53 protein-coding genes, 1 tRNA gene and 1 rRNA gene (1 of these 55 running past the window's edge) are annotated in these 56891 nt (G+C 62.9%); 19 read left to right on the top strand and 36 right to left on the bottom strand.

All coding sequences use genetic code 11. The annotated features are described in order from the left end of the window. Positions 1-173: ribosomal RNA gene (locus tag ABID19_RS29910) — 16S ribosomal RNA — on the bottom strand; the annotation flags it as partial. A gap of 721 nt (positions 174-894) precedes the next feature. Between ABID19_RS29910 and ABID19_RS29915 the strand changes: the two genes are divergently transcribed. Beyond that, entirely contained in the window at positions 895-2856 is a 1962-nt protein-coding gene (locus tag ABID19_RS29915; protein WP_354494188.1) for a M23 family metallopeptidase, read from the top strand. A 25-nt stretch (positions 2857-2881) separates the two neighbouring features. Here ABID19_RS29915 and ABID19_RS29920 read toward each other — a convergent pair whose 3' ends face one another. From ABID19_RS29920 to ABID19_RS29960, 9 genes are all read right to left on the bottom strand, one after another. Further along, the gene (locus tag ABID19_RS29920) at positions 2882-4441 is read right to left on the bottom strand and encodes an MFS transporter (RefSeq protein WP_354494189.1); all 1560 of its coding nucleotides are present in this window, start codon (positions 4439-4441) and stop codon (positions 2882-2884) included. 117 nt (positions 4442-4558) lie between these two features. Continuing rightward, positions 4559-6007, bottom strand: a complete 1449-nt coding sequence (locus ABID19_RS29925) for a L,D-transpeptidase family protein (protein ID WP_354494306.1) — start codon at positions 6005-6007, stop codon at positions 4559-4561. Positions 6008-6254: 247 nt separating this feature from the next. After that, complete coding sequence (locus ABID19_RS29930; protein ID WP_354494190.1) at positions 6255-6620, bottom strand: MmcQ/YjbR family DNA-binding protein; 366 nt, start codon at positions 6618-6620, stop codon at positions 6255-6257. Between the two features lie 34 nt (positions 6621-6654). Continuing rightward, on the bottom strand, positions 6655-9261 hold the full coding sequence (gene clpB / locus ABID19_RS29935) for an ATP-dependent chaperone ClpB (protein WP_354494191.1): 2607 nt from the start codon (positions 9259-9261) through the stop codon (positions 6655-6657). Between the two features lie 223 nt (positions 9262-9484). After that, the gene (locus tag ABID19_RS29940; RefSeq protein ID WP_354494192.1) at positions 9485-10423 is read right to left on the bottom strand and encodes a DUF4167 domain-containing protein; all 939 of its coding nucleotides are present in this window, start codon (positions 10421-10423) and stop codon (positions 9485-9487) included. A 301-nt stretch (positions 10424-10724) separates the two neighbouring features. After that, complete coding sequence (prmC, locus tag ABID19_RS29945; protein ID WP_354494193.1) at positions 10725-11603, bottom strand: peptide chain release factor N(5)-glutamine methyltransferase; 879 nt, start codon at positions 11601-11603, stop codon at positions 10725-10727. Beyond that, entirely contained in the window at positions 11596-12675 is a 1080-nt protein-coding gene (gene prfA / locus ABID19_RS29950) for a peptide chain release factor 1 (protein ID WP_354494194.1), read from the bottom strand. Before prfA ends, prmC begins: the two co-directional genes overlap by 8 nt. 12 nt (positions 12676-12687) lie before the next feature. Next, complete coding sequence (gene ptsP / locus ABID19_RS29955) at positions 12688-14958, bottom strand: phosphoenolpyruvate--protein phosphotransferase (RefSeq protein ID WP_354494195.1); 2271 nt, start codon at positions 14956-14958, stop codon at positions 12688-12690. A gap of 182 nt (positions 14959-15140) precedes the next feature. Next, entirely contained in the window at positions 15141-16394 is a 1254-nt protein-coding gene (locus ABID19_RS29960) for an aspartate kinase (RefSeq protein ID WP_352937366.1), read from the bottom strand. Between the two features lie 359 nt (positions 16395-16753). Here ABID19_RS29960 and ubiG point away from each other — a divergent pair, with 359 nt between their 5' ends. Then, complete coding sequence (gene ubiG, locus ABID19_RS29965; RefSeq protein WP_354494196.1) at positions 16754-17503, top strand: bifunctional 2-polyprenyl-6-hydroxyphenol methylase/3-demethylubiquinol 3-O-methyltransferase UbiG; 750 nt, start codon at positions 16754-16756, stop codon at positions 17501-17503. 42 nt (positions 17504-17545) lie between these two features. Here ubiG and ABID19_RS29970 read toward each other — a convergent pair whose 3' ends face one another. Beyond that, positions 17546-18460, bottom strand: a complete 915-nt coding sequence (locus tag ABID19_RS29970; protein WP_354494197.1) for a DMT family transporter — start codon at positions 18458-18460, stop codon at positions 17546-17548. A 99-nt stretch (positions 18461-18559) separates the two neighbouring features. Here ABID19_RS29970 and ABID19_RS29975 point away from each other — a divergent pair, with 99 nt between their 5' ends. Further along, a complete protein-coding gene (locus ABID19_RS29975) occupies positions 18560-19045 on the top strand; it encodes a MarR family winged helix-turn-helix transcriptional regulator (RefSeq protein ID WP_354494198.1) in 486 nt (161 codons plus the stop codon). Positions 19046-19049: 4 nt separating this feature from the next. On the opposite strand, the gene ABID19_RS29980 is transcribed toward ABID19_RS29975, so the two are convergent. The 4 genes from ABID19_RS29980 to ABID19_RS29995 are packed head-to-tail and all read right to left on the bottom strand — an operon-like array spanning position 19050 to position 21446. Next, a complete protein-coding gene (locus ABID19_RS29980; RefSeq protein WP_352937371.1) occupies positions 19050-19475 on the bottom strand; it encodes a DUF1178 family protein in 426 nt (141 codons plus the stop codon). Next, positions 19472-20353 (bottom strand): carbon-nitrogen hydrolase family protein, encoded by an 882-nt coding sequence (locus ABID19_RS29985; protein ID WP_354494200.1) that lies wholly within the window; start codon positions 20351-20353, stop codon positions 19472-19474. The genes ABID19_RS29980 and ABID19_RS29985 overlap by 4 nt, the downstream gene beginning before the upstream one ends. 10 nt (positions 20354-20363) lie before the next feature. After that, positions 20364-20633, bottom strand: a complete 270-nt coding sequence (gene grxC, locus ABID19_RS29990; protein ID WP_354494201.1) for a glutaredoxin 3 — start codon at positions 20631-20633, stop codon at positions 20364-20366. 27 nt (positions 20634-20660) lie between these two features. Then, complete coding sequence (locus tag ABID19_RS29995) at positions 20661-21446, bottom strand: ComF family protein (RefSeq protein WP_352937375.1); 786 nt, start codon at positions 21444-21446, stop codon at positions 20661-20663. A gap of 53 nt (positions 21447-21499) precedes the next feature. On the opposite strand from ABID19_RS29995, the gene ABID19_RS30000 reads away from it, so the two are divergent. Beyond that, entirely contained in the window at positions 21500-22372 is an 873-nt protein-coding gene (locus tag ABID19_RS30000; protein ID WP_354494203.1) for a methyltransferase domain-containing protein, read from the top strand. 35 nt (positions 22373-22407) lie between these two features. Here the strand turns inward: ABID19_RS30000 and ABID19_RS30005 are convergent, their stop codons facing one another. The 5 genes from ABID19_RS30005 to argJ form a co-directional block, all read right to left on the bottom strand. Continuing rightward, complete coding sequence (locus tag ABID19_RS30005) at positions 22408-22575, bottom strand: Flp family type IVb pilin (protein WP_354494204.1); 168 nt, start codon at positions 22573-22575, stop codon at positions 22408-22410. Between the two features lie 98 nt (positions 22576-22673). Further along, positions 22674-23009, bottom strand: coding sequence for a hypothetical protein (locus ABID19_RS30010; protein ID WP_354494205.1), 336 nt, complete (start codon positions 23007-23009; stop codon positions 22674-22676). A gap of 117 nt (positions 23010-23126) precedes the next feature. Beyond that, positions 23127-23549 carry a (deoxy)nucleoside triphosphate pyrophosphohydrolase gene (locus tag ABID19_RS30015; protein WP_354494206.1) on the bottom strand — a complete coding sequence of 141 codons (423 nt, stop codon included), beginning with the start codon at positions 23547-23549 and terminating at the stop codon, positions 23127-23129. Beyond that, positions 23546-24325 carry a GNAT family N-acetyltransferase gene (locus ABID19_RS30020; RefSeq protein WP_354494207.1) on the bottom strand — a complete coding sequence of 260 codons (780 nt, stop codon included), beginning with the start codon at positions 24323-24325 and terminating at the stop codon, positions 23546-23548. Before ABID19_RS30020 ends, ABID19_RS30015 begins: the two co-directional genes overlap by 4 nt. Further along, positions 24325-25566: a bifunctional glutamate N-acetyltransferase/amino-acid acetyltransferase ArgJ gene (gene argJ, locus ABID19_RS30025; protein ID WP_354494208.1), complete on the bottom strand. Its 1242-nt coding sequence runs from the start codon at positions 25564-25566 to the stop codon at positions 24325-24327. The genes ABID19_RS30020 and argJ overlap by 1 nt, the downstream gene beginning before the upstream one ends. Before the next feature lie 213 nt (positions 25567-25779). Between argJ and ABID19_RS30030 the strand changes: the two genes are divergently transcribed. After that, a complete protein-coding gene (locus ABID19_RS30030; RefSeq protein ID WP_354494209.1) occupies positions 25780-26415 on the top strand; it encodes a TetR/AcrR family transcriptional regulator in 636 nt (211 codons plus the stop codon). Between the two features lie 239 nt (positions 26416-26654). Here the strand turns inward: ABID19_RS30030 and ABID19_RS30035 are convergent, their stop codons facing one another. After that, entirely contained in the window at positions 26655-27575 is a 921-nt protein-coding gene (locus ABID19_RS30035; RefSeq protein WP_354494210.1) for a peptidylprolyl isomerase, read from the bottom strand. 252 nt (positions 27576-27827) lie between these two features. Between ABID19_RS30035 and secA the strand changes: the two genes are divergently transcribed. The 4 genes from secA to ABID19_RS30055 all read left to right on the top strand — a co-directional run bounded on the left by secA (position 27828) and on the right by ABID19_RS30055 (position 34010). Further along, on the top strand, positions 27828-30554 hold the full coding sequence (secA, locus tag ABID19_RS30040; protein ID WP_354494211.1) for a preprotein translocase subunit SecA: 2727 nt from the start codon (positions 27828-27830) through the stop codon (positions 30552-30554). Positions 30555-30809: 255 nt separating this feature from the next. Beyond that, positions 30810-31082, top strand: coding sequence for a hypothetical protein (locus ABID19_RS30045; protein ID WP_354494212.1), 273 nt, complete (start codon positions 30810-30812; stop codon positions 31080-31082). A 247-nt stretch (positions 31083-31329) separates the two neighbouring features. After that, on the top strand, positions 31330-32730 hold the full coding sequence (locus ABID19_RS30050; protein WP_354494213.1) for a lipopolysaccharide biosynthesis protein: 1401 nt from the start codon (positions 31330-31332) through the stop codon (positions 32728-32730). Then, on the top strand, positions 32730-34010 hold the full coding sequence (locus tag ABID19_RS30055) for a GNAT family N-acetyltransferase (protein WP_354494214.1): 1281 nt from the start codon (positions 32730-32732) through the stop codon (positions 34008-34010). The genes ABID19_RS30050 and ABID19_RS30055 overlap by 1 nt, the downstream gene beginning before the upstream one ends. An 85-nt stretch (positions 34011-34095) precedes the next feature. On the opposite strand, the gene ABID19_RS30060 is transcribed toward ABID19_RS30055, so the two are convergent. The 4 genes from ABID19_RS30060 to ehuR form a co-directional block, all read right to left on the bottom strand. Beyond that, complete coding sequence (locus ABID19_RS30060; protein ID WP_354494215.1) at positions 34096-35223, bottom strand: alcohol dehydrogenase family protein; 1128 nt, start codon at positions 35221-35223, stop codon at positions 34096-34098. Positions 35224-35446: 223 nt separating this feature from the next. Then, entirely contained in the window at positions 35447-36103 is a 657-nt protein-coding gene (ehuD, locus tag ABID19_RS30065; RefSeq protein ID WP_354494216.1) for an ectoine/hydroxyectoine ABC transporter permease subunit EhuD, read from the bottom strand. A 1-nt stretch (position 36104) separates the two neighbouring features. After that, complete coding sequence (gene ehuC / locus ABID19_RS30070; RefSeq protein ID WP_435528780.1) at positions 36105-36824, bottom strand: ectoine/hydroxyectoine ABC transporter permease subunit EhuC; 720 nt, start codon at positions 36822-36824, stop codon at positions 36105-36107. A gap of 105 nt (positions 36825-36929) precedes the next feature. Continuing rightward, a complete protein-coding gene (ehuR, locus tag ABID19_RS30075) occupies positions 36930-38315 on the bottom strand; it encodes a MocR-like ectoine utilization transcription factor EhuR (protein WP_354494218.1) in 1386 nt (461 codons plus the stop codon). A gap of 42 nt (positions 38316-38357) precedes the next feature. On the opposite strand from ehuR, the gene ABID19_RS30080 reads away from it, so the two are divergent. The 5 genes from ABID19_RS30080 (at position 38358) to ABID19_RS30100 (ending at position 41907) form a co-directional block, all read left to right on the top strand. Beyond that, a complete protein-coding gene (locus ABID19_RS30080; protein ID WP_354494219.1) occupies positions 38358-38498 on the top strand; it encodes a hypothetical protein in 141 nt (46 codons plus the stop codon). 127 nt (positions 38499-38625) lie between these two features. Continuing rightward, positions 38626-39501: an ectoine/hydroxyectoine ABC transporter substrate-binding protein EhuB gene (ehuB, locus tag ABID19_RS30085; RefSeq protein ID WP_354494220.1), complete on the top strand. Its 876-nt coding sequence runs from the start codon at positions 38626-38628 to the stop codon at positions 39499-39501. An 18-nt stretch (positions 39502-39519) separates the two neighbouring features. Continuing rightward, positions 39520-40305, top strand: a complete 786-nt coding sequence (locus tag ABID19_RS30090; RefSeq protein ID WP_354494221.1) for a maleate cis-trans isomerase family protein — start codon at positions 39520-39522, stop codon at positions 40303-40305. A gap of 43 nt (positions 40306-40348) precedes the next feature. Further along, on the top strand, positions 40349-41068 hold the full coding sequence (locus tag ABID19_RS30095; RefSeq protein WP_354494222.1) for a maleate cis-trans isomerase family protein: 720 nt from the start codon (positions 40349-40351) through the stop codon (positions 41066-41068). A gap of 230 nt (positions 41069-41298) precedes the next feature. Next, the gene (locus ABID19_RS30100) at positions 41299-41907 is read left to right on the top strand and encodes a hypothetical protein (RefSeq protein ID WP_354494223.1); all 609 of its coding nucleotides are present in this window, start codon (positions 41299-41301) and stop codon (positions 41905-41907) included. Positions 41908-42241: 334 nt separating this feature from the next. Here ABID19_RS30100 and ABID19_RS30105 read toward each other — a convergent pair whose 3' ends face one another. From ABID19_RS30105 to ABID19_RS30115, 3 genes are all read right to left on the bottom strand, one after another. Then, positions 42242-43399, bottom strand: coding sequence for a mandelate racemase/muconate lactonizing enzyme family protein (locus ABID19_RS30105; RefSeq protein ID WP_354494224.1), 1158 nt, complete (start codon positions 43397-43399; stop codon positions 42242-42244). Between the two features lie 129 nt (positions 43400-43528). After that, positions 43529-44464 carry a LysR family transcriptional regulator gene (locus tag ABID19_RS30110; protein WP_354494225.1) on the bottom strand — a complete coding sequence of 312 codons (936 nt, stop codon included), beginning with the start codon at positions 44462-44464 and terminating at the stop codon, positions 43529-43531. Next, complete coding sequence (locus ABID19_RS30115) at positions 44461-45372, bottom strand: LysR family transcriptional regulator (protein WP_352937407.1); 912 nt, start codon at positions 45370-45372, stop codon at positions 44461-44463. Before ABID19_RS30115 ends, ABID19_RS30110 begins: the two co-directional genes overlap by 4 nt. A 91-nt stretch (positions 45373-45463) precedes the next feature. Between ABID19_RS30115 and ABID19_RS30120 the strand changes: the two genes are divergently transcribed. The 3 genes from ABID19_RS30120 to ABID19_RS30130 are packed head-to-tail and all read left to right on the top strand — an operon-like array spanning position 45464 to position 47887. Then, positions 45464-46249, top strand: a complete 786-nt coding sequence (locus ABID19_RS30120; protein WP_354494226.1) for an SDR family oxidoreductase — start codon at positions 45464-45466, stop codon at positions 46247-46249. Positions 46250-46259: 10 nt separating this feature from the next. Beyond that, a complete protein-coding gene (locus ABID19_RS30125) occupies positions 46260-46964 on the top strand; it encodes a ribonuclease activity regulator RraA (RefSeq protein WP_354494227.1) in 705 nt (234 codons plus the stop codon). Beyond that, complete coding sequence (locus ABID19_RS30130) at positions 46961-47887, top strand: dihydrodipicolinate synthase family protein (protein ID WP_354494228.1); 927 nt, start codon at positions 46961-46963, stop codon at positions 47885-47887. The genes ABID19_RS30125 and ABID19_RS30130 overlap by 4 nt, the downstream gene beginning before the upstream one ends. Before the next feature lie 62 nt (positions 47888-47949). Here ABID19_RS30130 and lhgO read toward each other — a convergent pair whose 3' ends face one another. The 8 genes from lhgO to ABID19_RS30170 all read right to left on the bottom strand — a co-directional run bounded on the left by lhgO (position 47950) and on the right by ABID19_RS30170 (position 55924). Continuing rightward, on the bottom strand, positions 47950-49149 hold the full coding sequence (lhgO, locus tag ABID19_RS30135) for an L-2-hydroxyglutarate oxidase (RefSeq protein WP_354494229.1): 1200 nt from the start codon (positions 49147-49149) through the stop codon (positions 47950-47952). Between the two features lie 14 nt (positions 49150-49163). Then, on the bottom strand, positions 49164-50672 hold the full coding sequence (locus ABID19_RS30140; protein ID WP_354494230.1) for a tripartite tricarboxylate transporter permease: 1509 nt from the start codon (positions 50670-50672) through the stop codon (positions 49164-49166). Positions 50673-50697: 25 nt separating this feature from the next. Next, the gene (locus ABID19_RS30145) at positions 50698-51165 is read right to left on the bottom strand and encodes a tripartite tricarboxylate transporter TctB family protein (protein WP_354494231.1); all 468 of its coding nucleotides are present in this window, start codon (positions 51163-51165) and stop codon (positions 50698-50700) included. 59 nt (positions 51166-51224) lie between these two features. Further along, positions 51225-52202, bottom strand: coding sequence for a tripartite tricarboxylate transporter substrate binding protein (locus tag ABID19_RS30150; RefSeq protein ID WP_354494232.1), 978 nt, complete (start codon positions 52200-52202; stop codon positions 51225-51227). Between the two features lie 79 nt (positions 52203-52281). After that, entirely contained in the window at positions 52282-53454 is a 1173-nt protein-coding gene (locus ABID19_RS30155; protein WP_354494233.1) for a mandelate racemase/muconate lactonizing enzyme family protein, read from the bottom strand. A 25-nt stretch (positions 53455-53479) separates the two neighbouring features. Then, the gene (locus tag ABID19_RS30160; protein WP_354494234.1) at positions 53480-54157 is read right to left on the bottom strand and encodes a GntR family transcriptional regulator; all 678 of its coding nucleotides are present in this window, start codon (positions 54155-54157) and stop codon (positions 53480-53482) included. Beyond that, on the bottom strand, positions 54154-55272 hold the full coding sequence (locus ABID19_RS30165) for an Ldh family oxidoreductase (protein ID WP_354494235.1): 1119 nt from the start codon (positions 55270-55272) through the stop codon (positions 54154-54156). Before ABID19_RS30165 ends, ABID19_RS30160 begins: the two co-directional genes overlap by 4 nt. Positions 55273-55839: 567 nt before the next feature. After that, positions 55840-55924, bottom strand: a tRNA-Leu gene (locus ABID19_RS30170). Positions 55925-56197: 273 nt separating this feature from the next. Between ABID19_RS30170 and ABID19_RS30175 the strand changes: the two genes are divergently transcribed. After that, on the top strand, positions 56198-56785 hold the full coding sequence (locus ABID19_RS30175) for a YqaA family protein (protein WP_352937423.1): 588 nt from the start codon (positions 56198-56200) through the stop codon (positions 56783-56785). A 21-nt stretch (positions 56786-56806) separates the two neighbouring features. Next, positions 56807-56891, top strand: partial view of a disulfide bond formation protein B gene (locus tag ABID19_RS30180; RefSeq protein WP_354494236.1) — the 5' end (the start) only. The gene runs 434 nt beyond the window's last position; only the first 85 of its 519 coding nucleotides appear in the window; the start codon lies at positions 56807-56809; the stop codon falls past the right edge of the window.

Below are 56891 nucleotides of genomic sequence, written 5' to 3' on the forward strand. Positions count from 1 at the left end.
TCCAAAAGGACGTATACGGTATTAGCTCCAGTTTCCCGGAGTTGTTCCGTAGAGATGGGTAGATTCCCACGCGTTACTCACCCGTCTGCCGCTCCCCTTGCGGGGCGCTCGACTTGCATGTGTTAAGCCTGCCGCCAGCGTTCGTTCTGAGCCAGGATCAAACTCTCAAGTTTAGTAAGACTTTGATTTGGCTTTATCTGGTCACGCTTTGAATTGACGAGAACATTCACACCTGGACACTTGCGTGTCTTGGTAGACTTATTCTCTCAAAACGTGTCCGCCAAAGTCTCGTTCGAACCTCCAACCCCTGGCGGGATCAAAGGTTCAGCAGGACTCTGCCGCCCACGTTTCTCTTTCTTCAATATTCAATTGTCAAAGAACAGACATCGCAGACGCAATGTCGTGACCCCTACGCTTGTGGCTCGGGGCCGTTCGAGTGTCGCTCACGCGGCTCTCTTGAATTTCGCAAAGGGCAGATCTAGAAGCGAACTTCTTCGTCGCCAGCGGCGCGCCGCCCTCGTTGGTGAGGCGTATATAGTCGGCGCCCCTCCAAACTGTCAACAACCATTTCAATCTTTTTTGAATTTTTTGCGACAAAGGATTTTCGGTAGCCGACTTCCGCGGCGGCATGGGGATAACAAGGCCCAACCACCACGCCGGAGCCCTATTGCCGCCGCATTGCGGTTTGACACCAAGGCCAACAAAGCGGGCGTACGCACCGTCGGCGCGGCGCCCTTAATAAGAGACTATAGAGAGCCACTCAGAGAAAAGTGTGATTGGGGATTTCGGCCGAGGCCAGGCGCTTCGTTGACTTCGCCCGCCGTGACAGGCAAATGTCATGGCCACAACAAAAGCGACAAGCCGTCCCGCCCGGGGAAGAAGCAGCCTTTCTGGATGCCAGATACGGAAAATGTCATAGCCGAACTCGGCAACGAGCCGCCGCTGATTGCGGACGGTCGCAGTGGCCCACCCGACCGGCGCGAGGTTTCGGCACGCTGGCTGTCGGGCACGTTTCTTACTGGCGTAACGTCGAGCGTGCTAATGGGCGTGGCGCTATTCGCGGCCCTCGACGGCCGTCAGCAACTGGCAACGCCGCCCGAGATCGCCGAACTGATCAGCCTTGCAACAGGCGACGATTCCGGCGAGATCGCCAAGACCACCAGGCTGGTGGCGCCGCGCCAGATCGCCAAGGCCAAGGACCGACGGCGCATGGAAGTGTCGATGGTGACCAAGGTCGGCGACCGCGACGTCATCCACACCATGCCTTTCGTGCAGATCAAGATGGCGCTTGCCGCCGGGCACGCGACCAGCCGCGCCTATCCGCCGTTCGATCCGATGCAGGTGTTCGGCGACGATCGCGACGGCAATGCCGACCAGCCGGCGACCGCCGCCGCCGGCCAGATCTATGGCGCCAAGGTCGAAAGCGAGATGAGCCTGAAGACGGTCGATTTTCCGATCGAGACGGCGGCCTTCGACGAAAAGAGTGACTTGTCCGCCGACGAGGTGGAAAAGGTGGTGCGTGAGGCCGGCACCGGTCTAAGCGACGGCGCGGTGCAGGTCGCATCGCTGCATTATGTCGACCCGCAGCGATTCGGCGACGCATTCGCCGAAAGCATGGCCGGCTCCTACGATGTCAGGATCATCCCGGAAAACGTCTCGGTGTCGCTGCGCGCTGCCCCCGACGACCAGGCGCCGGCTTTCGCCGAGGAAATCATCCCCTTCACCAGGGATCGCGACATAGTCGAGGCCTTCGCCGATTCGGGCTATACGGGCGACGACGCCACGGGCATGGCCGAGGCGATCGCCAAATTGCTGAATGCGACAGCACTCAAGGCGGGAACCGTGCTGCGCGTCGGGCTCGAGATCCATGGCGACGCCGCCAAAGTCGTTCGCACCGGCATCTATGACAGGACGCAGCATATCGTCACCATCGCGCTCGACGATCACGGCCAATATGTACCGGCGCAGGAGCCGGAGCCCAATCCCGAATTGGCGACCGCATTCGACGATTCGCCCGCACCGGTGGTGCGCGGCAATCTGCCCAACGTCTACGATGGCATCTACCGCGCCGCCTACTCCTACGGCATGTCCAAGGCGATGACCAAACGGCTGATCAAGCTCCTGGCCTCAGGTGTCGACTTCCAGTCACGGCTCAATCCGTCGGACCGCATCGAGGTGCTGTTCTCGCAGCCGGACGGCGACGACCGGGCATCCGACGAATCCGAACTGCTCTATGTCTCGGCGACATTCGGCGGCACGACTCGCAATTTCTACCGGTTCCAGATGCAGGACGGCAGCACCGACTATTTCGACGGAGACGGCCGCAGCGCTCAGCAATTCCTGCTGCGCAATCCCCTGCCCGCAGGAAAGTTCCGCTCCGGCTTCGGTGCCCGCAGGCATCCGATCCTCGGCTATGTGCGCATGCATACCGGCGTCGATTGGTCGGCCTCGATCGGCACGCCGATCATCGCCGCCGGCAACGGTGTCGTCGAGAAGGCCGGCTGGGCCGGCGGCTATGGCAAGCAGATCATCATCCGCCACGCCAATGGCTACGAGACCTCCTACAATCACCAGAGCGCTTTTGCCAAAGGCATCGCACCGGGTGTGCGCGTCCGCCAAGGCCAGACCATCGGCTTTCTCGGCCAGACCGGTCTCGCCACCGGTCCGCATCTCCACTACGAGCTGATCGTCAACGGTACCAAGGTCGACCCGATGCGCGTTCGCCTGCCGGTCGGCAAGGTGCTGAAAGGCGACGATCTCGTCGCCTTCAAGCGCGAGCGCGGGCGCATCGATGATCTGCTCAAGCAGGAAGACAGTGATTCGCTGAAGGTCGCGAGCGCCAAGATCGAAGGCTGAGCCGACTTTGGAGCCTTCGGGCTCTTCAGCCTTGCGGATTCTCGGATCGGCGCGACCAGGGCAGTCGCTCGCCTGAAACGGTCATCCACGCCACGATCGCCGAGAGCAGGCAAAGCAGCGCAGTTACCAGGGCGACCGCTGCGAAAGCTGCATCGTTGGCGGCGAGCCTTGCTGCATCGAGATCCGGCGCCAGACCGGCCGGCGCCGGTTCGCCGAAACCCGGAATGCCGGATGCGGCACCGGTGTTCAGCGCTGCGGCATAGACCCAGGCCGCCAATGATCCCATCGCCGCCACTGCGATCAGGCCGCCAATGCGCGAGACGGCATTGTTGATTCCCGAAGCAGCACCCGTATCCTTGTCATCGACCGCCGTCATGATCGCGGTCGACAGCGGCGACACGACCAGCGCCATGCCGAGCCCCATCAGCGCCATCAACGGAAACACTCCCCACCAGAAACTGTGGATCCCGGCATAGGCCAGCCAGGCAAGCCCGGCAAAGGCAACAGCGACCACGAGACTGCCGCTGGCGATCGGAAAACGCGGACCGATCCGGTCGGACCAGTGGCCGATCGGCCCCGATAAAAGCGCGATCAGCGCCGACAGCGGCAGGAAGATGAAACCGACCTCAGCCGTGCTCAGCCCCCATCCGGCGATGAGCAGCATCGGCAGGTAGAACAGATTGGCCGACAGCGCGAAATAGAGGAAGAAGGTCGCCACATTGGCGCCGGCGAAGGCGCCGACCCGAAACAGCGAGAGATCGATCATCGGTTCGCGCTGCCGGCGCTCGAAGACGATGAACAAGACGAGCAGCACCGCGCCGGCGGCAATGCTCGGGCCCGACATTTGCCCCTCGCCCTCTGCGCTCATCGAAGTCAAGCCGTAGGCAAGCGCCCCGAACGCCAAGGTGGCGAGTGCAGCGCCACCGAGATCGAGGCTGCGCTTTTCCGTCGGAGCGTCGGCCGGGACCTTGGCGAGCAGGAGATAGATCGAGAGAAGTCCAAGCGGCAGATTGATCGCGAAGATCGCCCGCCAGATACCATCGCCGAAGGCCGACAAGACAACGCCGCCCAGCACCGGGCCAAGCGCCGTCGTTAGCGCCGAGGCCGCCGCCCAGATGCCGATCGCCCTGCCGCGCTCCTTCTTCGGATAGGCCTTGGCGATAATGGCGAGGCTGCCCGGCACCATGATGGCGGCACCGATGCCCTGAACGGCGCGGAAGGCAATGAGCACTGGCGGGTTCGGCGCCACCGCGCAGGCAAGCGAGGCGGCAATGAACAGCGCGATGCCTGCCACGAAAGCATGCCGCAGGCCAAAACGGTCGCCGGCGGCGCCGCCGACAAGGATGAGCGCCGAAAGCGTCAGCGCATAGGAGTTTGAAATCCACTGCGCCTCAGCGAAACTGGCGCCGAGGTCGACGCGGATCGCCGGTGTGGCGATGGCCAGGATCGAACCGTCGATGAAGCCGAGCGCTGAGGCCAGGATCGCCGCGATCAGCACGAACCTGCGCCGCGATTGCGGGCAAAACGTATCGGCCCGAAGAGAGCCGGTCAGGGAGATGGCAGCGGCTTCGCTTGGAGACTTCATGCAGCCTGCTTAGACCCCCGGTCCGCCGGCAACAACCGGCCAGAGGATTGCTGTCGTTGAAACCAGAACAGGATCGGGGCCTTTATGGCACCGATCACGGCTCCTTGCCGACAGCGTTCAGTCGATGAATTCCACCGTGACGCCCGGCGACACGATTTTTGCCAGCTCGCGCGCGTCCCAATTGGTCAGCCGCACGCAGCCATGGCTTTCGGTCTTGCCGATCTTTGAGGGATCGGGTGTGCCGTGAATGCCGTAGGTCGGCTTGTCCAGCGCGATCCAGACCGAGCCGACGGGGCCGTTCGGGCCTGGCGGGATGGTCAGGATCTTGTCGTTTTCGCCCTGCTTGAAATTGATGTTCGGGTTGTAGGTGTAGTTCGGATCCAACGCGACCCGCGACACCGCATGCGTGCCGGTGGGCGAAGGCGTGTCCGCCGAGCCGATGGTGGCTGGATAGGCCGCGATCAGCTTGCCCGATGCGTCATAGGCGCGGACCTGCTTCTTGCCCTTGTCGGCGATGATGTTCGCCACCGGCTTCGCTACCAGCCTGCCAAAATTGGCGACCTTGATGATCGTGCCGGGACGGTTGAAATTGGCTTCCGGATTGAGCGCCTTCAGATAGTTCTCGTCCATGTGGAACCGCTCGGCCAGCGCTTCGGTGACGGAGGTGTAGCTCAGCCGCTCGAGTTGCGCCTTCTGGCTGTAGTCTTCCGGCACCGAGGCGACATAGGGGCCGGCCGCGTCTTCGGGGGTGATGGCGTAGGAGGCGAAGGCATCGCCGCCGGATTGCTCGAGCGCCGCCTGGATGCCGACCACATCGGTCGACCGCAGATTGCTGCCGGTGATCTCGTTGTAGGCGGCGAGCGCCTTGTCGACATTCGAGCCGAAGCGCCCGTCGACGACGCCGGGCGAAGCGCCGGCGCGGTCGAGCAGCACTTGCAACGCCGCGACATCCTGGCGTGCACCGAGTGATAGCGACGGATCGGTGACGGTTTTGCCGCCGACCTTTGGCGGCAGTGCCGCCTGATCGCCCGGCGCCGTCGGCTCGACCGGTTCGATCGAAGCCTCGTCGAGCGGCTGGCGCTTGACGGTGCGCGGCTGCGGCGCTTCCGGATAATTATCGCCATAGCCATCATCCCGCGGGGCTTCGGGAAAAGCTTCCACCGAATTGTCGTTGTAGGGATCATATTCGTCGGGCGGCACGACGATCAAGCCTTCCTCTTCCAATTGCCTGCGGCGCAAACGTGCCGTGTCTTCCCCGTCGAGATAATAGCTGTCGTCCTCGACCGGTCCGAGATTGCGCGAGCCCTCGCGGCGCAGCGCACGGCGGTCGAACCTGGTCTGCGGCGGCTGGATGGCAAGGACCTTGCCGGTTTCCGCATCGACGATGACGCGGTTTCCCCTGGCGTCGTAATAGACGTCGAAATCGCCGTTCTGGGCGACCAGCACACCGCCGTCATCGGCCGCACGGGCAGATCGCGGCGCGATGTCTTCCGTCGGCGCGGCCATTGCGCTCGAAGAAAGCAGCCCGGCGGCGAGCGCCGAAAGGGTGAAGATCGTGCGGAACATGTTGCCCAAATTCTCCGGTCCGTAATTGCCGCCGCCCGGCATAGTCTCGTTAGAGCGCCGCGCGTCCTTCCGGACGCGCAAAGGACGCTCTAACACTCTAAATCTCCGCATCGCGCTTTCCGAAAATCGAATTCGGTTTTCGGGCCGATGAGATATACCAACCCCTTCGCCAGCAAATCAGTTGGCGACCATAAGGTTCCAACATGAACCGGGCATGAAGATGGCGGATTTCTGGCGAGCAAGAACACTAGCTGGCGGTAAGTCCCAATTCCTTGCGCGCCTGTTTCGTCAGCTTGAGGACGACAAGGCGATGGCTTTCGCGCAAATAGTCCTTCAGCGCGTCATCGTCCATGCTTTGATTTGTCTGGCGCTGGATCCATTTCATGCCGCGTGACGCAAGATAGGGCGCGGGCCGAAGGCCCGGCTGTTCCTTCAAGATGTCATAAGCGATGTCGGAGCATTTGAAGGTGACGAACGGCTCCTTCCCCTCGCTCCAACCGCCGATGGCAAACACCTTGGCACCGACCTTCCAGACATGGGCGCCGCCCCATTGGACGACGTGGGTCGTCGCAGGCAGCGAAGCGCAGAAGCCGTTGTAGTCATCCAGCGTCATCTGCGCCCCGCCATTTTATGCAAGCCTGCTCGGATCAGGCAGCCGCCTCGGTCGCCATGACCGTCGGCTTCGAGCGGAAGTTCAACCGGTCGGAACCTGCGGTGACCTTGACGGTCGAACCGTCGAGGATGTCGCCGAGCAGGATTTTTTCCGCCAGCGGGTCCTGCAGTTCCTTCTGCATCACCCGCTTCAGCGGCCGCGCGCCATAGGCCGGATCGTAGCCCTTGGCCGCCAGCCAGTCGACCGCCTCCTGGTCCAGCGAAAGCGTGATCTTGCGATCGACGAGCAGATTTTCCAGCCGCTTGAGCTGGATCTCGACGATGCGGCCCATATCCTGCCGGCGCAGCCGGTGGAACAGGATCACCTCGTCGACGCGGTTGAGGAACTCCGGCCGAAACGACGCCCTGACCACGCTCATCACCTCGTCGCGCACGTCATCGACGTCCTGGTTCTCGCCGAGATTGACCAGATATTCGGCGCCGAGGTTCGACGTCATGATGATCAGCGTGTTGCGGAAATCGACCGTGCGGCCTTGTCCATCGGTCAGGCGGCCGTCGTCGAGCACCTGCAGCAGCACGTTGAAGACATCGGGATGTGCCTTCTCGATCTCGTCGAACAGCACGACCTGGTAGGGCCGGCGCCGCACCGCTTCAGTCAGCGCGCCGCCTTCCTCATAGCCGACATAGCCGGGAGGCGCGCCGATCAGCCGGGCGACCGAGTGCTTCTCCATGAATTCCGACATGTCGATGCGCACCATGGCGCTCTCGTCGTCGAACAGGAAGCTGGCGAGCGCCTTGGTCAGCTCGGTCTTGCCGACGCCCGTCGGCCCGAGGAACATGAACGAGCCGATCGGCCGGTTCGGATCCTGCAGGCCGGCGCGGGCACGGCGGACGGCTTTCGACACGGCCTGCACGGCCTCGCCCTGGCCGACGACGCGCTTGCCGATCTCGTCTTCCATGCGCAGCAGCTTGTCACGCTCGCCCTGCAGCATCTTGTCGACCGGAATGCCGGTCCAGCGCGACACGATATGGGCGACGTGATCGGGGGTGACCACCTCCTCGACCATGCCGACCTTGCCGTCTTGCGCCTCGGCCTGCGTCAGCTTCTTCTCGAGTTCCGGAATCTTGCCGTAGGCCAGCTCGCCGGCGCGCTGGAATTCACCCTTGCGCTGGGCAATGGCGAGCTCGTTGCGCGCTTCGTCGAGCTGCTTCTTCAGGTCCGCCGCGAGCCCGAGCTTCTGCTTCTCGGCCTGCCACTTCGAGGTGAGCTCGGTCGATTCTTCCTCCAGGGCGGAAAGGTCCTTTTCGAGGCGGGCGAGCCGGTCCTTCGACGCATCGTCCTTCTCGACCTTCAGCGCCTCACGCTCGATCTTGAGCTGCATGACACGGCGGTCGATCTCGTCCAGCGCTTCGGGCTTCGAATCGACCTGCATCCGCAGCCGCGACGCGGCCTCGTCGACAAGGTCGATCGCCTTGTCCGGCAGGAACCGGTCGGCGATATAGCGGTTGGACAGCGACGCTGCCGCGACCAGCGCCGAATCCGAGATGCGCACCTTGTGGTGCTGCTCGTATTTTTCCTTCAGGCCGCGCAGGATGGAGACGGTGTCTTCGACAGTCGGCTCATTGACGAAGACCGGCTGGAAGCGGCGGGCAAGGGCTGCGTCCTTCTCAACATGCTTGCGGTACTCATCGAGCGTCGTCGCGCCGACGCAGTGCAGTTCGCCGCGTGCCAGCGCCGGCTTCAACAGGTTTGAGGCATCCATGGCGCCATCCGCCTTGCCGGCCCCGACCAGCGTGTGCATCTCGTCGATGAACAGGATAATGCCGCCAGCGGCAGCGGTAACTTCCGAAAGCACCGCCTTCAGCCGCTCCTCGAATTCGCCGCGATATTTGGCACCGGCGATCAACGACCCCATGTCGAGCGCCATCAGCTGCTTGTCCTTGAGCGATTCCGGCACGTCGCCATTGACGATGCGCAACGCTAGCCCTTCGGCGATCGCGGTCTTGCCAACGCCGGGTTCGCCGATCAGCACCGGATTGTTTTTGGTGCGGCGCGACAGCACCTGGATGGTGCGGCGGATCTCGTCATCGCGGCCGATGACCGGGTCGAGCTTGCCGGCGCGGGCGTCGGCGGTGAGATCGCGCGCATACTTCTTCAGCGCATCATAGCCCTGCTCGGCGCTCGCCGAATCGGCGGTGCGGCCCTTGCGGACCTCATTGATCACCTGGTTCAGCGCCTGTGGTGTCACACCGGCTTTGGTCAGGATATCGGCGGTCTTGGCGGATTTCTCGACCGCCAGCGCCGTCAGCAGCCGCTCGACCGTGACGAAACTGTCGCCGGCCTTCTTGGCCAGTTCCTCGGCGGTCGAAAACACTTTGGCCAGCGGCTGCGCCAGATAAAGCTGGCCGTTGCCGCCCTCCACCTTGGGCATTGCCTCAAGTGCCGTCTCGACGCCAAGCTTGACGTCGCGAACGCTGCCGCCGGCGCGCTCGATCAACGACGCGGCCAGGCCCTCATCGTCGTCGACGAGCACTTTCAGTATATGTTCAGGGGTGAACTGCTGATGGTTACGTGAGAGCGCCATTGTCTGCGCGGACTGGATAAAGCCGCGCACGCGCTCGGAGTATTTTTCAAGGTTCATCTCTGTCTCCTTCCGTCACCGGCCCGCTTTGCGGCACCGGATCAGATTGCGGTGACGGACCCGCCCGATCGAGCCGGATCCTGTTCAGGCGAGATATGGGGCGCATGCCACGGACCCTCAAGACGTCCCGATAATGGTGGACGCATAATATTCCACAGGCGCGCAAAACAAAAACGGCGGAGATTTCTCTCCGCCGTCCAAAATGTCTGAAGGCCTTGCTCGATCAGTTGTTGACGTCGACGCTGGCGGGCTCCCCACCAGCGTCTTCCGCCGGCGCTGTATTCAAATTATCGGCGCCAGCATTGTCATTGCTGCTGTCCACCTGATCGGCATTGACACGCGGGCGGCGCGGACGCCTGGGACGCCGGGCAACGCCATTTTCGGCAGCCGCTTCCTTCAGCTCGGCCTGGGCAGCGAGAGCCGCCGGCGAGAAGTTCTCGAACTGCGGCGCGGGCTCGGGCACAGAAACAGGCTCGACCGGGGAAACAGCTTCCGCCTGTACGGGCGTCTCGCTCTGTACCGGCGTCTCGTTGCGCCGGTTCTGATCGCCGCGCTGTCCGCCTTGCTCGCCGCGCGAACCATATTCGCCGCGCTGGCCATTCTGGCCGTAGCCGCCATTGGGGCGACGGTCGCGATGGCGGCCGCCATTGTTGTCGCGCCCACCGTTATCGCGGCCATTGTCGCGGTTGTCGCGGCCGTTTTCCTGGTTGAACGCCAACTCGGCCGGCGTGCCGTCAATGACCGGCTGCGGGCCGGCACCGTGGTTGACCACCGGAGCCGCCGTCTCACCGACGTTGCTGTTGCCGGTGTTGTCGAAGTCGTCGCGGTCGTCGTCGCCGTCCTCGTCGAAATCGTCGCGGTTCTGCTGAGCGCTTTGGATCGGAAGCTGCGCCTGCGCGGCAGCGATGATGCGATTGTAGTGCTCGGCATGCTGGAGATAATTCTCAGCCATCACCCGGTCGCCGGAGCTTTGCGCGTCACGGGCAAGGGTTGCGTATTTTTCGGCGATCTGCTGAGCCGATCCGCGGATCTTCACGTCCGGGCCGTTGCTCTCGTAGTTGCGCGTCAGGGGATTTGGGCCCTTGCGGTTGTTGTTATTGTTATTGCCGCCGCCGTTGTTGTTGCGACCGCGCATGCGCCTGTTCTGCTGTTGTGGCCTCATTCGACTCTCTTCATTTTGAAATTTTCGAAAATTCTTCACGAACGGAGGCGCTCATGCGGCCAGCCGTTTCGTCTCTTCACCGGCGTTCGCCCGCATCGATTGCGTTGGCGCCACGTGTCATCCTGTTCCGGTTACATCACTTGTCGGACGATTCCCGCACGAAGCTTGGGCGTCGTTTGCGCAAGAAGGCAGCTATTTCCAAGGAAACCGAATCGCTAAGAGCACTGCCTGCTTCGTCTCATCCGGTTAAGGCGACCCTAGCCGCATTCCCCGGCATTGCCAAGCGTTTTTTCGCACTGCATCACGGCTTTGTCAGTTCAAAGATCAGAACCCTGTCGTTTCCGCCAAGATCGCGGAATACCCCTGCCGGCATGTAGCCGGCTTGGAGGAATATGTCCGTGACGTCCTTGCGTTGCGTGTGGCCTATCTCGACCGCAATCCTGCCTTCGGCTTCCAAAAAACCTGCCGCCTCGGCGGCGATGATCCTGTAGGGACTCAGACCGTCCACGCCGCCATCAAGGGCTCGGCGTGGATCGAAATCGCGGACCTCGTCCTGCAGATTTTCGATGTCTATGGACGCTATATAGGGAGGGTTGGCGACAATTACATGGTATCGGCCAAAAACTTTTTCGAACCAGTCGGATTTGAGCACCTGGAACCGGCTGGCCAACCCCAATTCCTCGGCATTGCGCATGGCGGTGCCCAGCGCATCTTGCGAAATGTCGACCCCAGTGGCGCGCGCCGCCGGAACTGCGCTGAGCAGCGCCAGTGCGATCGCGCCGGTGCCGGTGCCGAGATCGAGGATGCGGCATTCGCCTTCCCGTTCTGCTGTGGTCTTCACGAAGGGCAGTACTGCTTCGACCAGCGTTTCGGTATCTGGTCGCGGCTCCAGCGTTTCCGGTGAAAGCGACAGGCGCAAGCCGTAGAATTCGCGATGGCCGAGGATGCGATGCACCGGCTCGCCGGCGATCCGCCGTCTTAACGCTGCATCGATCGCGACAATGGCGCCGGCATCGACCCTGCATTCGGGATCGGCGATGGCTTGCGTGCGGGTGGTGCCGGAAAAATGTTCGACGATCAGCCTGGCATCCAGCGCCGGATCGGCGACTGCGGCCGCAGCAAGGCGTGCCCGTGCCGCTTTAAGCAGCGGCCCCAGCATGCCAGGCAGACTGTCAGCCATCGACGCCGATATCGGCGAGCAGCTTCGACTGGTGATCGGCCATCAGCGCGTCGATGATCTCATCAAGTTCGCCCATCATCACCCGGTCGAGCTTGTAAAGCGTCAGATTGATGCGATGGTCGGTGACGCGACCCTGTGGGAAATTGTAGGTGCGGATGCGCTCCGAGCGATCACCCGAACCAACCTGCGACTTGCGCGATTCGGAGCGTTCCTCGTCGGCCTTACTGCGCTCGAGGTCATAAAGCCTGGCGCGCAGGATCTGCATGGCTTTCGCCCGGTTCTGGTGCTGCGACTTCTCCGCCTGCACCACCATGATGCCGGTCGGCAGATGGGTGATGCGCACCGCCGAATCGGTGGTGTTGACGTGCTGGCCACCCGAACCCGAGGCGCGCATTGTGTCGATGCGGATGTCTTCAGCCCTGATGTCGATGTCGACCTCTTCCGCTTCGGGCAGCACGGCAACCGTCGCCGCCGAGGTGTGGATGCGCCCGCCGGCCTCGGTTGCCGGCACGCGCTGCACGCGATGCACGCCGGATTCGAATTTCAGATGGGCAAAGACCCCCTTGCCCGAAATGGTGGCGATGATTTCCTTGTAGCCGCCGACCTCGCCGTCGCTTGCCGACACCATCTCGAAACGCCAGCCGCGTGCCGCAGCGTAGCGTTCGTACATGCGAAACAGGTCGCCGGCAAAGAGAGCTGCCTCGTCGCCGCCGGTGCCGGCACGGATTTCGAGGATGGCATTCTTGTCATCGGCGGCATCCTTGGGCAGAAGCAGGATCTGGATGTCCTTCTGCAGCGCTTCGATGCGTTCCCTGACCTCGGGCAGATCGGCCTCGGCCAATGCCCGCATTTCGGCATCGGTACTTTTGTCGGCGAGCATCGCCTCCAGATCGGCCTGTTCGTGCTCGGCGGTGCGCAGCGCCCTGATCTTTGCCACCATTTCCTGGATGTCGGCATATTCCGACGCCATCCTGACATAGGCGTCCGCCGCCGGCCCGGCCGACATCTGCGCCTCGAGCATGTCGAAACGCTTGACGACTTGATCCATACGGTCGCGGGGCAGGTTGATCATGGTGGGGTACTACTACAACGGTATAGAACGGTCGTCGGCAAAGGCCTGCAGCAGCGCGCGCATCGGCAACTTCTGGGACGGCGCCATGAGATTGTCGGCGAAAAATGCTTGCAGTTCGGCCAGCGGCAGTTCCGTCAGCATCGCCTTGACCGGACCGATCGAGGCCGGCGACATCGAGATCGAACGGTAGCCAAGACCGATCAGCGCCATCGCCGAGATCGGCTTGCCGGCGAGCTCGCCGCACAAGGTCACCGGCGTGTTGTTGCGCACGCCCGCGTCGGCAATTTGCTTCAAAGCACGCAGGAACGGCGTCGACAGCGTATCGAAGCGGTCGGAGAGCTGCGTATTGCCGCGATCGACCGCCATGACGAACTGGAACAGATCGTTCGAGCCGACCGAGACGAAATCGACCGCCTTCATCAGCTCGTCGAGCTGGAACAGCAGCGAAGGCACTTCCAGCATGGCTCCGAGCTTCAGGCTGGTCGGCAAATGATGGGCAAAACGCGACAGATGCCGCACCTCGCGATCGAGGATTTCGCGTGCCTGTGCGATCTCGCCGAGTTCCGTCACCATCGGCAGCATCAGCTTCAGTTCACGCCCGCCGCAGGCCTTCAGCAGCGCGCGGATCTGGGTGCGCAACAGGCCCGGCCGGTCTAGCGTCAGGCGGATGGCACGCCAGCCGAGCGCCGGATTCTCTTCCTGGACCACGTCCTTGAAGTAAGGCAGCACCTTGTCGCCGCCGATGTCGATGGTGCGGAAGGTCACCGGCTTGCCGCGCGCCGCGTCGAGCACGTCTCGGTAGAGCCGTTCCTGAGCTTCCGCACGCGGAAAGGTCGAGGCGACCATGAATTGCAGCTCGGTGCGGAACAGGCCGATGCCGGCAGCGCCCGCCTCGGTAAGCTGCGGCAGATCTACGGCAAGGCCGGCATTCATCAACAAATCGACATGGACGCCGTCCTTGGTCACCGACGGCTTCTTGCGCAGTTCGCGATAGACTTCCTGCCGCCGCGCCCGGAAGCGGACCTTTTCGGCATAAGCGGCTTCGAGGTCGGGCTGGGGGCGCAGATGGATCGCGCCTTCTTCGCCGTCGACAATGATGGCGTCGCCGTTTTCCGCCATGGAAACGGCACCCTTCATCTGGCCGGCGACCGGTATGCCCATGGCTCTCGCCACGATGACGACGTGGCTGGTCGCGGCCCCATCCTCCAGCACCACGCCACGCAGCTTGTCTCTGGGATAATCGAGCAGCTCGGCGGCGCCCATTGAGCGGGCGACGATGATGGCGTCCTTCGGCAGCGACGTCGCGACATCGTCCGGCCCACGCCCCATCAACTGGCGCAGCAGCCGGTTGGCGAGATCGTCAAAATCGCTCATCCGCTCGCGCAGATACGGATCGGTCATGTGCAGCATGCGGGCACGCATGTCGCTCTGCACTTTTTCCACCGCCGCTTCCGCCGTCAGGCCGTTGCGGATCGCCTCTTCCAGCCGGCGCACCCAGCCGCTGTCGTTGGCGAACATGCGATAGGCTTCGAGCACCTGGCGATGTTCGCCCTCGAAGGCGACTTCGCGGCGTTCCAGCATGTCGTCGATGGAGAGCCTGAGCGAACCGAGGGATGCATCGAGCCGCCTGATCTCCTCGTCGCTGTCCTCGTTGAACAGATTGGTGACGACGATGCGCGGCTCGTGCAGCACGACATGGCCAAGCCCGACGCCCTCGTTGAAGGACAGGCCGGTAAAGCTCACCGGGCGGCGCAGGTCGAGTTCGAGCCCGGGCCGGGTCAGCCGCGCAAGGTCGCCGGTGGCGATCATCTCGGCAATCACCATCGCCGTCGTTTCCAGCGCCTCGACCTCGTCGTCGCGATAATGGCGCATGGTCTTGTTCTGGACGACCAGCACGCCGAGCGTGCGCCCTGCCCTGAGCACCGGCACGCCGAGGAAGGAATTGTAAATCTCTTCCCCCGTCTCCGGCAGGTAGGCGAAGGCGGGATGTTCCTGCGCGTTCGAGAGATTGAGCGGTCGTGCTGAGGCCGCGATCGTGCCGACGAGGCCTTCCCCCAGCCTGAGCTGCGCCAAATGGACGGCATTCGGGTTCAGGCCTTCGGTGGCATAGAGTTCGAGCACCGAATCGGCGCGCAGCACATAGAGCGAGCACACTTCGGCGACCATGTTGGAGGCGATGTCCCGCACGATGCGGTCGAGCCGCTCCTGCGGCTCCAGCGGCTCCTGCATGAGCTCGCGGAGCCGTTTCAGCAAAACGCGCGGGCCACTGGCCGTATCACGCATCGCGGCTTGTTCTCCAATGGACATTTTGCCCGCCGCAGTTTCTCCCGCGGCCGACGCTCACGCAACAACTCAATTAGAGCGCCGTGCATCCGATTGGACGCATAAAGGACGCTCTAAGACTTTCAGTCCGCTGCATCGTGCTTTCCGAGAATCGACTGTCGATTTCGGGCCGATGCAATCTGCTACTGCTTATCCAGACCGTAGATGGAATGCAAAGTGCGAACTGCAAGTTCGGTGTAGGGACCGTCGATCAGGATCGAAATCTTGATTTCGGAGGTCGTAATCGCGCGGATGTTGATCGATTTGTCGGCCAGCGCCTTGAAGGCGGTGGCGGCGACGCCCGCATGGCTCCTCATGCCGATGCCGATCACCGAGACCTTCGACATGCCGGCTTCCGACTGTACGACGTCATAACCGATCGTGGCCTTGATCCGCTCGAGCACGCCAAGCGCCTTGTCGACATCGCCGGACGGCACGGTGAAGGTCATGTCGGTGAATTTGCCGTCCTCCGAAATGTTCTGGACGATCATGTCGACATTGATATTGGCTTCGGCCAGCGGCCCGAAAATGCCGGCGGCGACGCCCGGCCGGTCGCCGACACGGCGCAACGAAATCTGCGCTTCGTCCTTGGCGTAGGCAATTCCGGTGACGACCTGCTGTTCCACGATCTCTTCCTCGTCGCAAATAAGCGTTCCGGGCGGATTGAGCAAATCCCCCATTCCGGGCGCGTCGGGGTCGTCGAAGGACGACCGCACGAACGTACGCACCCTGTGCACCATGGCAAGCTCGACCGAACGCACCTGCAAGACCTTGGCGCCGAGCGAGGCCATCTCAAGCATTTCCTCGAAGGAAATCTTGGCCAGCCGCCGTGCCTTCGGCTCGATGCGGGGGTCGGTGGTGTAGACCCCGTCGACATCGGTATAGATGTCGCATCGGTCGGCCTTGACCGCCGCGGCGATGGCGACGGCGCTGGTGTCGGAACCGCCGCGGCCGAGCGTCGCGATGCGGTTGTCCGGTCCGATGCCCTGGAAGCCGGCGACCACCGCCACCTGGCCCTCGCCGAAGCGCTTGATCAGGAATGCGCCGTCAATGTCGAGAATACGCGCCGCGCCATGGGCATTGTCGGTCTTGATCGGAATCTGCCAGCCCTGCCAGGAACGGGCATGGACGCCCATGTTCTGCAGCGCGATCGCCAGCAGGCCGGCAGTCACCTGCTCGCCGGAGGCGACGACGGCGTCATATTCGCGTGCATCGTGCATGGGCGAGGCTTCGCGCGTCCATTGCACCAGTTCGTTGGTCTTGCCGGCCATTGCCGAGACGACCACCGCCACCTCATGGCCGGCATCGACCTCGCGTTTGACGTGGCGCGCCACATTGCGGATGCGGGCGATGTCGGCGACGGAGGTTCCGCCGAATTTCATCACGATGCGCGCCATGGAAGCGAAATGCCTTTGACTGGATGCCCGGGCCGACGGCCGAAAAGCGGAAAGGGAGCGTCCGGACGGGCCGGTCGCTGAATTCGCGGCCTCCTTAGCCAAATGCTTGGAGTTTCGCAAGGCGTGCCGCCAGTCGTCGGTTGGTCGACGGAAGGCGAAGCAAGCTGCCACATGCCGGCAGATCGCAGCCGGCGCCTCCTGGCATCGTGAGCACTGCCCTGTCGACAGGCGAAATTGCTGCCTTGACATTCGCTGCCTCGCGACCGACTTCCTAGCGCACCAGAGCGTGATCAGCAAAAGTCGTATCCGGTTTTGCACCCGATCGCGCTCTGAACTTTTGAGTCTGCGGGAGACACACCATGCCAGAACCCAGACGGTCGACGATCGATGCCGGAGAAGTGGAGCGCTTTTCCGCCCTTGCCGCCGAATGGTGGAACCCGAACGGCAAATTCCGCCCGCTGCATAAGTTCAATCCGATCCGGCTTGCCTATATACGCGATCAGGTGGCGGCGCGCTTCGGCCGCGACCCGCGTGCGGCGCGGCCGTTCGAGGGCCTGCGCTTCCTCGACATCGGCTGCGGCGGCGGGCTGTTGTGCGAGCCGATGGCGCGGCTTGGCGCCGAGGTGGTCGGCGCCGACGCATCCGCCACCAACATTGAAGTGGCCAAGCTGCATGCGGCGGAGGTCGGCGTGACGGTGGATTACCGTGCCACGACGGCGGAGGATCTGGCCGACGCCGGCGAGAAATTCGACGTCATCCTCAACATGGAAGTGGTCGAGCATGTCGCCGACATCGACCTGTTCGTGGCTAAGTGCGGCGAGATGGTCAAGCCCGGCGGAATCATGTTCGTCGCCACCATCAATCGCACGCTGAAGGCGCTGGGTCTGGCCATCATCGGCGCCGAATATGTGCTGCGCTGGTTGCCGCGCGGCACCCACCAGTTCGGCAAGCTGGTGCGGCCCGACGAGCTGGAGAAGGCGCTCGCCGGCGCTGGCCTGACCATCATCGACCGCACCGGCGTCACCTACAATCCGCTCGCCGACCGCTGGCAGCGATCGAAGGACATGGACGTCAACTATATGGTGCTGGCGGAGAAGGCATCCGCCTGAACTTGTCACCAAATCACTGAACCTTCTCCCGCCGCCACCTTCTCACGCCGTCTGGTTTTGCGTTTTTGTGGTGACCTGGCTTTGCGCTTTGGTGGTGATGAACACGCCGGCGGTGATGATGGCCGCACCCGCCCAGGTCAGCAATTGATAGTGTTCGCCGAGAAAGATCGTGCCGGCAAACAACCCGACCGCAGCCGCGACATAGCCGATCTGGCTGAGATAGACCGGGCCGCCGACCGCCTGCAGCCGGAAGAAGAAGGCGAACATCGCCGCGGCTGACGCAACCTGCCCGACGACCACCAGCGGCACATTGCTGAGTGGAGCAAGTGAACCGCCGCCCTGCTGGGTGAGGATGCCGCAGAGGAGCAGCGCAGCCGCTGCCAGATGGCTGCCGACGGCAAGCTCGATCGGTCCGGTCCCTTCGGGCCAGTCGACCGTGCGGTAGATGTTGCCGATGGCAAGGCTGACCGGGATGAGCAGCCCCACTGCCACCCAGAAAAATTCGGCCGGCTGGCCGGCCTCGCCGCGCGTCATCGCCACCATCACCGCACCGACAAAGCCGACTGCAATACCGACGACACCAAGCAGATTGGGGCGGCGAACGCCGAGCAGGATCGAAAACACCAGCGTGACCACCGGCGACAGCGTGAACATGATGCCGGTGTAGCCGGCGCCGAGATGCGGAATGGCCGAGAACATCAAGAGATTGGGGAAGGCATAGGACACCGCCGCGGTGACGAAGAAATAGCGCAGTCTGTGCGGGGTAAGCCGGATGCGCTGTCCGCGCAGCAGCAAGGCGCAGAAGAGCACGCCGCCGGCACCGAGCGAGATGACCAGGGCCCAGCCCATGGCGGAAACGCCGGCTGCCGTCGCGATCTTGCCGAACGGCAGCGTCAAGCCGAGCAGCCCGCCGGTGACGACCAAAAGGCCGAGCGCTGAATCCCAGAGAAATTTCATTTCGTAGCCCCGACGCTATCTGCGGCCTTGGCCGGCATTACATCTTGAGATAAGATAGCGCAAAGATACTTAACGTCAAGATATTTAATGGTGAGATAGATGGATCGTGCAGCGAACGCCATCGAGCAGTGGAAAAACGAACGGCCGGATCTGGACGTTTCGCCGATGGCCGTGCTTGGACGATTGAACGAGGCCTCGTCGCTGATAGCACGAGAACGCCTCGCTCCGCTGTTTGCCCGTTTCGGACTGCAATCCGGGGAATTCGATGTGCTGGCGACGCTGCGCCGTTCCGGATCACCTTACGCACTGACGCCAACCGTCCTCTACGAAGCAACGATGGTGACGTCGGGCGCCATGACCAACCGGCTCGACCGGCTGGAGAAGTTAGGATTGATCATGCGCGGGCCGCATCCCAACGATCGGCGCGGGATTGTCGTGCAGCTCACCGCGAAAGGTCTCGCCTTGATCGATGAAGCAGTCGCCGCTCACGTCGCCAACGAACACGAGATACTTTCCGGTCTGACGCGTCAGGAGCAGGAGACGCTTGCTCGCCTGCTTGAGAAGTTGATAGCGAGTGTGAGGTAGCCTGTCAGTTCCGCTCGTCGGGAAAGCTCGGAATCGGCATGAATTCGACGCCGTCCTCAGCCAGACTCTTTGCCTCCTCCAGCGTCGCCTCGCCATAGATGCCGCGCGGATCGCTCTCGCCGAAATGGATCTTGCGCGCTTCCTCGGCAAATTTGTCGCCGACATAATCGGCGTTCTCGCGCACCTTCTCGGCCAGCGCCTTCAATTGCGCCAGCGCCTGCTTCTGGGCCTCGCCCATGGCGAGCGCGATCTTTTCCTGTTTGCGGCCGGTGGAGACGGCCGGAGCCATCAACGCCTTCTCGACCTTGTGCGAGCCGCAAGTCGGGCAATCGACGAAGCCACGTTTCTTCTGGGTGTCGAAATCGTCATTACTGCGAAACCAACCCTCGAATTCGTGCTCGTGGTCGCAGATCAGGGCAAAGCGGATCAAGATGCTGCACCCCTGAGCGGCAGCGCCTCGGCCGATCCGCCGTTGACGGCAAAATCCCGCGCATTTTTCAGGTTAGGGATCTTCTTGCGCGCGGCGACCGACTGCGCCGGGTCGATCTCGGCGACGATCACGGCCGGCTCGTCATGCGCAGCTTCTGCCAGGATCCGGCCCCAGGGATCGACGATCAGCGAATGACCATAGGTTTCGCGGCCGTCCTCGTGCAGTCCGCCTTGCGCCGCAGCGACGACAAAGGCGCCGTTCTCGATGGCGCGTGCCCTGAGCAGCACGTGCCAGTGCGCTTCGCCGGTCTGGCGGGTGAAGGCGGCGGGCACCGAAAGCATGTCCGCGCCCGCCAGCGCCTCGGCGCGGAAGAGCTGCGGAAAGCGCAGATCGTAGCAGACGGCGAAACCCAGCCTTGCGCCATCGATCCCGGCGCCGCTGATCTCGGTGACGACGGCCTCGGTGCCTGGTTCGTAGGCGGCCGATTCGCGCCAGCTCTCGCCATTGTCGAGATCGACGTCGAACATGTGGATCTTGTCGTAGGTGGCTAGTGTCGCGCCATTCGGCCCGAACAGAAGCGCGCGATTGGCGAGCTTGCCGTCGGCGCGCAGGATGGCGGTCGAGCCGATATGCAGGAAAATGCCAAGTTCTTTCGCCAGCTTCCGCGAGGTCGCGACGATGATGTCCTTGTCCTCGGACGTGAACGAGGCGGCCCGCGCCTGTTTGTCGCGGACCAGCGCACCGGTCATTTCCGGTGACTGGATATAGGTCGCGCCCTGGCTAGCCGCCTCGCGCACCAGCCGCTCCAGATCGACCGCGTTGCGCTCGGGGCTGATGCCGGAACGCATCTGGATTGCCGCCGCCTTGAAAGCACCCATCGTCATATCCTCAATTCGTCGAACCATCGGCGAGCAGACGGTCCAGCCGGCCCTCCGCCTCCAATTCGTGGAGATCGTCGGAGCCGCCGACATGTGTGTCGCCGATGAAAATCTGCGGAAAGGTCGAGCGGCCGTTCGCGCGGGAAATCATTTCCCGGCGCAGTTCCGGCGAGAAGGAGGCGTCGTGCTCGGTGTAGGCGACGCCCTTGCGTTCGAGCAGCCGCTTGGCCGCCGCGCAATAGCCGCACATCACCCGTGTATAGATCGTCACGTCGACCATCGGTCAGCAATCCTGCCTATCTTCAATCTATATAGTCGCGGACTCGTCGGCCCGAAAGTCCCCCGGCAGCACACGCGCAAAGGTCAGCACGTCGACCGCCCCGGCGCCGCCCTTCTTCAGCGCCTTGGCGACCGCGCGAACAGTGGCGCCGGTGGTATAGACATCGTCGATCAAGAGCACCCGGCGGCCGGCGATCTCGATCTCGGCCTCCTCGGGCACGCGGAAGGCGGCGCGCACATTCTCCTCGCGTTCCCGCCGCTCCAGCCCGACCTGTTGGCGCGTGAGTTTGACGCGCCTGACCGCGGAAGGCGCAAAAGGCAGGCCGCCAAGCTGCGATACCGCCCTTGCCAGTTCCGCAGACTGGTTGAACTGGCGCCTGAAAAAGCGCCGCCAGTGCAGCGGCACCGGCACGACCACATCGGCTTCCGCGGTCAGTTCGGCGCCGGCGCGCAGCATCCAGCGCGCCATCCACGGCGCCAGATCGGTGCGATCCTGGTATTTCAACCCTTGCACCATCTGGCGGGCGACACCGGAGTAAGCGACCGCGGCCCGTGCGCGCTCGAAGGGCGGCGGGTCTGCGATCGCCTCGGCCGACAGAAAACCCTCGCCCATGTGATGGATGAATGGCGTGCCCATGACCGGGCACCATGGCCGTTCCAGGAGCCTGAGCTTCGGCCAGCAGGCGCCGCACAGCACGCCGGGCTGCGAGACATGCCGGCGGCAGCCGGCGCAAACCGGCGGAAACAGCACACGCGCCGGCCAGTCCAATGCCTTTCGAGCGATACTCTTGATATCTGGCATTGGATCGGCCACGTGGTTCGTTGTCCGCCACCCTATATCAGAGAGCGGAAACCAGGAACCGTCAGTTGCAGCCCATAGTCGATACGTCTCTCTGGCTGGCGCACAAGCGCCGGGCGCTCTCCAATCCGGCTGCCGGCGCGGATTTCCTGATGCGACGGGCGGCCGAAGAGCTTGCCGATCGGCTGGGCGCCGTCGAGCGCAAATTCGACCGAGCGGCCGTGCTGTTTTGCCAGATGCCGGCAGCGGTCGACGTGCTCGCGACAAGCGGCAAGGTGGCGCAGATCGCGCGCGTCGAGGCGGACGCTGCGTTCCTGGACGACGCTGAGGGATTGGTGGCGCCGCTGGAGACAGTGCCGTTCGAGCCGGAAAGCCTCGATCTCGCCGTATCTCTTTTGTCGCTTCAGGCAATGAACGACATACCCGGCATGCTGGTGCAGATCCGCCGCGCGCTGAAACCGGACGGTCTTTTCCTCGGCGCTTTTGCCGGCGTCGGCACGCTTTCCGAACTGCGCGAAAGCCTGCTCGCCGCCGAGACCGAGCTTTATGGCGGCGCCAGCCCGCGCGTCATCCCGTTCACCGACGTGCGCGACGCCGGCGCGCTTTTGCAACGCGCCGGCCTGGCCTTGCCCGTCGCCGATGTCGAGACGGTGACGGTGCGCTATGATTCGCTGTTCGGGCTAATGGCGGACCTGCGGGCGATGGGCGAGACCAGCGCCCTCATCGACCGCAGCAGGCGACCGGGGACACGAAGGCTGTTTGCCCGCGCCGCCGAAATCTACGCCGAGCGGTTTTCCGATACCGATGGCCGCGTCAGGGCGAGTTTTCCGATCGTCTGGATGTCAGGCTGGGCACCTGACGCCTCGCAGCAAAAGCCGCTGAAGCCAGGCTCGGCAAAAATATCGCTGAAGACAATCCTGGAAGATCCCGAAGGGCGTTGATCGGATTCTATCGATGGGAAGCCCAGTCATGATCACTACGGGAGAGCGTTCGCAAGCCTGTCGCCGAACAGCGATTTGAGGGCATCGAACGCCTGGCCGCCGCCGGCAAGGATGGCGACCGACAGCACGGCCGCGATGAGGCCGTATTCTATGACCGTCGCGCCGGCCTGGTCTTCCAAAAATCGTTGCAGCAATGTTCTCATGGCCGTCGATCCCGCCTGCCGGAACCCTAGCGCCGACCTGTTAAGAAAGGTTAATGGCACAGGCTTAACAGGCGATGAAACGACCGTTTTAAACGATATCAGCAGTCGCCGCTGCGCTTGCCACTGTCGCGTATCACGCAGACCGAACTGGGCAGCGGCTGCAGCACGCTCCTGCGCAGCGTGTAAGTGTCACGATGGCCGATCGAGTTCCTGCTTTCAATCGACCCCGTGCTCATCCTGTCGAGGCCGCCGACAAAATCGGCGCGGTCGGACCGCAGTCGCATCCGGCTGTCGAGGAAGGGCGTAGCGATCAAAGCCAGCGCCACCGCGGCAGAGCCGAACAGCAGCGTGATCCGCAATATGCCCATGCCGGCATTGACAGCCCTGTAATTGCGCTCGGGTCGGATCGAATCCCAGTCCCTGTCGACGCTCATGCTACCGCTCTCCGGCGAAGGCCGAACACGACCTTCCCTTGATTTCCGCGCTTCAGTTTTTTCACGGCGAGATAAATCTTCCATTAACGCTGTCCAAATCGGGCAGTGACGGCGCTATCACAGAAGATCGATGAGGAACTGGATCAGCGGCGCGTCGGCCGGCGGCATCGGAAAATCGCGCATCTGGCGCGGCCGCACCCATTTCAGCACCTGCCCCTCCTTCGGGTGCGCGATGCCGCGAAAGCGGCGGCAGACGAACAGCGGCATCAGCAGGTGAAAATCATCATAGGAGTGGCTGGCGAAAGTGAATGGCGCCAGGCAGGGGATATCGGTCTCGATGCCGATCTCCTCGTACAACTCCCGGATGAGGCATTCTTCCGGTGTCTCGCCGGGCTCGACCTTGCCGCCCGGAAACTCCCACAAGCCGGCGAGTTGCTTGCCTTCGGGCCGCTGCGCCAAAAGCACGCGGCCATCGGCATCGATCAGCGCGCAGGCTGCGACCAGCAGCAGGCGCTTGCCGGCAGGATTAGCGCCGGTCATGCGCCGGGCGGCCGGCGATAGTGGTAGCGATAGACCTCGTCGAACCCGAGCGAACGATACAGCGCCAGCGCCGGCGCATTGTCGGCCTCGACCTGCAGCCAGGCTTCCCGGGCACCGCGCAGCCGCGCCCATTTCAGCGCCGACAGGATGAGGTGGCGGCCATGGCCCTTGTTGCGCACCGATTTGTCGGTGGCGATCTCGAACAGCCCGGCAAGATCGCCGTCATGGACGCAGATCAGCGTCGCCAGCGGCTCGGTGCCTTCTTCGAGCGCGAACAGCCCGGCTTCCGGCTGGATGGCGCCGATGATTTCCGACAGGCCCGGCCGCAGCGACACATCCGAGCCGCTCACCTTGAGCGACGCGCCGATGAAGCGGCTGATGTCCTTCAGCGGAATCTGGTCCATCGCGGCATCGAGCTGGGCGTCCGCCAGCGGCAGCCGCATCACCAGCGATTCGTCGAATATGCTCCAGCCTTCGCTGTCGAGATGCTTGGAAAGGACCGGCCCCGACAGCGGCGATATGCGGAAGGTCAGCGGCCGACCATAGGCGTCGAAACGGCGGCTGGCGCGGCCGATGCGCTCGGCTATGTGCTGGATGTCGCCCGGATCGAGCGGGTTGACCGAATTCAGCCGCTTGGCCGGATGACCCGCCGTCAGCCGCACCACCCAGGTGCCGTCATAATGGACGGCCGCCGCCGGCCAGGCGCGAAAGCCGGCCGCCTCGTAGCGGCGCACGATGGCAAGCACGCTTGCCGGATGTCTGGAAACCAACGCCATCAGCTCCGATAATCGCCGTTGATGGCGACATACTCCTTGGTGAGGTCGCAAGTCCACACCGTCGCCTTGCCGCGGCCGATGCCGATATCGGCACGGATGCGGATCTCGTCGCGCTTCATGTAGGCCGACGTCGCCTCTTCGGAATAGGCGGCATCGCGCTCGCCCTCATGCGCAAGCCTGTTGTCGCCGAACCAGATCGACAGAAGATCGCGGTCGGCCGGTTCGCCGGCCTTGCCGACGGCCATGACGACGCGGCCCCAATTGGCGTCCTCGCCGGCGACCGCCGTCTTGACCAGCGGCGAGTTGGCGATCGACAGCGCGATGCGCTTGGCCGAGCGGGCCGATTTCGCGCCGGTAACGGTGACCTCGACCTGCTTGCGGGCGCCCTCGCCATCGCGCACCACTTGCAGCGCCAGCGATTTCAGCACCTTGCCGAGCCCGCGGCGGAACGCGCCGAGGCGCGCATCTCCGGCATCCGTGATCTCGGGCGCGCCGCGCCTGGCGGCGGTGCCGGTGGCGAAGATCAGCAACGTGTCGCTGGTCGAGGTGTCGCTGTCCACAGTGACGGCGTTGAAAGTCTTGGCCGTGCCGCGCGATAAAAGATCCTGCAGCACCGGTGCTGCGATCGGCGCGTCGGTGGCGATGAAGGAGAGCATCGTCGCCATGTCCGGCGCGATCATGCCGGCGCCCTTGGCAATGCCGTTGATGGTGACATCGGCGCCGCCGAGCTTCACCGTTGCGGTCGCCAGTTTTGGATAGGTATCCGTGGTCATGATCGCCTTGGCGGCTTCAGTCCACAGATCCGGCCTGCCGTCCTTGACCAGTCCGGCAAGCAGATGGCTGAACTTGCCGGCATCCAGCGGCTCGCCGATGACGCCGGTAGAGGCCAGAAACACCTCATCCGGCGCACAGCCGGCAGCCTTGGCTGCAGCCTCGCCGGTCATTGCCGTGGAGCTACGGCCCTTCTTGCCGGTAAAGGCGTTGGCGTTGCCGGAATTGACGACCAACACGCGCGCCATGCCCTGCCCAAGGTTCTGCCGGCAGAAATCGACCGGCGCCGACGGGCATTTCGACTTGGTGAACACGCCGGCGACCGTGGTGCCGGCATCGAAGACCATGGCGAGCAGATCGGTGCGATTCTTGTACTTTATCCCGGCCTCGGCGGTAGCGATGCGGACGCCCTCGATAGCAGGCATTTTGGGGTATTTCTTCGGCGCGAGCGGCGAAATCGTGGCGGACATGAAGACCTCGGGCGAGGAAAACGCAAGGGAACGCCGGTTTGCCCGATAGCGGCCGTCGGCGCAAGGGCGTTTTCCCGGCCGTTGCGGCCGGTGCCGGGAGCTTCGCCCGATCATCGGAGCGATGCATTCCCTTATCCAAAACGGGCCGTTTCGTTTCGCTGGGAAAAGTATGTATGGTTTGCGGACGAAAAATCATCGGCAAAGGGAAACAGGATGGGTGTTGATCGGGTCCGCAAATCGATTGGCCCGCGGCGCAGCCCCGACAGCGCCGACGCCATCCTCGACGCCGCCGAGGCGGTGCTGTCCGAGGCCGGTTATTCCGGCTTCTCGATCGAAGCGGTGGCGCGGCGGGCGCGTGCGGGAAAGCCAACGATCTACCGCTGGTGGCCGAGCAAGGCCGCTTTGCTCTTCGACGTCTATCAGCGGGGCAAGCGCGTCGACAATCCCGACAGCGGGAACCTCGAGGATGATCTCGTCGGCTTCCTGAAAAGCTTGTTCTCGCACTGGCGCGAAACACCATCAGGCAGCGTCTTCAGATCGTTGATCGCCGAGGCGCAGTCGGACGCAACCGTGGCCGCCGCCCTCGCCGAATACACGAAAGGACGCCATGTCCATACCGGCCGGATGATCGAACGCGCCAAGGCAAGAGGCGAAGTCGCGGCCGATGTCGATCCGGCGCTCGTCGCCGACCTGCTCGCCTCCTTTGCCTGGAAGCATCTTTTGACCAATCGCCTCGACGAAGACGAAGCGACCATACGCACAGCTGTCCGCTACGTGACACAAGGCATCGCTCCACAGGAGCACGCGGCGATCCAGCGGCGTTCAAGGCGTCGACGCATTATAGGATAGTTAGGGGATAGGATAGGCAGGAGGAAGAGGAGGATCTCGGGACTGCGCCCTACGAAAGCCCCTCTCCGGCCGCTTCGCGGCCATCTCTCCCCACTTTCGTGGGGCCAGGAACCCAAGTCTTGAGAGGTCGGAAACCCGCTCTGCTCTGCCGGCGTTCGGAAAGCCAAGCAACTGGCTTTCCGTCCGCTGCGCGGGAACCCCCCGCAAGGGGGAGATCGGCAGCTTCGCCGATGGCGGGCCTACTTGGTGTTTTCCAGCGCGTCGACCGTCTGCTTCAGCTTCTCGTCGGGGATCTCGACTTTGGCGTCGGCGCGCAGCGTCTTGACCAGCGCGATATACTTGTCGCGGATAACCGCCTGACGGGCCTGGTCCTTGACGGCGTCGAAAGCCGGCGGCTGCTTGGCGCGCTTGTCCTCGACCTTGATGACGTGCCAGCCGAACTGCGTTTGCACCGGCTGCTCCGTATATTTGCCGACCGCCAGCGCGGAGGCCGCCTTGTCGAACTCCGGCACCATCTGTCCAGGACCGAACCAGCCGAGGTCGCCGCCGCTGGTCTTGCCTGAGGGATCGCTGGTGTGCTCATTGGCGAGCTTCTGGAAATCGGCGCCGCCGTCGAGCTGCTTGATGATCGCGTCGGCTTCTTCCTTCGTCTTCACGAGGATGTGACGGGCATGCACCTCGTTGGCCGGCGGCGTGTTGGCGATTTCCTGGTCGTAGCGGGCGCGAACCTCGGCATCGGTGACCTTGTCGACGACATCCTTTTCGACCATTTCGCCATGCAGCGCGCGCTGCTGCAGGAATGCCATGCGGCGCTGGAAGTCGGGATCCTTGTCGAGGCCGCTGGTGACCGCCTGGGTTGCCATGACCTTGATTTCGATCGCCGCCGAAAGTGCTGCGGCGCGGCGCTGTTCGGGCGGCATCTGCGCGAACTGCTGCGACAGCTCGCCTTCGGCAAGCGCAAGGTCTGCCTCGGTCAGCGTCTGGCCGTTGATCGTGGCGACCACAGCGTTCGGATCGACAGGTGCTGCCGGCTGGGCGGGGGCGGCCGGTTGGGCGGGGGCGGTGGTGTCCTGCGCCATCAGCGGCGACAGCGACAGGGCCGACAGCCCGAATGCCAGGCCGAGGCTGGCGAGCGACGCGCGGCGGAACAATGGGGACATACGATTAACTCCAATGGGGATAGCTAGAGCGGAATGGCTTCAAGACCAGCCGGATTGTGGCGGAATTTGGCACGGTCGACAGGGCGAGCGCGCCGTTGACATCGATTGAGCCCCCTCTTATCTGTCCAACGACTTTGCGTCCAGAACCGTTTTCCGGGCGCTTTTTGCGTTTGTCCGCGTTTCACGTGGATTTGATGGGGCCGCCCGGCACCCGTCGCAACGACTTTGGAATGCTATCGAAAGGACCATTGAATGGTCAGTTTTGGCGGTCTCGCCCGTAAGGTTTTCGGCTCCTCCAACGATCGTCGGGTCAAGTCGACGCGGCCGCGCGTCGAAGCGATCAATGCCATGGAAAACGAGATGCGGGCGCTCTCCGACGCCGAGCTGACGGCCCGCACGGAAAAATTCCGCCAGGATGTCGCCAACGGCGCCAGTCTCGACGACCTGCTGGTGCCGGCCTTCGCCACCGTGCGCGAGGCGGCGCGCCGCGTGCTCGGCATGCGGCCGTTCGATGTTCAGCTGATCGGCGGTATGGTGCTGCACAATGGCGGCATCGCCGAGATGCGTACCGGCGAAGGCAAGACGCTGGTCGCCACGCTCCCCGTCTATCTCAACGCGCTCGCCGGCAAGGGCGTCCATGTCGTCACCGTCAACGACTATCTGGCCACGCGTGACTCCGAATGGATGGGCCGCGTCTACAAATTCCTCGGCCTTAGCGTCGGCGTTATCGTCCACGGCTTGTCCGATGAGGAACGCGCCGCCGCCTATGCCGCCGACGTCACCTACGCCACCAATAACGAGCTCGGCTTCGACTATCTGCGCGACAACATGAAGTTCGAGCGCGCCCAGATGGTGCAGCGCGGCCACAGCTACGCGATCGTCGACGAGGTCGATTCCATCCTGGTCGACGAGGCGCGCACGCCGCTGATCATTTCCGGCCCGCTCGAAGACCGCTCTGAAATGTACAACACCATCGATGCCTTCATGCTGAAGCTCGACCCGGCCGATTACGAGATCGATGAGAAGCAGAAGACCTCGATCTTCACCGAGGAAGGCACCGAGAAGCTGGAAAACCTTCTGCGCGACGCCGGCCTGCTCAAGGGCGAGTCCCTCTACGACGTCGAGAACGTCGCCATCGTCCACCACGTCAACAACGCGCTGAAGGCGCACCAGCTGTTCCAGAGGGACAAGGATTACATCGTGCGCAACGGCGAAATCGTCATCATCGACGAATTCACCGGCCGCATGATGCCGGGCCGCCGCTATTCGGAAGGCCTGCACCAGGCGCTCGAAGCCAAGGAGCATGTGGCGATCCAGCCGGAGAACCAGACGCTCGCCTCCGTCACCTTCCAGAACTATTTCCGCCTCTACAAGAAGCTCGCCGGCATGACCGGCACGGCGCTGACCGAGGCCGAGGAATTCGGCAATATCTACGGCCTCGAAGTCACCGAGATCCCGACCAACCTGCCGGTCGTCCGCATTGACGAGGACGACGAGGTCTACCGGACGGTCGAGGAGAAGTACAAGGCCATCGTCAAGGAGATTAAGGAAGCCCGCGAGAAAGGTCAGCCGACGCTGGTCGGCACCACCTCCATCGAAAAATCCGAGCAGCTGGCCGAGCGCCTGCGCAAGGAAGGCTTCAAAGATTTCGAGGTGCTGAACGCCCGCCACCACGAGCGCGAAGCCGCGATCGTCGCCCAGGCCGGCAAACCCGGCGCCATCACCATCGCCACCAACATGGCCGGCCGCGGCACCGACATCCAGCTCGGCGGCAATGCCGACATGCGCATCGCCGAGGAGCTTGGCGATATGCCTGACGGTCCCGAGCGCGAAGCCAAGGAAAAGGAAATCCGCGAGGACGTGCAGCGGCTGAAGGAAAAGGCGCTGGCCGCCGGCGGCCTCTACGTGCTCGCCACCGAGCGCCACGAGTCGCGCCGTATCGACAACCAGCTCAGGGGCCGCTCAGGCCGCCAGGGCGATCCAGGGCGCTCGAAATTCTTCCTGTCGCTGCAGGACGATTTGATGCGCATCTTCGGCTCCGAGCGCATGGACGGCATGCTGCAGAAGCTCGGCCTCAAGGAAGACGAGGCGATCATCCACCCCTGGATCAACAAGGCGCTGGAAAAGGCGCAGAAGAAGGTCGAGGCGCGCAACTTCGACATCCGCAAGAACCTGCTGAAATATGACGACGTGGCCAACGATCAGCGCAAGGTGGTGTTCGAGCAGCGCCTCGAACTGATGGACGGCGAAGGCCTGTCCGAAACCATTGCCGAGATGCGCGAAGGCGTCATCGACGAGATCGTCGCCAAGGCTATTCCCGAAAACGCCTATGCCGAGCAGTGGAACGTCGCCGGCCTCAAGGCCGAAGTCGCCGAATTCCTCAACCTCGACCTGCCCGTCGATGACTGGGTCAAGGAAGAGGGCATCGCCGAGGACGACATCCGCGAGCGCATCGCCCAGGCCGCCGAAACGGCGGCCAAGGAGCGCGCCGAGCGTTTCGGCCCCGACGTGATGACCTATGTCGAGCGTTCCGTGGTGCTGCAGACGCTCGATCACCTGTGGCGCGAGCACATCGTCAACCTCGACCATCTGCGTTCGGTCGTCGGCTTCCGCGGCTATGCCCAGCGCGACCCGCTGCAGGAATACAAGGGCGAGGCGTTCGAGCTGTTCCAGGCAATGCTGGGCAATCTGCGCCAGGCCGTCACCGCGCAGCTGATGCGCGTCGAGCTGGTCCGTCAGGCCGCCGAAGCCCCGCCGCCCGAAGCGCCCGACATGTTCGGCAGCCATATCGACGGCACCACCGGCGAGGACGATTTCGGCGAGACCGGGCTTTTGATCCGCCAGGAGACCAACACCATCGTCGCCCCCGAAAACCGCGACCCCAACAACCCCGCCACCTGGGGCAAGGTCGGCCGCAACGAAGCCTGCCCATGTGGTTCGGGGAAAAAGTTCAAGCACTGCCACGGTGCGTTTGCGTAAGCTTCCTTCTCCCCGTTCACGGGGAGAAGGTGCCCGAAGGGCGGATGAGGGGCGGCGAAGGCCTTCGCGATTAGCCAATCTCCCCACCTGAGGGGGAGATCTCAGGCGACCAGAGGGGGGCGCTGTCCCACCGTCTCCGGCGACGGCGGCTGGTGTCACTAGCAAGCTTTGGCAAGTCAGCGATATCGTCGCGCTGATCGAGGCGAAGGGAGCCGAAAGCCGGCGGTACGCCGTCCCTACAAAGCAGGTGAAATAGTGGCTAAATTCTCTGACGGCGACCGAGTGCTTATCACCAATTCCTATGGTTGGGGTTCAGGGGGCACCGGCACGGTTCGAGCCGCACCCGACTACGCTACGAGCCTGACCGGCGACTGGATCGATGGCGTGGCGCGATATGAGCCATTTTTCGATGGAGAGAAGCTCGTATACTGGGTTGAGTTTGATAGGCCACTCGCCGATCGCAGCAAAGACGGTCCTTACGATTGTGGATCGGTGGAAGAGTCGGCGCTCTCGCTTATTTCTAACTGACCCTACTACCCTGCGATGAGACTTCGGTGTCGCCTCTCCTTTTCACCTTGCGGAAAGGTGGACTGGCGCGTAGCGCCAAGACGGTTTGGCTATTGATGGATCGCCGTCGTGCCAGGGTGTGCCTCCCATCCGGTTGAGCTTAGCTCGGCCACCTTGTCCCGAGGCATCCACCCCATCCAACCGTTTCTTAATCTGTCTTCGTTAGACCCAAACCCAGAAAAGAGGCGGAAAACGGAGTGTAATCAGGGTGCGCTTTTCCGCGGCGACGACAGCCGGGCGGTTCTTGCCGCAGCGCCTTGCGCTGCGTGTAAAGCCGCTGCTTGGCCGCATCGACGCCGTGCTGTTCACCCCCGACGAGCGCGGCGAAGCCGGCCGCATGTCGCTTATCGCCTTCTCCATCCGCATCGTCAGCGCCGTCATCGCCTTCGCCAGCCAGGTGCTGATGGCGCGCTGGATGGGTTCGTTCGAATACGGCATCTTCGTCCTCGTCTGGGTGACGATGGTCATCCTCGGCAATCTCGCCTGCCTCGGCTTCCACACTTCGGTCATCCGCTTCATTCCCGAATATCGCGAGCGCAACATGCTGGCCGAACTGCGCGGCATCGTGCTGGCCAGCCGCCTGTTCGTGCTTATTGCCTCGACGGCGATTGCCGGGGTGGGCGCGCTCGGCGTCTGGCTGCTCTCGCCCTTTATCGAAAATTACTATGTCGTGCCGTTCATCCTCGGCCTTATCTGCATGCCGATGATCGCCATGTCCGACCTACTGCAGGGGCTGGCGCGGGCCAACTCATGGGCGCTGTTTGCGCTGGCGCCGACCTATCTGGTGCGGCCGGTGCTGATCCTGGCGCTCATGGCGCTGATGCTTCTGCTGGGCTTTGCGCCCGACGCCAGGACCGCGATCTTCGCCTCGATCGCCGCCGCCTATGCCACCACGCTCGGTCAACTCATCGGCGTCACGGCGCGCATGGACAGGAATATGCCGACCGGGCCGAGAAAGGTGCATTTCGCGCAGTGGTTCCTGGTGTCGCTGCCGATCTTCCTGGTCGAAGGCTTCTTCTTCCTGCTCACCAATGCCGACGTGCTGATGGTTGGCGCCTATATGGACCCTAACGACGTTGCCGTCTATTTCGCCACGGTCAAGACGCTGGCGCTGGTGCATTTCGTCTATTTCGCGGTCAAGGCCGGCGTCGCCCAGCGCTACGCGCAATTCACCCATGGCGAGCCCGAAAAGCTCGCCGCCTTTGCCCGCGAAACGGTGTCGTGGACCTTCTGGCCGTCGCTGTTCATGGCGCTGATGGTGCTGGCGTTGGGACAGCCGATGCTGGCCTTGTTCGGGCCTGAATTCAGCGCCGGCTATCCGCTGTTGTTCCTGCTGGTGTTCGGCGTCGTGGCGCGGGCCGCCGTCGGCCCCTGTGAAAGCCTGCTCACCATGAGCGGTCACCAAAACGTCTGCGCCGCCGTCTACGCCATGACGCTGGCCTTCAATATCGGCCTCAATCTGGTGCTGATCCCGCTTTTCGGCCTGTGGGGCGCGGCGATGGCCACCACTTTCGCCATGATCTTCGAGGCCGTCGCCCTGTCGTTCACGGTGTGGCGCAAGCTCGGCATCGTCATGGCCATTTTCGTAGCCGCCGAAGGAGCCGCATGATGGCTGCCATCCCGTTGCTCGAGGAAACCAGCGGCGGCCCGGCCGGCGCCATGGTGTCCGGCTTAGCAGGGCTCGCCCGCGAAGCCGACCCCGCCCATCTCGAGCTCTTGGCCAACGACCGGCCCGAGCGCAAACTGGCGGTCTACCCGGCCTCCGCCGGCTTCGATCTGGTCGAGGAACTCGACTATCTCTGCACCCGCACGATCGAGCCCAACGTCTTCTTCAACCCGCGTTTCCTGGCGCCTGCCATGCCGCGGCTGGAAGACCGTGAGGTGCGGCTGGCAGTCATCCGCGACGGCAACGAATACCGCAACCGGCTGCGCTTGCTGGTGCCGTTCTCGGTCGAGCGGCCGGCAATGCCGCTCGGCGTGCGGGTGATGCGCACATGGTCGAGCCCGTTCGGCCCGATCGGCACGCCGCTGGTCGACCGTGACGATCCAGTCGGCGTCATCGAGGATTTCTTCTCGATGCTGTCGCGGCCGCATCTCAAATTGCCGAAAGTCTTTGTCCTGCCCGACATCCGGCTCGACGGCCCGGTGGCCAGCCTGCTGGCCACCGTCGCTGAAACGCGTGGCCTGACGCTGGTCACCACTGGGAAGGCCGAACGCCCGATGCTCGAAAGCGAGCTCGACGGCGATAAATATCTGAAGACCTCGCTGCGCTCGCACCACTATCGCGAGTTCCGCCGCCTGAAACGCCGCCTCGCCGACCTCGGCCGGCTGGAGCATCTGGTGGCGCGCGGACCGGAAAACATCCGCCATGCTATCGAACGCTTCCTGACGCTGGAAGCAGCAGGCTGGAAAGGCCGCGAGCGCACCGCCATGGCCGTCGACCGCTACCGCGCCGCCTTTGCCCGCGAGGCCGTGCACCGGCTGGCCGAGCAGGACCTGTGCCGCATCCATTCGCTGACGCTCGACGACCGCACCATCGCCAGCCTGATCGTCTTCGTCGAAGCCGGCGTCGCCTATACCTGGAAGACGGCCTATGACGAGACGCTTGCCGCCTATTCGCCGGGCACGCTCTTGATGATCGAGGTGACCAGGCAGCATCTCGACGATCCAAACATCATAATGAGCGATTCCTGCGCCGTGCCCGACCATCCGGTCATGAGCCGGCTCTGGATGGAACGCAGGCCGATCGGCACGCTGGTCATCGGCCTGACGCCGGACGCCGACCGCCTCGCCCGCCAGGCGGCATCGCAGCTTCACCTCTATCGCGAAACCCGCAACATGGCGCGCCTCCTGCGCAACCGGATGAAGAGCCTGCTGGGGCGACGGTAGCCTGGCGTTCAAAGTCCGGCAGGCCGCGCAACGGATGACGCCAGCGCGGCGTCGGCGAGCAATTCGCGACCTGCCGTTGCTGCATTCAAGCGCGGCAGCAACCAAGCACGGACCGATCCAGGCTCATCCCACGCGCCGGCTCGACGAAATGCCGGTCCGGAATGACGACGATATTCCCGACGAAGCCCTTGGCCATGAACTGCTTCTGCGCGTGGTGGAATTGCGAAAGCGGGAACGTCGCCGCCAGCACCGGCTTGATGGTGCCGCTGCGGATGTAGTCGAGAACGCGTGCAAAGGCTGCACGCGTGCCCTGCGACGATCCATGCAGTTGCAGTTGCTTCAGATACATCGTGCGCAGGTCGAGCTGCACGACAGGGCCGCCGATGGCACCGGCGGTCGTGTACCTGCCTTCCGGCCGGAGTGCGTTGAGGAGCTTGGGAAACATTGCGCCGCCGACCAGGTCCGCGACCACGTCGAGCGGCCTGCCTTGCAAGATGCCGCGCAGGTCCGCCGCAAAGTCCTCCGTCTCACGCAGAATCACGCCTTCCGCACCCAGATTCAGCACCGCCTGTTCCTTGCCCCGGCTGACCATCGCGAAAGGGATGGCGCCGCGCGCACGGGTAAGCTGGATGAGCCCGGATCCGACTCCTCCTGAAGCGCCGGTTATCAGCACGGTCTCGCCAAGGCGGACGTCCGCCCGCTCCAGCATCTGCTCTCCGGTGTGGTAGGCGCACCAGAACGTAGCAAGCTCGGCATCCGAATAGGGTGAATCAACGACATGCGCGTTCGCTGACGGCACGGCGACGTATTCGGCAAAGCCGCCGTCACGCCCGTGTCCGATGTAGTCGATATCGGCGAGACTGTCGTCGTCACGGTTGTAGATCGAGGCATCGACGATGACGCGCGCTCCAACCCGGTCGGCCGGAACATCGTTTCCCACAGCCACGATCCTGCCAACGATGTCGGCTCCTTGAACGCGAGGAAAAGTCAGCGTCGAGCGGCCGCGCCGCCAGGTGGACACGGCTTCTGGATCGTCGTCCGTTCCATAAGCTCCCTCGCGAACCCAGACATCGGTGTTGTTCAGGCCACACGCGGTGACTTCGATAAGAACCTCATCCGGGCCGACTGAAGGGACAGGAACATCTCCGTAGACGAGCTTGTCGCTGCCGCCATGGCCGATCAGTGCTACGGCCTTCATTGTCTCTGGTATCATGGTCTTCTCCCGGTCTGGTTTTCCTTCGCGCAGCGATGTCGAGGCGGGCTTGGCAGATTGTGCATACCAAATGTTCTATACAAATCATCATGTCAATACCGATATTGTATCATAGCAAGAACGAGATTTGAGGCAGCGCAAACAGGGCGCCGGGCGCGCCCGTTAAATGCGGCGGCTACGGCAGCGATTAGCGCCATGTTGCCCATCTGATAAAGCGTATCCGTCAGGAAGCTATGCGCATTCGCCGTTCGAGCAGGCGCGCCAGGTAAGCGCATACAAGGCTGATAACGAGAAAGAATATGCCGACCAGGGTGATCGGCTCGATGTACCGGTACGTGGTGGTGGCGATCGCCCGGGCCTCACCCATCACTTCATAGACCGTGATCGCCGAGAGAAGCGGCGTCTCTTTGAACATGGCGATCAAATAGTTCGACAAGGCCGGGATCATAGGCGGGAGCGCTTGGGGCAGGACGACATGGCGCCATGTCTGGACCAGGCTAAGATTGCAGGCACGCGCCGCTTCCCACTGGCCCCGCGACACACTCTCGATGCCGGCGCGATAGACTTCCGCGATGTAGGTCGAATTGTGCAGCCCAAGTCCGATGACGCCGGCAAGCAGAGGCGACAAAATTATGCCTACACCCGGCAGCGCGAAGAACAATATGTAGAGCTGGACCAGCAGAGGCGTTCCCCGGATGAAGTCGGCAGCAATGCCCACGGGGAGCGCCAGCCATCTCGAGCGCGAGCGTCGTGCGAGGGCGATGACCAGGCCAAGCACGGCGGCCAACGCAAAACCCAGAAACGTCGCCAGGATCGTGATCCGAATGCCGTCGAGCAGGCGTGGAAGGATCTCCCAGACGAACTCCCAGTCCCATTCCATGTCAGGCTCCCGGAGTCTCGATTCGGTCCGCGCCGACGGCCAGCCGTCGCTCGAATGGCTTCACGATGGAAAATTTGATCAGCGACGACAGTGCAAAATAGATGACGAGCACGATCGCGAACGGCAGGAAGGTCTGCCCCGTCTGGTTACGCACGAGCTGCGCCTGATAAGTCAGGTCGGGCAGCGAGATGAGTGACGCGATCGCCGTCATCTTGAGCATGGTGATGGCAAGATTGCCGAATGGCGGCAGCATCAGCGCCAGCGCCTGCGGAAGGATGACATGCCGCATGCGTTGGTATCGCGTCATGTTGAGTGCAATGCATGCCTCGGTCTGCTCCACCGCGATGGCGAGGACACTGCCGCGCACCACCTCTGCGCCGTAGGCGCCGAGATTCAGCCCCAAGGCAAGCACAGCGGCTTCCATTGGGCCGAGCGCGATGCCGAAGAGCGGCAGAACGTAAAAGGCCCAGAACAATTGAACGAAGAGCGATGTCCCACGGAAAAACTCGATATAGGCGGACGCCACCATCCGGATCGTCGCCGATGGGGAAAGCCGTCCGAGGCCGGCAAGAAACGCAGCCACCAGAGCCAGCACCGAGCTGAGGACCGACAGGATGACGGTGACCTGGAGCCCCTTCAGGATGAGTAAAAAGCCATCGGTCACGCCTGGAGCGCTCCGCCGGAGGGGGAATGATGAGTTACGGGCATAATTGATATGCATCAATGAGCGACATGTACTGAAGCATATGCGCCGCATTCGAAGTGTCAAGACGAGAGGCGGGCGAACAACGTCCCAAGAGCACAGACCTCACGGCGTCGGCTATGGTCAGGCTGGAAGGGGCGCTTCCGGCGGCGCCTGCAGGACGCTCGCAATCGTGTCCAACCCCAAGCCGAGCGCCTCTTCAGACACCGAACCGAGGGAGACGCGAATCGCCGGATAAGGCAGCCGATCGTTCGCCAGGAAAGAGCTCGCAGTGGCGACGGCGACGCCGAGGGAGCGTGCATGGGCAGCAAAACCCGCGTCCGTGAAGCCCTCGGGGGTCGGAATCCAGGCATGCAAACTCTGCGGATGAGTCGAATGCGGAACCTTGCCCAGTTTGCTCTGGAAGATGCGATGCCTCGACCGAAGCGCTTGACGCTGCCAGTCAACGAGGCTGAGCGCCGTCCCGTCCTCGATCCATCCCGTCGCCAGTTCTTCCAGCAGCGGCGTCGCCATCCAGTTCGTCACCAGATGCCGGTTCGTTGCAGTGGCGACGAAACGCTGCGGGGCGACCAGATATCCGATCCGCAGCCCTGGCATGACGATTTTCGTGAGGCTGGTCACGTAGAAAGTTCGGGTCGGCGCGTACGCGAAAAACGGCGGCGGGCGGTCCGAAATCAGGGGCCCGAGCGGGTCGTTCTCAATGACCAGGAGGTCGTGTTTCTCGACGATTGCCGCGATACGGCGCCGTCTGTCTTCGGACAACATCGTCGATACGGGGTTGATCACGGTCGGCTGCATGAACAGCGCCCGCAGCTTGCCATCGACGCAGGCGCGTTCAAGGCCGTCGGGCACCAGGCCTTCGTCATCGACGTCGAGTCCGACGATGCCGATGCCCATGTAGGAAGCCAGCGGCTTCAGCGAATGATGGCCGAATACCTCGGTCGCCACCAGGGAGCCGGGAGGAGCCACCGTCAGCAGGGCGACCGCCAATGCCGGCGTAGCGCCGTTGGTCAGGCACACATTGTAGGGCGACGTTTCCACGCCGCATGTCTTCAGCCAGGTCAGGGCCGCAGCGCGGTAGCGCGAGGTTGCGCTCTCCGGCCGGAAAGCATGCACGACCCTGAGCGGCACGCCCGCCGCCAAGCGGGAAAGGGCTGTGGCCATCCGCTCCATGTGAAGCTCTTCGCAAACCGGCTTCAGAATTGAAAGATCGATGAGGTCGGGAACGCGCTCCAAGGTGAACGGGGGACCGCGATCGGCCTGCGGACGCTTGACGAACGTGCCTCGGCCAGCCTCTCCGGAGAGCAGATTGCGACGCGACAGCTCCTCATAGGCGCGGCTGACGGTCTGCACCGAGATCTTGAGCTCCTCTGCGAGCTGGCGTTGCGGCGTCATCCTTGTGCGATCGGCAACGCGGCCGTCGAGTATGGCGTCGGCAATTTGGTCGGCGAGGGATTTGTATATCGGAACGCTCAGCAGGGTCCGATCAGGTTTCCAATTTTCCGTCATCTCGTTCCCGTCTTATTCAATGCTGCGTCATACCAGGAGAGTGTGCTGATCGCTGTGTCGACGCAAGCTGCGGTCGCAAGCACGGTCGAGATGGTGACTAGCGCAACGGACCCGCAAGCAGCAAGCTTGGGCAGCCTGTCTGCCGCCATCGTGCGCTTCACCGACAACCGCGCGTTTCCGTAATTTGATATGATGCAATTTAGTATCTTGATCAGACGTTTTTTACGAAATACAGTTTTATTGCACCTTTCTTGAACTAGAACAATAAGCCGACCCCGCTTAAGAAGGGCGGCCTGCAAGGGAACACGTTATGAAAATTTCCAGCGCCTCAATAGGCAGCATAACCGCCGCGTTTTCATTGGCCTTCGTCGCCTCGGCGACCGTCCCTGGGGTTTCCCGCGCCGACGATCTCCAAGAAATTCGCGAACGCGGCTTTGTTCGTGGCGTCACGGCAAACGAGCAGCCCTACGGATATATCGCCTCCGACGGCAAGGCCGCAGGAATCGGGCCCGATGTGGCGACTGCAGTGCTGAACAAGCTCGGCATTGAAAAAATCGAGTGGACGGTGGTCGCATTCGACGGCCTCATTCCAGGTGTGAAGGCGAACCGCTTCGACTTCTCGGCCGCGGAGCAAGCCATTCGGCCGGAGCGCTGCAAGCAGGTCGTGTTCAGCGAGACGACTTCCAGCTACACGGTCGGCCTCCTGGTCAAGGCGGGGAACCCGAAGAAGCTCCATGGATTGGAAGATGTGGCAGCAAACCCCGGCACCAAGCTGGCCCAGTTGGCCGGAGCCGTCGAGCTGCTCGCCGACGAATACGAGATTCCCCGCTCGGACCGGGTCTACATCCAGAGCGCTTCGGACGCCATTCCATCGTTGGTCGCCGGCCGCGCGGACGCCTATATTGCCACTGAATTGACCGTGGCGGGTCTTGCCAAGCTCTCCAGCGATGTCGAGGCGGCCGAGATGAAGTCGGCCCCCATGCTCGACGGCAAGCCCTACCGCAATTACGGCGCCTTCACCTTTCGCCCGGAAGACAAGGAATTCATCGCCGCCTTCAATTCAGCCCTGGCTGACTTCAAGAAGACCGACGAGTACGAAAAAATCCTTCTGTCATATGGGCTGACGAAAGCCAGCGTCGAGGCCGCGCGGAACGGATCGACCGAGAGCCTTTGCTCGTCCCAATGATTGATCCGGAGCCTGCGCTTGGCCCTTCCGGCCGGCAGCAGGCTCCAACCTCTCTGTCACATTCCAGGGCATTTCATGAAGATTCGACGTATCGGGGTGATCTATCCTAGCAATGGCGTCTACGAAGCCGAGTTCGAGAAGTTTGCGCCCGACGATGTGACGCTGCACTTCACGCGCTGGCGATGGCCGCATCCGGAATGGTTCCGTCCCAACTGGCCCGACCGGATGGCGTCGCTGGCCGACGATCCGGGAATCACCACCTGCGCCACCCTGTTTGAAGCGATCAATCCAATGGTCGTAACCTTCGGCTGCACGAGTGCCAGCTTTGCGGGCGGAGCAGGTGCCGACGTGGCCGTGCTGGAAAACATCCGTCGCGGCACCAATGCCTTGGCATCCACCACATCGACGGCCTATCTGGCGGCGTGTGCGGTGCTGCGTGTCGAGCGGGTCGCGATCGCCTCGGTCTACCGCAAGGAGGTCACCCAGCGCTTCGTTGAGTTCCTCGCCGGTGGCGGAGTGAAAACCACGTCGCACCAAAGCGTAGGCTGGGAGCGGCAGCCCGACGACGATCACCGCTTGACGACTGAAGACGTTTGCCGACTTGCCGGCGAATGCGACCATCCGGACGCCCAGGCGATCCTCATTCCGGAAACCAACATCCTTACCACCCAAGCCATCCCGATGATCGAGGATCGCCTGGGAAAGCCGGTTCTCACCGCCATCCAGGTTACCGTGTGGCATGCCGCCCGCCTGGCTGAATCCATCCATAGAGAAGGGATCGGTCGCATTTGGTCGGCGAGATGACCCACACATACCGCCGGGATGCCTGCTGTTGGGAGGGCCGAAGATGAACAATCCGCGCATCGGAATCATTTATCCGAGCAATGGCATCTACGATCTCGAATTCATCAATTTCGCGCCGAGGGAAGCTTCGCTGCACATCACCCGCTGGCGTTGGCCCGAACGCGATTGGTCGCGGCCCGACGCTCCCGACATCATGGCCGAATTGTCGAACGATCCTGAGATCGCGGCTTGCGCCTCCCTGTTCGACCAGATCGAGCCCGCCGTCGTCACCTTGGGCTGCACCTCGGTGAGCTTCGCGGCCGGCGCTCGCGGCGATGTCCCGGTACTCGAGAACATCCGACGTGGCACGGCGGCCAAGCCGTCCAGTACATCGACGGGCTTTCTCGCCGCCTGCGAGGCGCTTGCTGCCGATCGGATTGCCGTCGCCTCCGTTTACCACGAAAGCCTTACCCGACGCTTCGTCAATTTCCTCGAGCATGGCGGGCGAAGAGTGGTCTCCCGCAAGAGTGAGAACTGGGCGCGCGAGCCCAGCCGGATGACCAGCGAGGACCTGTTCGACTTGGCCGCGATGAGCGATCATCCGACAGCCCAGGCCATCCTGCTTCCGGAAACGAACATCCACACGAGCGAAGCTATTCCTGTCATCGAAAGAAGATTGAAGAAACCGGTGCTGACCGCCGTTCAGGTAACCGTCTGGCATGCGGTTCGGCTGGCAGGCTCCGACTGGAAGGGTGGCATAGGCGCGGTTTGGCAGGCCGGTTAAGCCACTCCGTAAAGCTGTCGGCCGGCCGGCCACCGCCACAGCCGTGCCGCCTGGCACGGCGAGACATCCTTGGGTATTTGGTCTCCCCGACCTAGAGCCTGCTGAGGCCTAGGTCATGAGGGTTAATTCTCCCAACCAGCGGAAAGGATTAGCATCGGCGATAATCTCGGCCGCGCAACCAGCATCATTGCCGCCTTGGTCTGCACGGCCAACAAAAATGGGAGGCATGCATGACCAAGACAACTCACTTCAGGCGTCGCAGTCTTCTCGCTTTGGTCGGCCTTGTCGGCGGCTGTCTGAGCGCGGTCGCGGCTCAGGCCGCCGAGCCCGACAAGGCCGAGATCGATGCCCTGAAACAATCGCTAACCAAGTACGAAGACTACAAGGCCGCCATCCGCGACCTCTATCTGTCGACGGTCGGATGCGTTTATTACAGCGGCGAAAAAGTAGCTGGGGCGATGGATTACCCGAAGGGCGCGATGGGTATTCATTTCGTCAACGTCGCGAGTGTCAGCCCGACACCAGATCCGACGCGCCCCAATGTCCTTATCTATGAACCGGTCGACGGCGGCTTGCGCCTGGTGGCCGTGGAATGGCTTGTACCGCTGACGCCTGACACCAAGCAGCCGCCGAAACTGTTTGGACAGACGTTCCAGGGGCCGATGGAGGGGCACTATCCGCTTATTCCGGCGGAGTTCCATCATTACGATCTTCACGCCTGGCTGTTCAAGGACAACCCGCTCGGAATGTTCAGCCCGACGAACCCCGACGTGAAATGCGAAGATTACGCGTTTCCGATGCCGGAGCAGCCGACCAAGATGGTGCCAGGGCCGATGTAATCGCGACTTGAGCTATGGGGTCCGATGGTGTCGGAGAGGCCTGAGCCCTCGATTGTGGTTATCCCAGAGGCGTCTGGGATAACATCCAATCGAGCGGTCAAGGTTCCCGGATGGGAAAGTGGTGCCCCTGGCCGGGATCGAACCAGCACCGCTTGCGGAACTCGATTTTGAGCCGTCCCTTATCCATGGCTTTCGGCAGTAACCGGGAGCCGACCCCCCTGAGTACCCCTATTCGCTCCTAGAATTTTTGAGGCTCGGAGACGATAGATGGCCAAAATCAAGCTAGGTTCTCAGTGGCTCCCCACGCGCCAGGGGGCGCCGACGCCCGGACACTCTACATCTGTACGGAGAATTCCTCGATCAGGCCATCCTTCGGCTCGAGGCCCAGCCCCGGTTCCTGCGACACGGTCAGGTATCCATTCTCGGGCTGCGGAACCTTCTTGAAGATCGCGTTGTAGGCCATCCACTTGTGGAAATGATATTCGACCAATCCGCCGTTCGACAGGCCGGCATGCAACGCGATGTTGTGCGGACCATTGCCGTTGCCATGCGAGAGCGGGATGTGGAACATCTTGGCAAGGGCGGCGGTGCGGATGGCTGCCGAGTAGCCGCCGTCATTGTTGACGTTGGGCTGAATGTAGTCGACCGCGTCGGCCAGGATCAGGTCGCGCGCGGAGAACTTCTCGTTCTCCGCCGCGGCCACCGGGATGATCGTCTTCGAGCGCAGTTCGCGCAAAAGCCTCGGGTCGTTGTAGTAGAGCGGCTCCTCGACGAAACTGATGTCGAGTTCCTCGCATCGTTTGCACAGCTCCACGGCCTGCGCCAGGTTCATGCGCAAATTGCCGTCCATAGCGAGCTTGACGTTCGGGCCGACCGCCTCGCGCATCGCCTTCATGCGGATGTAATCGTCCTTCGGGTCGGGGATGGGCTGGCGGCCGACGGTGTTCTTGAGATGGTTGTTGCCGAGCTTGACGAGGTGGGCCGCCTCCGCAGCCAGTTCCTCAGGCGAATAGACCGGAGCGTTGTCGTAGGCTGCGCCGTGCGTGACATAGACCGGCACCTTGTCGCGCGCGCCGCCCAGCAGGTGATGCACCGGCTGGCCGAGCATCTTGCCCTTGATGTCCCATAGCGCGATGTCGATCATCGCCAGCGCCGAGATCAGCGTCCTGCCGAGCGGCCGCTCGAAGCTGGCGCGATCGAACAGCAGGGGAATGCGTTCGGTGCGCATCGGGCTTTCTCCGATGATCGTCGGCGCGATGTATTTGTTGATCAGGTCGATAGCGACGTGGTGGGTGTAGCCGCTGGTCGCCCAACCGACGAGGCCGTCGTTGGTCTCGACCTGGAGAAGCAGTGCGCCTTCCTTGTTCGGCTTGTCGCGATAGGGCGGCGGCGTGATCGGAATGTTGGCGAGCTTGTGCGCTTGGATACGAGCGATCTTGATCCCGGTCTCGACGACATTGTTGTCCTGTTGGACGTAAACATCCTGAAGCACGACTTCCCTCCTTTCCCGACGTTCCGTGTGCCGGGAAGGCACTGTCTAGCGGAAGCCGAACTTCAGAAAAAATTCAAAAATCCCATCGATTATTCTGAATATCTGAAGTCACCCTGATCGCGCCGGCCTTCAGGTCTGGCGCAGCGAGACCCGGATCAATTGTGCTAGCCGTTCGGCGGCCGGCGACAGTTCCTTGCCACGCTTGCGCACGATGCCGTAGCGGTGAATGAGCTCGGGCTCGACGATCTGGTAGACGCGCGACCGGTTCGGCTCCGCGAAACGGACGATCGACTGGGTGAGAATTGCCGCGCCGATGCCGGCCTCGGCCATCGCGACGAGCGTCTCCGCCTGGATGCAGCGGTACCGCACGTTCAGCGCGATGCCGCGAGCGGCAGCCTCGCGCTCGAACATCGCCCCCATCAGGGTGGTGGTGTGATAGTGGAGCAAGGGCAGGCTGGACAGTTCCGCCAGCGTGATGGTGCGACGATTGTGCGGACACATCCGCGTGGGAATCAGCGCGTGCAGCGGATCGTCGAGCAGCGGCTCGAAATCGAGGTCCGGATCGCCTGAGATCGGGCCTATTCCGAAATCGACAGCATCGGCCTGTATCATCCGGTAAAGGTCGGCGGACTTAAGTTCCGACAAAAGCATCTTGATTCCCGGATAGTCGCGTTCGAACTCGGCGAGGATACGCGGCAGATGGGTCGAGGCGATGGTGGGCGCGCAGGCCAGTGCGACCTGGCCGCGCCGGATGGCCAGTGCCTCCTGGACATTGCGCAAGCCGATGCCGACCTCTTGCAGGCCGCGCTGCGTGCTGGCGAACAATTTGCTTCCTTCAGGCGTGAGCTTCACGTCGCGCGTGGTGCGGTTGAACAGCTTGGCGCCGAGTTGGTCCTCGAGTTGCTTTATCTGCATGCTGATGGCGGACTGCGAACGACGTGCCCGGTCGGCGGCCTCCTTGAAGCTGCGGTTTTCGGCCACGAGCATAAAAGTTTGCAGCAGCTTGAGGTTGACCCGCGCCAAAGCGGCCGCATTCGCGTCCAGCGGTGGTTTCGGTTCGCTCATTGGCGTCGCACCCCGAGATCCTCCTTGGCCACGCCGGCGCCCGACGAGACTGCCTCGAAGGCGTCCAGAAGGACACGCACCAGCCGCCCTGAAGGCGCGCTGCGCGGCCACAACATGCCGATCTCGCGCACCAGCGGCGGGCCAGGCAGCGGTAGGCGCGCGACCGAAAGGCCCTCCGGCCATGGCGGCGCCCAGTCGGGCAGAACGGATACGCCGAGACCGTTGCTGACCATCACCGTAATGGCTTCCAGCGAATCCAATTCCAGCCATTCCCGGGGCCGAAGCTTCTGGCGGCGCAGCCACTCGTCGGCCAGCCGGCCACCCCAATTGTTGCGGTCATACCGGATGAAAGGCAGCGTTGCGAGCAACTGTTCCGGATCGCCAGTGGCGAGCGCGCTCGGCGCAAGCAGGATCATAGGCTCGGTCCGAAGCACGCTCCAATGCAGCGATTTTGGGATCGGAAACGGCGGCCGAACCAATATGGCCGCGTCGATGCTTCCGTCGCCCAGCGCCTGATAGAGATCAGTGGAAGTGCCAGGGAGAACGAAGACCTCGACCGAGGGAACCGTGTCGACAAGGTGCCGCAGGGCGGGCGCAAGGATGCCGGTCAGCGCGGTCGATATGGCGCCGAGTCTCATCTCGCCTGAAGGCGAATCGGTCTGTGCAAGGGTTTTCAGGTGGCGGATGTCGCCGAGGATTCTGCGGCTTTGCTCCAGAATTGCATGGCCGGCATCGGTCGGCTGCACCACGCGGCCCGCACGTACCAGCAGCCGCTTGCCGAATTCGTCCTCCAGCGCCTGCATGCGCTGGGCCACGGCGGCCGGCGTGATTGCCAGGCGGCGGGCCGCCTCGGCCAGCGAACCGAGTTCGGCCACGAGCAGGAACGTTTCGAGAAAGCGTGATTCCATCGATAGAAAAACTATCATCAAATTATACGGCAAGCCATGTTTTCTTCTGTACGGCGTTGATGATAATCCACCTTGAATTGGAGGGTTTCCTGTGGATCTCGAACTGAAGGGTAAGGTCGCACTCGTCTTTGGAGCCGGGGGCGGATTGGGCGGGGCGATTGCGCGGTCGCTGGCCGGCGAAGGCGTGCGCGTGGTCGTCGCCGACATCGACGAAGCGGCCGCGGAAAACACCACCTCTGCTATCAAGGGCGCCGGCAACGAGGCGCTGACAATGGGCTGGGATATCGGCGACCTGTCGTCGATCGAGGGACGCCTGGCCTCGATCGAGAAGGCCTTCGGCTCGGTCGACATTCTGGTGAACAATACGGGCGGCCCGCCGCCGACGCCGGCAGCCGGTCAGTCTTCGCAGGACTGGTCGAAGTACTTCGACAGCATGGTGCGTTCGGTGATCGCCGTCACCGATGCGGTGCTGCCCGGCATGCGCCGGCGCAAATGGGGCCGCATCATTACCTCGACCTCGTCGGGCGTGGTGACACCGATCCCGAACCTCGGCATGTCGAACGCGCTCAGAATGGCATTGGTCGGGTGGTCCAAGACGTTGGCGGCCGAAGTCGGCCGCGACGGCATCACCGCCAATATCGTTCTGCCCGGGCGCATCGCCACGGGACGCATCAGCTTTCTCGATGAACAGAAAGCCAAGCGCGAGGGGCGCTCGGTCGAGGAAGTGGCCGCCCAAAGCACGGCATCCATTCCGGTCGGGCGCTATGGCCGGCCGCAGGAATATGGCGACGCGGTCACCTTCCTGGCAAGCCCGCGCGCATCCTATATCACCGGCTCCGTCATTCGCATCGACGGCGGCTTGATCCCCAGCATCTAAGGAGACCCCGATGACCCTCGACCCGAAAGTCGTAGAGACCCTGCAGGGCGTCTCCACCGCGACCCTCACCACGATCCTCCTGAAGAAGGGCCTGCGCAACGTTTGGATGCGTGGAACCAAGCCTATCCGTCCTGGCCAGCCGCGCGTGGTGGGGCCGGCCTTCACTTTGCGCTTCGTGCCGGCGCGTGAAGACCTCGCCACCCCGGCAAGCTGGGCCTCGCCTATTTCGACCCGTGCGGCGATCGAGGCGATGCCCGAAGGCTGCGTGGCGGTGGCTGACGCGATGGGCGTGCTCGACGCCGGTATTTTCGGTGATATCCTCTGCGCGCGCATGGCCAGACGCAATGTCGCCGCATTGATCACCGACGGCGCGATGCGCGACGCCGCGGGCGTGCTCGGTACCGGCCTCAACGTATGGTGCAACGGCATTTCCGCGCCGCCTTCAGTGGCCGGTCTCACCTTCGTCGGCTGGCAGGAGCCGATCGCATGCGGCGGCGTGGCGATCTTTCCTGACGATATCGTGGTGGTGGATGACGACGGCGCGGTGCTAATCCCCGCGGCATTTCTCGACCAGGTGCTGGCCGAAGCGCCGGAGCAGGAGACCATGGAAGCCTGGATCATGACCGAGGTCGATCGCGGCGTGCCGCTGCCCGGTCTCTATCCGATGAACGAGGAGACGAAGGCGCGCTATGCCGCTTTCGCGAAGAAGACATGACCTTCGGCGTCGATGCCAAGGGCGTCTATCCGATCGCGGCGACGCCGTTCAATGCGGACTTGTCGGTCGACTACGACTCCGTCGACCGGCTGACGGAATTCTACCAGGATGCCGGCGCCACCGGCATGACGATCCTCGGCATTCTGGGCGAAGCCCAGAAACTGGAGCCCGAGGAATCGCTGACAATCGCAAGGCGCGTGATCGCGCGCTCGCGTGTCCCTGTCGTGGTTGGAGTATCCAATCCGAGCTTTGCCGTCATGCGCAGGCTGGCGCGCGAGGCGACGGATGCCGGCGCAGCCGGCGTGATGCTGGCCCCAGCCTCGCACCTGCGCAGCGACGAGCAGATCGCCGCCTATTTCCATCACTGCGTGGAAGCAATCGGTCCGGACGTGCCCTGGGCCCTGCAGGATTACCCGCTGACGCTGTCGGTGGTCCTCTCGGTGCCGATGATCTCGCGCATAATGAAGGAACATCCGTCCTGCGTCATGCTGAAGGCAGAGGACTGGCCAGGGCTTGAGAAAATCTCGGCGATCCGCAAGCTCCAAGCCACGGGCGACCTGCGGAAATTCTCGATCCTGACGGCCAATGGCGGACTGTTCCTCGATTTCGAGCCGGAACGCGGTTCGGATGGCGCGATGACGGGCTATGCCTTTCCAGACATGCTGGTCGAGCTCGATCGGCTGCACCGCGAAGGCGAGCGCGACGCGGCGCACGATCTTTTCGATGCCCACCTGCCGTTGATCCGTTTCGAGCAGCAACAGGGGATTGGCCTCGCGGTGCGCAAATACGTGCTGATGCGGCGCGGCGCCATAACTTCCGACGTGCAGCGCAGCCCGCGCTCGTCGCTGACGCCGACCGGTCGATCCGAAGTCGACTACCTACTGGAACGGTTGGCTCGAAAGGACCCGCGCGCAAGGCTGTGACGATGCATGCCGAGCGCCTGCCGCGGGATACGCGTGGGGCAATGGATTGTATCGGGCCCGGATCATTGTGACCGCTCCTCGATCCGATCGACGATCATCTTCGCGATCGGCATGGCGGACGTCGCCGCGGGCGACGGCGCGTTACAGACATGCAATTGGCGCCGGCTGTCGAGGAACAGGAAATCGTGCACCAGCGTGCCATCGGCCAGAACCGCCTGCGCACGGATGCCGGCGCCTGGTTGGCCGAGGTCCGAGAGTTCGAGCGAGGGGCAGTATTTGCGGCACTGCTCGAGGTAGCCGCTGCGGAAAATCGAGTTGCGGAACTCGTCGATACCTGACGTTAGATTCTTGCGGGCCATCTTCCAGAAGCCGCCGAAAGCAAGCATCTGGGCGATGTCGCGCAGGTTAACGCTGCCCTTTTTGTAGCCTTCGCGATGGAAGCCCAGCACGGCGTTGGGCCCGACTGTCACCCGTCCGTCGATCATGCGCGTCAGGTGGATGCCGAGGAACGGCAGATCCGGATCAGGGATCGGGTAGATCAAGTGCTTGACGATCGTCGATTTCGCGTCGGGCAATGTGTAATATTCGCCACGGAATGGCACGATCTGGTGGGTGGGATTTAGCCCAGCAAGCCTCGCCAGGCGATCCGACTGCAACCCGGCGCAGGCAACAAGCTGCTCGGCGTGGATCGTTTCGCCACGATCGGTGGTCACCACCACGCCAGTGTCGTCTTCAGAGATGCCTTTGACGCGGGTGCCGGTCATCAGCTTGGCACCCTTAGCCTTGAGACCCTCGGCCAGAGCGTCGCAGATCAGCTTGTAGTTGATAATGCCGGTCGACGGCACGAGCAATGCGCCTAGGCCAGCGATGTTTGGCTCGATCTCACGCAGACGCGCCGCGCTTACCTCCTCGAAGCCGATGCCGTTCTCGGTGGCGCGGCCCTTCAGCGCCTCCATGCGCTCCACCTCGACCGGGCTGGTCGCGACAAGCAGCTTCCCGCACACCTCGAACGGAATCTTTTTGGCGCGCGCGAAAGCCTTCGTGGCCTCGGCTCCCTCGCGGCAGAGCTTCGCCTTCAGCGAGCCGGGGGCGTAGTAGATGCCGGCATGGATGACACCGCTGTTGTGGCCAGTCTGGTGCTCGCCGAAACCGGCCTCCTTTTCGATGACCAGGATGCGAGCCGCCGGATCGCGGGCCAGAATATCGGACGCGGTGGCAAGCCCGACAATACCGCCGCCAACAATGCAATATTGAAATGTCATATACCGCAGTCCTGTCAGACCTCAGCCTCGTCCGCGGCGATCTTCTTGCGCCCGGTCAGCTTGAGGAAGAGTGGGATCAAGAGCACGAGAACCGTGGCGATGAACAGCCCCAGCGCAATGGGCCGCTCGATGAAGACGAGCAAGTCGCCCTGCGATTGGATCAGCGTGCGGCGGATGTTGCGCTCCAGCAGCGGCCCCAGCACCAGGCCGAGGATCAGCGGCACGGCTGGGTAATCGAGCCTGGCAAGGACGATCCCGGCACCGCCTGCCACGATGGTCAGCATCACGTTGAACGTCGAATTGTCGATGGCGAAGACACCGTAGACGACGATCGCAATGACGACTGGATAGAGATAGGCCGTCGGAACGAAAAGCGCCGCCGCCAGCAGCGGAGTCAGCAACAGCGTCAAGAACACAAGTGCAAGATTGCCGATGGCGAAAGAGCCAAACACCGACCAGACAAACTGCGGATTCTCGGTGAACAGCAGCGGGCCCGGCTGCAGGCCGATCATGATCAACCCGCCCATCATCACCGCCGTGGTCGCCGAGCCCGGGATGCCAAGCGTGAACAGCGGAATCATCGCGCCGTAGGACGCTGAATTGTTGGCCGCCTCCGGCGCTGCCACGCCTTCGACGATGCCGGTGCCATATTTTTCGGGCGTCGGCGACAGGCGCTTGGCGAGTGCGTAAGAGAGCATGGTCGCTGCCGAGGCGCCGACGCCGGGGAGGACGCCCACGAAGAAGCCGAGCACCGACCCTTGCAGCAGTTGCCAGCGTGTCTGAACGGCATCGCTCAGCCTCGGCAACAGCGAGGCGAAAGTGTATTTCGCAACCGGCTTGTCCACATTCGCCTCCAGGGAGGTGAAGATCGCGGTAAGCCCGAACAGACCGACAGCGACGATGGAGAAGTCGAGCCCATCGAACAGGTTCATCGACCCGCCGGTATAGCGCGGTAAGGCGGAAATGGGATCGAGTCCCACCATGCCCAGCCACAAGCCCAGCGCCAACGCGACGAAACCCTTGAAGGCGTTGCGCCCGCCCAACACGCTGAGCAGCGAAAGCGCAAAACACATCATCGCCGTCATCTCGGTCGGGCCAAAGGCGAGTGCATAGTGCGACACCGGAACTGAAAGAGCCACCAGCCCGGCTATGCCGAGAAGACCGCCGACGAAGGAGGCGAAAACGCTCGTCCCCAGCGCCCGCCCGGCCTCGCCTTTCTGGGCCATCGGATAGCCATCGATGACCGTCATCACGGAAGGCGCGTCGCCGGGAATGCCGAGCAGGATCGACGTGATGGCGCCGCCGAACATCGAGCCATAGTAGACACCACCGAGGCACGCGATTGCCGCGACGCCACCGAAGCCTGCCGCCACCGGCAGCATGATCGCAACGCCGGCGGTCGGTCCGAGGCCAGGGAGCGCACCGATCAGCAAGCCGACCACAGCGCCCAGTATGGTGCAGGCGAAGATTGCCGGATCGGTGGCGGCGAGAATTCCGTCCCACAACAGCGCAAGCGTTTCCATAGCGGTACCTCTCTTGGCTGGCCGATTAGAAGCCGAGCAGTCCCCTGGGGATCGGCACGCCCAGGAGATTTTCGAACAGCAGCAGAAGGATGATCGGCGTGATCACCGACACCGCCGCAAGCTTTACAAAGAAAACCGGCCCCGGTTCGGTCCGCAGGGCCAGGCCGATCGCCGCCATGGCCAGCATGGTGGCGATCATCATGCCGAGATACGGGGTCAGCCAGACGGCGATGAGCAGCGCCGCGATCACGACCCCGGCTTTTGCCGCCTCGCGGCCCGATATGCCCGGGCCAAGCTTCTCAACCCCGCCAAGCGCTCGGTATAGATTTATTGCGCTGAGCAGAGCGATCGACGAACCGATGATGATGGGGAACAGACCGGCCCCGGGCGTGGTGCCCTGCATCAGGCCATAACCGATGCCCGTGTAGATCAGCCAGAGACCGAAGATTGTCAGCAGTGCGGCGACCAATAGGTCGAGCCGTTGAACGCTCATCGCTTTCCTCCTCGCGACGGATGAGAGCCACCCCGTCGGGTGGCTCCGGAGCAACGTGACTATTTGATGATGCCGAGTTCCTTCATCATCGTCTCGTAACGCGCGTTGGTGCGCTCGAGCACTTGCTTGAAGCCTTCCGCGTCGACATAGTCCGGGATGTCGTGGAAGCGGTCGATATACTGCTTCTTCCACTGCTCGCTGGTCGCAACCTTTTGCAGGACGCCCTCCCAGTAGGTCACGACTTCCGGCGGAACGTCCGCGGGCATCACCAGTCCGCGAAGCTGGGTGTGCAAAATGTCGCCGTAGCCGAGTTCCTTGAAGGTCGGGATGTCGGGGAAGGCCGGCGAACGCTCGGCCGATGTGATCGCAAGTGGCCGCAGTTTGCCGGCCTTCATCTGCGCCATCGCCTCAGATGGGTTGAGAAAGCCGACGTTTACATGTCCGCCAAGCAGCGCCGCCATCACCTCGCCCTCACCGTCGAACGGCACGGAGTCAATCTGGATGCCGAGCGCGTTGGACGTCATCTTGGCCAGCAGTGCCGCATCGGAGACGACGCCCGTCGTACCGGTGGTGAAGCGCGGCGTCTTCTTCAGGTCGTCAAGCTTCTGGTATTCGCTGGAGGTAGGAACAACCATGATGTATGGCGACTGCGCGATCGCAGCGAGTGGAGTGAAGTCCTTGTAGCTCACCGGCGAGCCACCCAGCAGTGGCGTTGTGAAAAAGCTGACGCTGACGGTCGCCAGATGATAGGGGTCACCCTTTTCCTTGGCGACTGCACTGTAGCCGACCGCGCCCGAGCCGCCTGTACGGTTCTCAGGCAGGATCTTCACAGGGATTAGCTTCATCTCCTCGATCACGCCGGCGATGGTGCGAGCGAGCGTATCGCTGCCGCCGCCGGCGCCGAACGGGATTATCATTTTGATGTCCTTGTCCGGATACTCCGCTGCCGCGGCGCTGACCGCGATGGCCGCAGCTGTGAGCAAACCGAGGCCGACGACGCGGCCATGGTTGACGAAGTTCGAGAGTCCGTAGGTCATAGTCATTTCCTCCCAGTTAGAACTTGGAACAGCACCGGAACCGATCCAACCATTTTTGGGGGTCCCGGGGCTGCGATTGTCAGGCGTTCTTCTTTTCGATGGTTTCACGCAGCAGGTAGCCGTGCGCATCACGACCGGTGAACTGGCTGCCTTTGGGATCCTTGACCCGGGCATCCTTCAGCGCTTCGTAATTCGGCGTGAAGCCAAGGCCCGGCGCGTCCGGGATTGTCATCTTGCCGTTCACGGGGTCGGGCGTGCCGTTGAAGAAATGTTTTCCGGTCATCCACATGCCGTAATGGAATTCGACCGGGCCGCCATTCATCACGCCCGCCAGAATGTGCATGTTGAAGATCGGCCAGCCGCCGCCATTGGCCATCGGCAGATTGAAGGCCTGGGCGAGGTGCGCCACTTTGAGCGCCTCGGTGTAGCCGCCATTGTAGAGGACGTTCGGCTGCAGCACGTCCACCGCGTGGTGGACGACGAGCTCGCGGAAGCGCCAGCGGTTGCCTTCCATCTGGCCGGCGGCGATTGGAACCTTGACGCGGCTGCGCAGGTCGGCAAGCGCACGCGCGTCGTTCTGCTCGATCGGTTCCTCGAACCATTTCAGGTTCGCGTCTTCCACGGCCTTCGCCAGCATGAAGGCGTCATGCGGGTTGAAGTAGCAGTTGGCGTCAATCATGAGGTCGACGTCGGGGCCGATTGCCTCGCGTGCGGCATAGACGCGACGCACGTCGTCCTTCCAGGTACGCGTCGGTTCGCCGCCGACGACCATCTTCAGCATGGTGTGCCCGTCGGCTAGAAACTTCTTGGCGTAGTCGGCGATCTGCTGCTCGTCGAAGAACGGGTAGCCAAACGTCGCATATGTATAGGCCTCGCGGGAATAGCCGCCCAGCAGCTCCGAGACCGACTTGCCGACAATCTTGCCCTGGAGGTCCCACAGCGCGATGTCGATCGCCGAGAGAGCGTTGGAAATGACACCGGTATAGGCGCGGTTGTTGAGCTGCTTCCATATTTTGGAATGGATAGCCTCGGTGTGGAAGACATCCATGCCCTTGATCAACGGAAAGATATGATCCTCGATGCAGGGCATGGTCGACCAGGGCAGGAACTGGCCGGTGCAGCCGAGCCCCTTGAGGCCCGTGTCAGTCTCGACCTCGACAAAGACAAACATGCGAGATTCGATGGATTCGCCAATGCCAGGCAAATCGATCTCGTGGCGATGCAGGCTGGCGGTGATGTTTGCAATTTTCAAGTGAGATCTCCTTTGGACAAATGGGTCATATGGCGGCCACGGCGGCCGCCGCATTTTCGATGGATGCCTTCCAGCGCGCCTTGCCGTTGAGGACGTGATCGAGCCCACGCTGCCGAGCGAGCTCGACGTCGCCGCGCTCAATCGCGTCGGCGATGCTGCGATGCTCCAGATTGGTCTGCTCCGGCGATGACAGCGAGCGCCGCAGGACATGAGTTTCCCGGATCAGGTCGTTGTAGACGCGGCGCGCACAGGAATGATCGGCGATACGGCCGATCAGTTCGTGGAACGCTAGGTTGATCTCGTAGTAGCGCACGATCCTGCCGGCGACGATCGCCGCATCCATGTCGGCTATCAGGCGCTTGAGCTTTGCCGCTTCGGCTTCGGTACGCCGTTCCGCTGCCCGCGCGCACATCAGCCCGGTGAGCAACGAGCGCACGTCGTAGTTTTCGGCAATCTCGCGGTGGGACATTTCGCGGACGAAGACGCCGCGCGCCGGAATAGAGATGAGAAGGCCCGCCTCGACAAGTGCCCGCGTCGCCTCGCGCACCGGCGCTCGGCTCACGGCCATTTGCCCGGCAAGCACCGCCTCGTTGATCCTGCTGCCGGGCAGTATGTCCCCCGTGAGGATCATCCGTTCTATTTCGCTGTAGACGCGAGCGCTCAGGCTTTCGGATCGTTCGATCGGTCTCGCTGCAAATGTCACGTCTTCGCCCTCGTTTCTTTGTCGCCAGTCAACTGTAAACTGTCGACAGCAGCAGGCGCAAGCACCCAGTCAGCACCGGATTCCTGAGCTATCCGATGGAGACGGCGATGCAGGCCGGGCCCGATGGGAATGCCTGTCTTCTCACGCTCGGCGCGGACCTTGCGCTCGGGGTCGCCGGCCACCTGGACAGGTTTTAGCGGGTCCACGGGGGGGGTTGCGCGCAGATCGTCGCAGAAGCGGGCAACGTCGGCGCGGAAGTCTGCAATCGGACGGAACAAGGCGGGGTTGATGGCCATGAAGAAGTGACCGACATCGAGGCCCCATGGCTGTTTCGAATGGTTGGGATCGGTGATCAGTGTGGAGCCGGACAGGCACGAGGCGAGGATATTGACCATCACAGCCAGCCCGTAACCCTTGTAGCCGGCGCTCTCCGCCGCGCCGCCCAGCGGCGACAGGAAGCCTCCCTCCATCACCGCTTTAGGGTCGAGCGTCGGCACCCCATTCCCGTCCATGCCCCAGCCAGACGGCATGAGTTGGCCTTCGACGATCTTGTTCCGGACCTTGCCGGACGCCACGGTCGTCGTGGCCATGTCGAGCACGAAGGGGCGGCCGGGCTCGGCGGGGGCGGCGAAGGACCACGGGTCGGTGCCGAAGCGCGCCGCCGCGCCGCCGGTCGGCGGAACCCGAATGCCGAATACGCTGGTGGCGGCGATGCCAATCAGATCGTGATCGGTGGCCTTGGTGGTGAAGTAGCCCAGCGCGCCAAAATGACCGGAATTGCGGACCGACACCACGCCGACGCCGGCTGCCCTTGCCTTGGCGATCGCGATTTCCATCGCCCGTATGGCGGGATCGTGGCCGAGGCCGCCGTCCCCGTCGAGCAGGGCGCTGACCGCCGTCTCCTGCACGATTGCGGGCTTCGACTGGAAGTTGATCGGCCGCGTCTGCCGTCGTTCGTTGTATTCGACCAACAGCGCGATGCCGTGGCTTTCGAGGCCATGGAGATCGGCCCAGGCCAGCACGTCCGCCGACCTCTCCGCCTTCTCCGCAGGCATGCCCCAGGCGCGGAAAATGCTCATCGCCTGACGGCGGTGCGTCTCGAAATCATGCCTCATCCTGACCTCCCGGGAAGGCTGCCCCATGATCGACAGCCGTCCGACGATCAAGAATAAGGATTCGACCGATCGAAAAACAATGTCAGCTTCAATTGATTCAAACGATAGTTTTTCTTGGTTCCGGAAGGCGGATGACAATGACGTTGATGCGTCCGTGAATGCCCCGTTTTGGATGCAAGAAACCGACCTCGAGCGGGCTCAGCGGCAAGCTCGGAAGCCTGGCTCGGCCACGTGCCGCCTATTTTGCCGATGAGCATCCGAGCGACCGGACCGAAGAGAGTGGATTGGCAGCCATGATCCGTTCTTTCGCATCTGGATTGGAAACAGCGCGATCTCTTTCGGTAATTTCACCGCTCGTCCTCCCCATGGCTGGGTCACCAAGACACAGTCAACTCACTACACCAAGAAGGCCAGGCGCAAGCTGATCGCCGGCCGCGCCGCCCACAAACTGCTCTTCACGGCGGAACAAAAAATGGACGAAATTGTCCCACCGGAACAGGCGGTTGAAGAACGTGGGGCAAAAACAGCCGAAAAACCGAGTAAAATCAGTGCCTGAAAACAGGGTGGTGGTGCCCCTAGCCGGGATCGAACCAGCACTCCTTGCGGAACTCGATTTTGAGTCGAGCGCGTCTACCAATTCCGCCATAGGGGCTCAGGCCGGGCGGCCTGGATGGGCGCGGACTATACGGTTGGAGGCCTGTTCGTCAACTGGCCAATTCCCGGCATAAGGCCTTCGCTCGACCACAGCCTTTCGATTTCGTGAAGCTGCGGCCATTGTGCGGCGCGAAAATTCTTTCTAGACAAGCGGCGCGTAAAAGCGCGTCGCGTCTGGAGAGATTCATGTGGCGCGCTTTTGGTCTTTGTTTGTGCATGTCCTTTTCCCAGAGCCGCTGCGCTGTTTGGGCGACATACATTAGGGGTGCCGATGCTTCGCGGACTTTACGACTGGACCTTGTCGCTGGCGGCAAAGAAATCCGCCGAATGGTGGCTGGCCTTCATCGCTTTCGTCGAAAGCTCCGTGTTCCTGGTGCCGGCCGACGTACTGTACCTGCCAATGGCGCTGTCGCGGCCGGATCGCGCCTATCGCTACGCGCTGATCGCCACGCTGGCATCCGTTCTGGGCGGTATCGCCGGCTGGTATATCGGCCACTATGCCTATGACGCGGTGGCCAAGCCGGTCCTCGAATTCTACGGCAAGTATGACGACTTCGAGGCGCTGCGCGTCTCGTCGGGCATCGGCTTCATCATCCTGATGCTGATCACCTCCGGCCTCGCCCACCTGCCGCCGATCAAGGTGGTGACGATCCTGTCCGGCGTCATCGGCGTCAATCTCCTGCTGTTCATCGTGCTGGCGGTCGTGGCGCGCGGCGCCCGTTTTCTTTTTCTCGCCTGGCTGCTGCGCCGCTATGGCGAACCGATCCGCGAGTTCATCGAAAAGCGCCTTGGCCTGATTGCGGGCGCCGCTGCCGCCGCCCTGATTTCGCTGTATATCGTTGTCAAATACGCCTTTTGAGCGAGAATGGCCGGTAGATCGATGACAGCAATCGTGAATGCCGACACTGGACGCCGGCGCATGCGGACGGCGTTGTTTCTGGCCATCGCAATGGCCGCCACCGTCG

The sequence above is a fragment of the Mesorhizobium robiniae genome, assembly GCF_040545535.1.
Classification (GTDB): domain Bacteria; phylum Pseudomonadota; class Alphaproteobacteria; order Rhizobiales; family Rhizobiaceae; genus Mesorhizobium; species Mesorhizobium robiniae.

What these genes read in the sequence shown, in the direction of transcription:
- ABID19_RS29915 (WP_354494188.1), top strand. Translation starts at nt 895, where the DNA reads ATGCCAGATACGGAAAATGTCATAGCCGAACTCGGCAACGAGCCGCCG.
- ABID19_RS29920 (WP_354494189.1), bottom strand. Translation starts at nt 4,441, where the DNA reads ATGAAGTCTCCAAGCGAAGCCGCTGCCATCTCCCTGACCGGCTCTCTT.
- ABID19_RS29925 (WP_354494306.1), bottom strand. Translation starts at nt 6,007, where the DNA reads ATGTTCCGCACGATCTTCACCCTTTCGGCGCTCGCCGCCGGGCTGCTT.
- ABID19_RS29930 (WP_354494190.1), bottom strand. Translation starts at nt 6,620, where the DNA reads ATGACGCTGGATGACTACAACGGCTTCTGCGCTTCGCTGCCTGCGACG.
- clpB (WP_354494191.1), bottom strand. Translation starts at nt 9,261, where the DNA reads ATGAACCTTGAAAAATACTCCGAGCGCGTGCGCGGCTTTATCCAGTCC.
- ABID19_RS29940 (WP_354494192.1), bottom strand. Translation starts at nt 10,423, where the DNA reads ATGAGGCCACAACAGCAGAACAGGCGCATGCGCGGTCGCAACAACAAC.
- prmC (WP_354494193.1), bottom strand. Translation starts at nt 11,603, where the DNA reads ATGGCTGACAGTCTGCCTGGCATGCTGGGGCCGCTGCTTAAAGCGGCA.
- prfA (WP_354494194.1), bottom strand. Translation starts at nt 12,675, where the DNA reads ATGATCAACCTGCCCCGCGACCGTATGGATCAAGTCGTCAAGCGTTTC.
- ptsP (WP_354494195.1), bottom strand. Translation starts at nt 14,958, where the DNA reads ATGCGTGATACGGCCAGTGGCCCGCGCGTTTTGCTGAAACGGCTCCGC.
- ABID19_RS29960 (WP_352937366.1), bottom strand. Translation starts at nt 16,394, where the DNA reads ATGGCGCGCATCGTGATGAAATTCGGCGGAACCTCCGTCGCCGACATC.
- ubiG (WP_354494196.1), top strand. Translation starts at nt 16,754, where the DNA reads ATGCCAGAACCCAGACGGTCGACGATCGATGCCGGAGAAGTGGAGCGC.
- ABID19_RS29970 (WP_354494197.1), bottom strand. Translation starts at nt 18,460, where the DNA reads ATGAAATTTCTCTGGGATTCAGCGCTCGGCCTTTTGGTCGTCACCGGC.
- ABID19_RS29975 (WP_354494198.1), top strand. Translation starts at nt 18,560, where the DNA reads ATGGATCGTGCAGCGAACGCCATCGAGCAGTGGAAAAACGAACGGCCG.
- ABID19_RS29985 (WP_354494200.1), bottom strand. Translation starts at nt 20,353, where the DNA reads ATGGGTGCTTTCAAGGCGGCGGCAATCCAGATGCGTTCCGGCATCAGC.
- grxC (WP_354494201.1), bottom strand. Translation starts at nt 20,633, where the DNA reads ATGGTCGACGTGACGATCTATACACGGGTGATGTGCGGCTATTGCGCG.
- ABID19_RS30005 (WP_354494204.1), bottom strand. Translation starts at nt 22,575, where the DNA reads ATGAGAACATTGCTGCAACGATTTTTGGAAGACCAGGCCGGCGCGACG.
- ABID19_RS30010 (WP_354494205.1), bottom strand. Translation starts at nt 23,009, where the DNA reads ATGAGCGTCGACAGGGACTGGGATTCGATCCGACCCGAGCGCAATTAC.
- ABID19_RS30015 (WP_354494206.1), bottom strand. Translation starts at nt 23,549, where the DNA reads ATGACCGGCGCTAATCCTGCCGGCAAGCGCCTGCTGCTGGTCGCAGCC.
- ABID19_RS30020 (WP_354494207.1), bottom strand. Translation starts at nt 24,325, where the DNA reads ATGGCGTTGGTTTCCAGACATCCGGCAAGCGTGCTTGCCATCGTGCGC.
- argJ (WP_354494208.1), bottom strand. Translation starts at nt 25,566, where the DNA reads ATGTCCGCCACGATTTCGCCGCTCGCGCCGAAGAAATACCCCAAAATG.
- ABID19_RS30030 (WP_354494209.1), top strand. Translation starts at nt 25,780, where the DNA reads ATGGGTGTTGATCGGGTCCGCAAATCGATTGGCCCGCGGCGCAGCCCC.
- ABID19_RS30035 (WP_354494210.1), bottom strand. Translation starts at nt 27,575, where the DNA reads ATGTCCCCATTGTTCCGCCGCGCGTCGCTCGCCAGCCTCGGCCTGGCA.
- secA (WP_354494211.1), top strand. Translation starts at nt 27,828, where the DNA reads ATGGTCAGTTTTGGCGGTCTCGCCCGTAAGGTTTTCGGCTCCTCCAAC.
- ABID19_RS30055 (WP_354494214.1), top strand. Translation starts at nt 32,730, where the DNA reads ATGGCTGCCATCCCGTTGCTCGAGGAAACCAGCGGCGGCCCGGCCGGC.
- ABID19_RS30060 (WP_354494215.1), bottom strand. Translation starts at nt 35,223, where the DNA reads ATGATACCAGAGACAATGAAGGCCGTAGCACTGATCGGCCATGGCGGC.
- ehuD (WP_354494216.1), bottom strand. Translation starts at nt 36,103, where the DNA reads ATGGAATGGGACTGGGAGTTCGTCTGGGAGATCCTTCCACGCCTGCTC.
- ehuC (WP_435528780.1), bottom strand. Translation starts at nt 36,824, where the DNA reads ATGCATATCAATTATGCCCGTAACTCATCATTCCCCCTCCGGCGGAGC.
- ehuR (WP_354494218.1), bottom strand. Translation starts at nt 38,315, where the DNA reads ATGACGGAAAATTGGAAACCTGATCGGACCCTGCTGAGCGTTCCGATA.
- ehuB (WP_354494220.1), top strand. Translation starts at nt 38,626, where the DNA reads ATGAAAATTTCCAGCGCCTCAATAGGCAGCATAACCGCCGCGTTTTCA.
- ABID19_RS30095 (WP_354494222.1), top strand. Translation starts at nt 40,349, where the DNA reads ATGAACAATCCGCGCATCGGAATCATTTATCCGAGCAATGGCATCTAC.
- ABID19_RS30100 (WP_354494223.1), top strand. Translation starts at nt 41,299, where the DNA reads ATGACCAAGACAACTCACTTCAGGCGTCGCAGTCTTCTCGCTTTGGTC.
- ABID19_RS30110 (WP_354494225.1), bottom strand. Translation starts at nt 44,464, where the DNA reads ATGAGCGAACCGAAACCACCGCTGGACGCGAATGCGGCCGCTTTGGCG.
- ABID19_RS30115 (WP_352937407.1), bottom strand. Translation starts at nt 45,372, where the DNA reads ATGGAATCACGCTTTCTCGAAACGTTCCTGCTCGTGGCCGAACTCGGT.
- ABID19_RS30125 (WP_354494227.1), top strand. Translation starts at nt 46,260, where the DNA reads ATGACCCTCGACCCGAAAGTCGTAGAGACCCTGCAGGGCGTCTCCACC.
- ABID19_RS30130 (WP_354494228.1), top strand. Translation starts at nt 46,961, where the DNA reads ATGACCTTCGGCGTCGATGCCAAGGGCGTCTATCCGATCGCGGCGACG.
- lhgO (WP_354494229.1), bottom strand. Translation starts at nt 49,149, where the DNA reads ATGACATTTCAATATTGCATTGTTGGCGGCGGTATTGTCGGGCTTGCC.
- ABID19_RS30140 (WP_354494230.1), bottom strand. Translation starts at nt 50,672, where the DNA reads ATGGAAACGCTTGCGCTGTTGTGGGACGGAATTCTCGCCGCCACCGAT.
- ABID19_RS30145 (WP_354494231.1), bottom strand. Translation starts at nt 51,165, where the DNA reads ATGAGCGTTCAACGGCTCGACCTATTGGTCGCCGCACTGCTGACAATC.
- ABID19_RS30150 (WP_354494232.1), bottom strand. Translation starts at nt 52,202, where the DNA reads ATGACCTACGGACTCTCGAACTTCGTCAACCATGGCCGCGTCGTCGGC.
- ABID19_RS30165 (WP_354494235.1), bottom strand. Translation starts at nt 55,272, where the DNA reads ATGAGGCATGATTTCGAGACGCACCGCCGTCAGGCGATGAGCATTTTC.
- ABID19_RS30175 (WP_352937423.1), top strand. Translation starts at nt 56,198, where the DNA reads ATGCTTCGCGGACTTTACGACTGGACCTTGTCGCTGGCGGCAAAGAAA.